Genomic DNA, 57671 nt, shown 5'->3' on the forward strand with positions numbered 1-57671 from the left:
AAGAGTGCGTAATAGCTCACTAGTCGAGAGGTCCTGCGCCGAAAATGTCCGGGGCTGAAACACAACACCGAAGCTCAGGAATGTATTTATACATTGGTAGAGGAGCATTCTTAAAGGGGCGAAGCAGTACCGATAAGGAGCTGTGGACTTTTAAGAAGAGAGAATGCCGGAATGAGTAGCGAGATGGAGGTGGGAATCCTCCAGGCCGAATATCTAAGGTTTCCAGGGTAAAGCTGATCTGCCCTGGGTAAGTCGGGGCCTAAGGCAAGGCTGAGAAGCGTAGCTGATGGACAACAGGTTTAGATTCCTGTACCACATGATATCAGAACTGTGGGGACGCAGAGGGATAAGATGACCGGGGAACAGAACCCCGGGCAAGCGTAGGAGGTGTCAGGCAGGCAAATCCGCCTGATAAGCCAAAGACGTGACGCGGACCGAACTAAAGTAGGGAAGCATCCGATTCCAGCTGCCGAGAAAAGCCGCTATTGTGTATCATGTGCCCGTACCGTAAACCGACACAGGTGGATGAGGAGAGAATCCTAAGGCCGGCGGGAGAAGCATTGTTAAGGAACTCGGCAAAATGACCCCGTAACTTCGGGATAAGGGGTGCCAGAGAGATCTGGCCGCAGAGAATAGGCTCAAGCAACTGTTTAGCAAAAACACAGGTCTATGCGAAACCGTAAGGTGATGTATATGGGCTGACGCCTGCCCGGTGCTGGAAGGTTAAGAGGAGAGGTTAGAGCAATCGAAGCTTTGAATTGAAGCCCCAGTAAACGGCGGCCGTAACTATAACGGTCCTAAGGTAGCGAAATTCCTTGTCGGGTAAGTTCCGACCCGCACGAAAGGCGTAATGATTTGAGCGCTGTCTCGACAATGCACCCGGTGAAATTGAAATACCAGTGAAGATGCTGGTTACCTGCGCCAGGACGGAAAGACCCCATGGAGCTTTACTCCAGCTTGATACTGGGATTCGGTAATGCATGCACAGGATAGGTGGGAGGCTACGAGTACGGAACTCCGGTTTCGTATGAGCCGCTGTTGGGATACCACCCTTGCGTTACTGGGTTTCTAACCATGGTCCATGATCTGGATCGGGGACAATGTCAGGTGGGGAGTTTGACTGGGGCGGTCGCCTCCGAAAGGGTATCGGAGGCGCTCAAAGGTTCCCTCAGAATGGTTGGAAACCATTCGAAGAGTGCAAAGGCAGAAGGGAGCTTGACTGCGAGACCGACGGGTCGAGCAGGTAGGAAACTAGGACTTAGTGATCCGGTGGTATGAAAGTGGGATTGCCATCGCTCAACGGATAAAAGCTACCCTGGGGATAACAGGCTTATCACTCCCAAGAGTTCACATCGACGGAGTGGTTTGGCACCTCGATGTCGGCTCATCGCATCCTGGGGCTGAAGTAGGTCCCAAGGGTTGGGCTGTTCGCCCATTAAAGCGGTACGCGAGCTGGGTTCAGAACGTCGTGAGACAGTTCGGTCCCTATCCGGCGCAGGCGGAGGATATTTGAGAGGAGCTGTCCTTAGTACGAGAGGACCGGGATGGACGGACCGCTGGTGTACCGGTTGAGCTGCTAAGCTCATGGCCGGGTAGCCAAGTCTGGCAGGGATAAACGCTGAAGGCATCTAAGCGTGAAGCCCCCCTCAAGATGAGATATCCCATTCGTTAAGAAGTAAGACCCCTTGAAGACGACGAGGTAGATAGGGCAGAGGTGGAAGTGCAGTAATGTACGGAGCTGACTGTTACTAATCGGTCGAGGGCTTATCCAGGAAGGTCTGGTTAATTGATGAAACGGTAAAGATGGATTTCAATATGTGGTTTTGAAGGTATGTGTGCACGAGTGGCTCAGTGGTGGAGTATCGCCTTGCCAAGGCGAGGGTCGCGGGTTCGAATCCCGTCTCGTGCTCTCAAAGAGATAGAAGAAAGAGTCATCCGATGGATGGCTCTTTTTTCTATGTTCAAGCCCTGCCGGGCTCGAACGGTTCGAATGTCTCCGCGCTGCTCCGGTCGTCGCAGTCGAACGTCCCCCGGACGTTCTGCGACGTCTCGTGCTCTCAAAGAGATAGAAGAAAGAGTCATCCGATGGATGGCTCTTTTTTCTATGTTCGAGCCCTGCCGGGCTCGAACGGTTCGAATGTCTCCGCGCTGCTCCGGTCGTCGCAGTCGAACGTCCCCCGGATGTTCTGCGACGTCTCGTGCTCTCAAAGAGATAGAAAAAAGAGTCATCCGATGGATGGCTCTTTTTTCTATGTTCGAGCCCTGACGGGTTCGAACGGTTCGAATGTCTACGCTGCGATGCCCTTATAGTAGATGTCAATTTCCTGGGTGCGGTTCTTGCCCTTCGGATCGCTGGCAGCATGGACAATGATCTTCTCGACAAACTCATGCAAGATACATGGAGTCAATTCAGGAATTTTGGCAGCTCAATCCGCTATGCCAGAGAAAAGGATGAAAATGGATACTTCCCCTGCTTTGCCAGTTTCAACAGGCTGAAGAAAGACTTAAAAGCTCCGTCCACTTCCTTAAGGATCTGCTGGGCCATGTTGGAATTCAGCAGCCGATAGTTTTCGGAAGTCTTTAAGATGGCGTAGTTTTTCTCATATGGGAGATACTGGCTATGTTCAAAGTAATGCTGCCGTATCTGGTAGATGGCCTGGTTGGTCAGGTTTTTTGCTGTGCGGCATAATTCCCGTAGAATGAGAAATTCATCTTTGGACAGATGCTTTAGCTGCTGGCATACGGTCAAATACAAAACGGGTCCTCCTTTCCTAATTGGGACAGAACATATGTTCTGAATCAATTATAGCACATGATTTCACAAAAGGGAATGGAAAGAATTGTAATTGCTTACCATTTTACATCTGTCTATGTATCATTATAGCGGCATTCATCCTGCCACCTAAGAGGGATGGGGGGGATTCTGCCGATTTTATGATAAAATTCTGGACACCAGAGAAAAACAAGAGAAAAAATAAACGCGGCGGGGTTTCTTGATACCCGACCGCGTTTATCTTTGTCCGCTGATATACCGGCAAATCGTTTTTTATTGTAGGTTACTTTCTTGCACCATCCGAGCCGATGGTATATCCGTCAATGGTGGTATTCACCGCCATCGTTCCATCTGTGTAGAAGTAGTACCACTTTCCGTCAATCTGCTTCCAGCCGCCGGCAAACATCATTCCGGTAGCCTTGACCAGCCAGTACCACTTCTGGTCGTCGGAGAGCCAGCCTTTCACCGGCTTCCCATTTCTGTAATAGCTCCACTGGCCGCTGTCATTCTGCTGCCAGCCGTTTGCGGTCTGCGAGTCAATGACGATCTCCACAAACCGCCGCAGTACGGTGGCGACTTCGGCGCGGGTAGCGGTTCCCTTGGGGTCAAACTTATTTCCATTCTTCCCGGCCAGGATGCCTGCCTGCTGCATGGCTCTGACCGCATCCTTCGCCCAGCTGCTGATGTTTGCGTTGTCCGCAAAGGTCACAGCCTTTAAGGTCTGGGGCAGATCATAGCCCAGCTTTGCAGCGTAATTTTTCATAATCACCGCCATCTGTTCCCGGTTGATGTTGGTATCCGGCGCAAAGGTGGTGGCGGTAACACCCGTCACAATTCCGGTCTGTGCTGCCCAGTTCACATAGGGCGCATAGTAAGCGTCGGCTTTCACATCGGTGAATTTCCCGGTTTTGTAGCTGTCCGGGTTGATGCCCGCCAGCCGCCCCAGGGCGGTGACGAACATTCCTCTGGTCATACCGGTGCCCGGGCTAAAGGTGGTGTCACTTGTGCCGGAGAGCAGTCCCCGACTGGCTGCAAAGAGGATGTTATCTGCTGCCCAGTGGCCGGTAATGTCGGTAAAGGCCGGGGCAGGGTTCTTGTAGCCCACGCCGTAAACGCTGAAATGGCCGGTTTCAAAAACCACCGCTTTCAGGCTGGCATCGTAGCTGGATCTGGTGATCCATTCCACCTTGCCCGCGTCGTCTACATAGACTGCATAGAGATTACCTGTCTGCTCACCCTTTGCCGGTGTGTAGGGCAAACGCACCGATATAGTGTGACCATTTAAGTTGGCAATCGGTGTTTCTTTGCCGCTGGAGAGGTACACCAGCGACAGATCGTAGGCCGGTCTTGTGCCGATAGCGGCTTTGGCCTCGGTGGAGCGCAGGGCATCTACCTTATCTACCCGGAGAATGATGTCCCCACCAGCGGAGACGCTATCCAGCTGCTTCAGAGTGTCCAGCCCGATATTAACCGAAACCAGATGGTCTGTTGCTACGGTAAACTGCCGGACGTTTTCTTTAACCAGCAGATCCAATGTCTGTGCCTTGATGGTCACGTTAAAAGAGGTCTGGCCTGCCGCCTGGGTGATGGGAACGGTAACGGCAATCCCGTTCTCTGTGGTGCCGTTCTTTTTCGCATCCTGTTTGGCCTTGTCGATGGCGGACTGGACAGAGCTGTTGTCCACTGCCGCATTGCCGTTTTTATCCGGCTGTATGGGTTTGGTTTCACCGATTACAGGGGCTTGAGGCTTGTACTCCGGCTGGTTGGTGTTATCATTGTTGTCGGAATCGTCAGAATCGCCGGAGGAGGAACCTCCACCGCTGCCCGAACCACCAGAGGAGGAACCGCCGTCGCTGGAAGATTGCTTGGAAACGGTCAACGTTCCAGAAATATAGGTGATCTCATAGTTGTCATTTGACAGCGTACCAGTGATGTTGATCGCGGTTTTTCCGGTTTTGCTCATATCCGGCGTCTGTGCGTAGTCCAGTGTTACCGTGCCGCTCAGGGTATCTGCACCAACCAGCCCCTCCACCTTGTAGTCCTTATCTGCTTCCGGGCTGCTCAGATCGGGCGCGGTGCTGCCGGTGTAGGCGCTCTTATCAAGCGCCGTAACGGTAACTGACTTTTTCGCTACGGTCACAGTCACGTTCTGTTCTGCCACATCTGCGTACTCTGCGTTTCCCTGAACCTTATACCAAACAGTGTATTCCCCAGCGTTTTTCGCTGTGGGGATCTGTTCGCTCCACTCAGAACCGTCAAGCCGGTAGAGCATCGTGCCGCCAGTGGTCTTGCCTGCTGTAACCAGCGCCTGTTCTGCACCGTTGTAGGTCAGGGCGTTTGCCGTAGGTGCCGTAACAGTGGGGACAAGCTTGTTGGTGGCATTGACATTGACGGTCAGCGTGATGTCCTCATAGTTTGCGCTCTTGATCACTACGGTCGCAGTACCCACAGAGCCGGTGGTTTCCACGTCATTTTTCTGAATGGGCAGGGTCAGCTTGCCGTTTTCCACCTTCGCGCCGCCGGTGTAGTAGCCGTCATTTAGTTTGATTTCGACGATCTCATAGGTGAGCGCACCGTACTCTTTGGGCGTTTCCAGCGTGGGCAGGGCGGGGAGCGTCACGGTGTAGGTCTTTTCGTGGCCGTTTACGATGACGAGCGCGGTTGCCTTGGTGAAGTCAGGCGCAGCGGCCTTGGTGATGTTGCCAGTCGTGGTGAAGCTGCTCTGCTCCAGGGCGTAATTCTTCGCTGCCGGTCCGATCAGGGTCACTGTGGCAGTGACGTTCTTGCCGTTGCCCACACTGGCATCGTCAAAGCTGGCGGTCACGTTGTAGTCTGTGTCTCGGTTCAAGATCACGTTGTCGAAGGTCACGCTGGTGATGCCCGCGTTTTTCGTGCCATCATAAAGCTTGGACGCAGCCGTTACCCCGGTGATCGTCAGCGGCTTCTGCCCAATGCGGACCGCCACGCTGGCGGGTGTGGTATCGTTGTGGTTTGCATCGCCAATCACCCGATACCACACGGTATATGCTCCGGCATCGGTGCCGACAGGGATGTCCTGGCTGTATGTGCCGTTCTCGGTCAGGCTGTACTGCATGGTGCCACCGCTGGTCACACTGCCCGCAGTAATCAGCGCCTGCTCCTGTCCGGTATAGGTCAGATTTTCCTGCGCCGTGGGAGCGTTGAAGGTGGGGGTAGCCTTGTTCACCTTGATGGTCACAGTTCCGGTCGCGGTCGCGTATTCCTCATAGCCCTCCGCCGGGGTGAATATCCACTCAGCCTGATAGTCGCCGGCTTTGTCGGGCTTGGTACTAGGATTCGTCCACTCGAAAGTGCCTTCGACCGTCTTGCCGTCGTCTTTCATCGTGCCAGTAATGGTGCTGACGCGCAGGATCTGGCCAAAGGTGATTGGCGTTGCGGTGATCTCGCCGTCCAGCACGGGAACGATCTTGTTCTTCGCGATGACTTCAACGGTCAGGAGCATGTCCTGATAGTTGTCCGTGGTGATCTTGACGCCTACGGTTCCGACGGAACCTTCGGTCTGAGATTCGACAGCCGGGACAGTCAACTGGAACTCATCGTTTGATGTGATCATTGCCGTCGAATTTGCGTAGCCGCCCTCTCCAATCAGATCGAAGTTGCAGGCCTCATATTTGATGGAGCCGTACTTACAATTATCGCCCAGCATCGGCAGCGCGGGAAGATTGACCAAGTAAGTCTTTGCCAGCCCGTTGATAACGGTCAGCTCTATGGGCTGCATCGTGGGCGCGGCCGCCTTGGTGATGCTAAACTTCCAGCCATCCGCCATCAGGCCGTTGGCCGCAGCATAGTTCGTGCTCTCGGCTACATCGATCTTGACGGTGTATTCGCCCGCGTTCTGAGGTGTGGCTTCCTTACCGTCTTTATCGTAGTATTTTACGATGACATCGACCGTACCGGCCTTTGCGGGAGAAACCGTCGCGCTCTTGACATTGCCGTCATAGGTCAGGCTTGTCGGGGCGGTGAAGGTGAAGTCCTCCGCCTTGGGGGTAGCTTTGCCAATGGTATAGGTCACGCTGGCGGTCGCCTCGCCCACCTTGATGCTGGCGGTGTACTCGCCCGCGTTGGTGGGGAGCGCGCCGTTTTCCAATGCCCCTGGACCATACATGCCCATCTTTGTGTAGCTGATGGTGACCCCACTCGCCGCCGGACCCTGCCAATCGCTGCTTGCAGCCACCGTGGCGGGTTTGCCTTCCCCGCTGTAGGTCAGCTCGGCGGGGGCCTTGATGGTCACGCTGCCGCCGTTCGGGCTGGTGCAAGTCGTGTCTGTGCAGCTTGCGGTGATGGTCGCGCCGCTTGCCGTGTACGTCCAGCTATGCTGATGCCGGGTCACGGTGAACGGCTCGCTGTAGCAATTATAGCCATTGCTGCACTGGACGAAAATGTGGTACTGATAGCTCTTGTCTACGGGCAGCCCGGAAATCGTGAGCGTCTTGCTCTGCCCGCCGGTATGCGTCGCAGTATTAACATTGCTGAATTTCATGGTCCAGTCGTTCTCTGATTCGTCAAACAGCTCCCACCAGTAGTAGTAGGTGACGCCCTCCGTTTCGGGCGCGATTACCGCAGTCAGCGTGATATTGCCGTCCGTCGCAAACGCCGAGTTTCCGGTGTAGTTCGTATCGTTATCCGGATAGATCTTTTCGACCGCGAAGGGGGCTTTTTCAACGGTGACTTCTGACGGGATTGAATTGGCGTTGGGGAGCCATTGGTTATCCTTTGTTTTTTTGTAAGCGTACCCCTTCGCCAGCAGCGCGTAGGGCTTGACATAGCCGGCATCGCTCGTGATCTCGCCGTAGCTGCCGCCGCTGAGGCTGGCGCTGCTGCCGTCGTCCTTTACAGCCACACGGCTGAAGGTGCCGTTGCTCAGCGAAAGCTTTCCGCCGTTCTGCGCCGTGACAATGGCGAGCTTCGTATCCTTGTCGTTGACGGTCAATTCCGCGTCTTTGCCGTCCACCGTCACATAGAAGCTTCCGTTGCTGCCCGTGACCGTCAGAGAAATGCCCTTGGCGATGAGGTCCACACCATCGACCCTTTTCCCGCCGGTCGCCAGCGTCACCGGCCCGCGGGTCAGCTCATAGGCGGTCCGCTTCCCGTAGACAGTGTCATCCACATTCTGATACAGCGTGATGGTCTTTGCACCGTCCGCCGCGTTCGCCGCCTCGATGGCAGTGGCAAAGGCCACGTACCAGCTCGTCTTGCCGCCGACGGTCAGCGACGCCGTCATCTGCTTGCCGCAGATGCTGCAAATGCCCTTGCTGTCCGCGCCGCCGTTGTGCGTATGCGACACGACCTTGACATTTTCCAGCGTATTCACGCTATCATTGGTCACAGCCTGATTATCACTTGCTCCGTAATACGCCGCGCCCTCCGCCAGCAGGTCGGCGAGTTTGCGGTCGCCGTTGGTTTTGATCATCGTAAATGTGCCGCCGGAGAGCTTGACTTTGGTGGTGTAAAAATCCGCGAAGGTAAACGTGCCGCCGGTGATCGTCCCCGTGACATTGTAGTCAAACGTAACGCCGCCATATTTCTTTTCATTATTAAAGCTGCCGCCGCTGATGTTCGCGATGCTGCTGCCGTTGAATTTGACATTACCAGTGAAGGTACCGCCCTTGGCGTTCAGCGTACCGTTCACCTCGACGGAGGCGTCGGTAAATGTGACGCCCTCCTTCACCGTCGCCGTGCCGTCGATGGTCGCACCTTGATAGCTGCCGCTGGCAAAGGTCACGTCCGCCCCCTTGGCGACCGTCACATTCTTGGCGGTGTGCGTTCCGCCCTCCAGCGTCAGTGTGCCGGTCAGCGGCATGGAGGTGTTGTAAACATCCATATTCCGCAGCAGGGTCAGCGTCGGCTCGGTGCAGCCCTCATTGCTCCAGCCGTTCAAGGTCTGGATGGCCTCTACATAGCCGTGTTCCAGCGCACTGTCTGCCGTGAAGTAGGCAGTCTTGGTCGTGCCGTCGGTGCTCTGGGCGGTAATTTTCGTGTACAGTTTCTTGTTGCACACAGAGCATACGGGGTTGCTGTCATCGGCGCACTGATGGACGCACTCCGGGAACTGTACCTTGTACGCTGTATAGCCGGTCAACTCTGCAATTTTGGTGCTCTTATCAACGCTGCTCCATGTACCGCCCTTTTCGCCGTGCAGCTCGCACTTTGCGTAGTCGGTTCCCAGCAGGTCTTTAACGGTGAGGCTCTTGCTCGTCATGTTATCCGTGAACTTGCCGATGGTGCAGGCGTTTGTATTGCCATTCCACAGCTTCAGGCCGTAGCCCGTACTTGTGGAGCCAATCGCAGCATCTCTTAAAACCAACTCGCCGATTTCGCCGCCAAAGCGCTCCAATGCGCCGCCGGCCTGCAGCTCCACGCGCGAAATCTCGCCGGTGTAGGAGTCGTCAACCGCCAGCGTTCCGTTGGAGGAAACGTAAAACGTGACATCGAGCGCCTGCGTTCCGCCGCCTGTTCCGGAATTCATGACCGTCAGAGTCCTGGGATTGTTCCCGCCTCCGACACTAATGTAATAACGCTCGCTGCTGACAGTTTTGCCATTCAGATCCAGCGTCGCTGAGTAGGTGTAAGAAGAAGAGCAATTTCCTGCGAGCGTCACATCCCGCAGCAGCGTCACGGTGTTGCCTCTGGCTGCATCAAACGCCTTCGTCAGCGTCTGATAATAGGCGCTATCGCCCACGCGCGCGTCGAATTGCGTATGGCACTTCTTGCAGGTGTAGCCGGTATCGTCCATCTCGTGCGTGCAGGGCACAAGATAGACCTTGCCGTCATCGCCCAGGCTGGTCACGCAGCCGGCGGCGTCCGCCTTGAAGTTCTCGGCGCTGAGCGTCACGCCGCTTGCCGGTTCGGCGATGGCCCCAAGATTTATGCCTTCACGCACGCCCACACGGATGACCGAATCCTCTCTCAATGCGCCTGATACAAGAATGGGCAGCTTCCAAGCTTCATTGGCGTAATAACCGGCCTTCACCGAGCCGGAAATAGTGAGCTCAGGAGTGTTGCTTTCCCTTCCGTCGTAGTAAACGTCATATTGAGAGTTGTCGGTAACGGTAGCATCGGTGAGGGTAATAGCGCCCTTTCCATAGATGCCGCCGCCCTCAAAGGTACTGTTGTTTCCGGTGATCGTCACATTCTCGACGGTTACCCCTCTCTCCGAATAAATGCCGCCCCCGTGGCCATAACTTGTATTCCCCGTGGCGGACGCCTTGTTGCCGGTGATCGTGGCGTTGGAGATCGAAACACGGCCGGCGTTAAAGTGGATATAGATGCCGCCGCCGTTGCCCTTGGTGGCTGTGTTGCCGGTGATGGTGCCGCCGTCCATGGTGAAGCTGCACTTCTCACCCACATATACGCCGCCGCCACCGCCGTCAGACGCACCCGCAGTGTTATCGGAAATGGTTCCGCCATGCATGGTGAATCTTGGCGGGTCGGTCTGATTCGTCGTGCCGACAAGGAACACACCGCCGCCGGAGCCGCTGTCTGCTTTATTACCGGTAATCTCTCCACCATACATGGTAAAGGACGAGCCGGTCTGATAGGTGCCGCCCTTTATACCGACCTGCACGCCGCCGGTGATCGTGCCGCTGTACAGTTCAAATTTGCCGCCGTTGACGGTCACTTCGCCTTGAACCTTTCCATTGCCGGAGCAGTCAGTCAGCGTCAGCGTCGCGCCGCTACCGACCGTGATACTGCCGGAAATCGTCTGCCCATTTAGGCAGAGGTTGACCTCACCCGTTGGCACAGTCCAGCTCCCCGACACAGACTTCGTCAGATAATATTTACCAGCAGAATCAGGCAGGGAATCGGCAGTTGTCCATGTTACAGCAGTATCATGTTCGTGTCCGTTGACATCTCCATTCCCGCCGCAAACGCAGTGGGTATGATTGGCCTGCGGCAGCGCAAACGCAGCCAGCGCCGCCTCCTCTTTTCCAAGGCAGGCGGAGAGGTCTGCACCCTTAGCAGAGCAGACGGTGCAGTCAGGGTTCACAGCATCAGCGCCGCATAATTTCTCACAGATGCAGGCGGCTTCCGCTGTGCCTTTGCAGGCTGTCAGATCCGCATCTTCCGCAGAGCAGACCGGACAGTCTGAATTGACCGCCTCTTGCTCACAGTGGGTCTCGCAGATGCACTCCCTCGGAGCATTCCCGGACACACCGGGAACAAGCCCACTGTCCTTGGAATTGCACTGCTTACAGGTATACCCCTCTGTGGCCGGGATGTAACCGCAGGTACCGTCATGCCCGCCGCGCTCATGAGGGCAGCTTAATTCTTTTGTGATACAGCCGCTTTCCTCACTGCATTCATGGGTACACGCGGTCGGCTGGGCCTTCTCTGCTTCAGATGGGGTCGCCGTATTTTCTGATACGCTGCCTTCCAAAACAGGGTAACAGCTTTCGTCATGCTCATGGATACACTTCTTCACAAGGGTGTAGCAATCCTCAGTATGCTCGTGTTCACAGGTTGCCCCTTTGGTTCCCTCCGTATATCCGCAGTCCTCTGTATGTTCCGGGTGATGCTCGCACAACCCCGTATGGACGGCGGACGCACCCGCTTCCACTGCAGATGCCGGAACTCCCGGCATCGTAAAAATCATTGCCGCCGCCAGTAAAAATGCGGCCGGCCGTTTCCATTTCCACATCATTTTATTCATCCTCCTCAGGTTGTTCGTTCCTTCTCGTTGTTTTCTGAAGCAGCTGGGATACCGCCTCCCGCAGCTGATATTCCGTCACAGGCTTTACCAAAAAGGTGTCCGCCTGCATCCTGCGGCTTTGGGGTTCAAACTCTGCCTGGTCGCTGATCCACAGGAGAGGGACATCCCTGCTGTACCCTCGTATGCTCATACAGAAATTCATCCCCCTGGCTCCGTCCTCCATGACCACCACAGCATCATAAGGCCCATCCCGCTGCATGGCATAGGTACAAAACACGCCGTTATCAAAGCGGTCTACTTTGCCCAGCTTCATCAGCAAAGCGGTTTCTTTTTCTTTCTGGCTATAACTGCATAGCGCAATTCGCATTTTCGCACCTCCATTTCATGATGGGTTTTATTGCCTCATATAGCTCCTGATCGGAGCAGTCTGCCGGAAGAAACACAGGGATACGCAGGTGATACGCGATCAGGGCGAAGTTTTTATCATCGCTCCACCAGACAAGCGGTGTTTCCGGTGCCAGCTGCTTTGCCTGAATGGCAGCCTCCAATCCCCTTGCCCCGGTCATGGCGATGACAACCGCATGGTACCGGCTTCGCCGGAGTGCCTGGGCAAGCTGGTTCTCATTCCACAATTCGTCAATCGCAAGCTGTCCATCCCCATCAAAAAGGGAGCGCAGCCTGCTTTCAAACCATTCCACATTTCTCAGCTCCGTACAAAGTGCGATTTTCATGCTGAGCCTCCTTTCCTGAAAAGAAAAACAAGAAAGAATGTGCCTTGGCACATTCTCGCGCCTTGCGCGGTCGCTTGCGACAATCTACATCTTCGCGCAAGTGCGCATCTTTGGCACGTTAGTGCCTTTTTTATGTGACAGGGAATTCTTCGGAATTTCCTGTCACATAAAAAAACCAGACCTTCTCATCGGAAAGTCTGGTAGTATAATTAGAGTAGCATCTTGTCAAGAGAAATGCAACCGACTTTGTTTAAGACGCAGGTTTCCTGTTTAAGACGCAAGTTTTTTCCTGCGGTTTTATGTTATACTAATATTGGATTATTGTGCAAAGGAGATGGCACGATGCAGATTGCGATTGTGGATGACAGAGCAGAGGACAGAGAAGAACTGTCTGTCTGCCTGGAAAATTATATGAAAAAGCATCAGCTGGACTATACGCTGACAGAATTTGAGGACGGAGAGAATTTTCTGAAAGCTGCCGCCCAGGTCAATTTTCAACTTGTCTTTATGGACATCTATATGGAGAACATGGATGGAATGGAGGCCGCCAGAAGGCTGCGCCAGAAAAACAGGCTTTGTAAGCTCGTTTTTCTGACCATTACAGAAGATTATGCCCGTATGGGGTACAGCCTGTCCGCCAGCTATTATCTGCTGAAGCCGCTTTCGCTCCATCAGGAAGATTTTGAAGAAGCGATGGAGCTGTGCCAGCTAAAACCGCCCTATGAAGTGATGACACTTTCGGTTATGGTTGACCGTCAAAAGCTGGAACTTCCCACAGAGAAGATTCTATACATAGATTATCAAAACCGTATGACACGGATTCATACGGAGGAACGCGTGATACCGGTAAGCGGAGGCTTTCAGGAGGTTACTGCCGCATTGCAGAAGGACAAGCGTTTTTTGCCCTGCTACCGGGGTGTTTTAATCAACATGGATTACATCAGCCAGGTTGACAGCCAGGCCTTCCGTTTGATAAACGGGGAGGAACTTCCGATTGCCCTCCGCAATGGAAAACAGCTGCGGGAAACCTACCGTCAATATGTTTTCTCTGGAATGGGGGGTATCGTATGAGAATAAAGGAAATACACAGGCGTATTCTGGGGGGCTGTCTGGCCTGCCTCCTCTGCTTCACCGGCAGTATCCCCGCATTTGCCGCTGAAACTGCAACCCCAGCCAATGCCGATGAAAGAAGGGAGATTCTGCCGGTTTTAAAAAGCAAGGCTCCGGAGACACTGGATAGCGGAACCCTGGAAGCACCGGAAGAAGTATCCCTCGTCCTTGTCACAGAAATACAAAATGAAGACGAACTGCTCTCCCTGCCAGATTTCACCCTGCCCCTTAGAACCACACCGTCTGATGATGACCTGGAGGAAATTTATCAGCTGGCTCTTCAGTATCAAACCGTCTGCGCCACTGTAACAGCAGGTGAAGAAATACGGCAGGAAACATTTCCTGTCGTATGGGATTTTTCGGCCATTGACCAGACCACTCCAGGCGAATATACCGCAGCAGGCCGGATTGAACTGCCGGAGGGGTATGCCTTTGGTGAAGCTGTCTTGCAGGAGCTTCAGATTTCCGTCCGGGTGGAAGAAATGCCGCCTGCTGTCATCACCTCCATAGAGCAATGGTATCCTTATACGGATGCGTTTGCGGTTCAACAGGGCAGCGAAATCGAAACGCTGGAAAATTTGTTTGCCTTTTCCCCTTACTATCTGGAATGCTATGCGGAAAATGGAACCAGCTACACCGCTGTGGTGGAATGGGATTTTTCCGGTATTGATCTGAATACTGTGGGACTGTACTATGCAACAGGAAGGCTGACCGCACCAGCAAATACTGCGTTTGCAGAGGGAATTGCTTTCCCTGAAATTTCAATTCCTGTTTCTGTTCAGGCTCCGGGCAGCCCAGACATCAACTGCTTCCTGGTTCGCAGAGGAAGCCTTTATTTTCCCTGGGTCACACCGCCAGGGGGACTGGATGAGATCAGCGTATGGCTGTCCGAAAACAACGGTTCATGGAACCGTCTGGAAAGTGGCGTTTATGTGGGTCAGGAAATGCTCTCGATTGCCACACGTCTGCTGATGCCGGGCAGCAGTTACCGCCTTCAGGTTGATTATGACGGCGGACAGACCGGCATCCTGTCCTTTACCTACGCAGATGAAATTGTCCTTGAAGGGTATCATGAAGGCGACCGGGATGGAGGGGATGCAGGCGGAAATCCACCCGATACCATCATTCAGCCGCCTCTTGAAGATACCGACGATCAGGATGACGGTTTCGCAGACAGGCCCTCCACAAAGCCTCCAAAACCGCCTGTAACAAATGACGGTGGAATGGATTCCGATGATTCCATAGATATAGATAAAGACGATTTCCCATCGGAACAGGCAAACGGTGATACAGAGGAAGATACCGCTTTGCAGCAGCCCCCTGAAGTGCAGACGATTGCCGGCGCTTCAGAGCTTACCGTACCCGATTCTGCCTGGAAGCTTTCGGAAAACCGGAAAGAGCCGGTGCAAAGCGCTATGACCGTTCCCCCGGAAAGTGCGGATTCCAAAAGCCCTGATTTTTCGGAGTTCTTCGATGAAACCACTGACCGGATTTCCGGCACACGCTTTTTGATGATGCTGCAAACAGGGGAGCAAAGAGCCGTCTTTTCCAAACAGGGAATCACCATCAGCATACCCAAAGACGCCTTGCCGGAGGGTATCCAAAACGAAGATCAGATTGAAGTCATCATCCAAAAGGATACGGATGGCGGTTTTTCTTTTTCGTTTTCCATCAATGGAACTGTGCTCAACTCCCTGCCGGATGTTTCTGTCATGCTGCCCTATCCAAATGACCCGGCAGCCGGCACATTGTTCCTCTGTGATGAAAGCGGCGTGGAAGTTCCCATGACCGGCTATGACGATACGGCGAAAGCCGCTTCCTTTCAGATCAGCCATACAGGGGCATACTCCATTGTGGGAAAGGAAGATACCGCTTCCCTGGCACAGGCCGCCGACACAGAGCATAGCCGGTCGCCCATATTCTTTTTCATTCCGGTCTGTCTGGTTCTTCTGTCAGCCGGTGAATTTTTCCTAAGGAGGAGGCGAAAATAAGATGGTATCTTCTGCGGTAAAAAAATATGCTGCCTTATGTATGGTCTGCCTGTGCTCATCCCTGTTTTTTCTTGGCCTGTATCAGTTCAATAATAAATATAGCCAGAACACAACCCAAGCGGCAAATGGGATTCTGGCGCTTTCTGAGGAAGAACTTCAAAAGTCACCGGTGCGCTTTCTGGTATCCGGCTGGGCATTTTATCCTGACGCGCTTTTGACCCCGGAAGAAATACAAGATGAAAGCCATTATATGCGCTACCTTTCCATTGGAGAGCAGACCAATTTCTCCAGCCCTGCAAACCCTTCTCCCTATGGCTGCGGGACTTACAAGATGACATTCTTCCTGCCGGAACGGAAGGAAACATATGCGCTGGAAATCCCGGAAGTGTTTTCTGCTTACAACCTTTATCTGGATCATGACCTGATCCTGCAAATGGGGGAACCTGCACAGGGGACACCATTGGTTCAAAACCGCATGGTCACTTTTCATGGCGGAAAACCGGTCACACTCACCATAGCGGTCAGCAACTATGACCACTTTTACGGAGGGATTGTTTATCCGCCTGCTTTCGGAACGATGCTGGCGGTCAATACAACCAGAGGAATCCGGTTTGCATTCTGCCTGTTTGGCTGTACAGTTACCTTTGTCTGTGCGCTGCTGTCCTTTTATTTCAGCCGCCGGATGAAACAGAAAAATACATTCCTGTTCGGACTGATCTGCCTTGCCATGTGCGGCCTGTCATCCTATCCTGTGCTTCATATGCTGGCTGCGGTTCCCATATTCCCCTGGTACACGATTGAACTGTTCTGTATCTATCTGGTTACCTGGCTGATCGTAGTTCTTCAAAACCGGATATGCAGGCCGGGCTTCCTGCCTGCGGCCATCAGTAATGGAGTGGGTGCTGCCTTCCTGGTATATGCGTTTTTGTATGGCATGATGGCTTCCCATCTCTCCCTTGGAGCTATTCGTTTCTTCTCTGCATCGGTCTTTTGTTATAAGGCGGCATCTGCGCTCTATCTGATTATCATCGCTGTGCTTGCCATTCACAGAGGAGAAAAACGGAGCAGGCCGATCTTCTATGCTGCGGCAGCCGCAACCTGCGCCTTTATATGGGATCGCCTTCTGCCGGTTTATGAGCCGGTTATCGGCGGTTGGTTTTTGGAATGGGGCAGCTTTTTCATAGCAGCCGCCATCGGTTATTCCCTCTGGCGCGATATGGTAGAGGGTTATGGAAACAGCCTGATTTTTCAGGAAGAACGCAAGCAGGTCATCCGTCAGCTTTCTATGCAGACCGAATACAGCCGTCAGGTTTCAGAGGCAGCGGAAGAAAACAGAAGGCTGATCCACGACATCAAACACCATCTGCGCACCATAGACCGCATGGCCTCTGAACATGGACAGACGGAGATCTGCTCCTTCCTGTTACAGGTAGAGGAACAGGTTGCGGCATCATCGGGCCACTCCCATGTTGCGTTCTGCAAAAATCCCGTCGTAAATGCACTGATTGAATACTACTACGGCATGGCGCAGACACAAGGGACAGAATTTCAGGTGCGGCTCGATCTTCCCGATCAGATGCCTCTTACCGATGTGGAACTGTGTACGGTGCTGGGCAATCTTTTGGACAATGCCGTTGAGGCGTGCAGTCGCCAAAAGCAAGGGGTGCGCCGCGTTTTCATTGCAGGCGAAACCAGAGGCAATATGTACTTTTTGAAGATTGAAAACACTTACGACGGTCTGGCCTTGCAGGAGGGAAAAACATTCCTCTCCCGAAAGGGTACATCTGCTGATCATGGAATCGGGCTTTCCTCTGTCCGAAAAATCATTGAAAGCCATGGCGGTGATCTCGATCTTGTTCCCGGTGAGGAATCCTTTCTTGCTGGAATTACAATACAGATGTAAAAACTGTTTTTTGAGGCGCATTCAGATAACATAGGAAAGACCGCTTGTGGCGCTTTCTTGAATTGAAAAAGCCCGCTTTTCGCGAAACTTGGACATTGCATTTTCGTACATTTCTTCGAGGGAAACGCACTGGTGATTGTAATGAGTTGAATAGGCGAAGCCTATTTTTAATGTAACAGGAAATTCCGAAGAATTCCCTGTTACATTAAAAGGCATTGACGTGCCAAAGATGCGCACTCGCGCGAAGAGGTCGTAAGGCGAATCCACAATAACAGCGGTATAGGTGAAAGTATTTATTCCGACATAATTAAATCAATGAGTGAATCAATGTGAACTTGCATCACATTAAGGAATGGAACTGATAAATCAATTCCTTTGAAAATCAATGGGAGTTCTGTGCATCCAAGTATGATTGTGTCAACGTTCTCATCTTGAATGATTCGTTCTGCAATTGTTCGAAAGTTGTTTTGAGTATCAGATACAACTTTTCCAAGTTCCAGTTCTGTTTCAATTTTTCTACCAATATACTCTTTCTCTGCCGCATCCGGTGTAATGACTTCGATCCCTTTAGATTCGAAAGATTGCTGAAAAAAGGTTCCGTTCATGGTTGGAAGAGTTCCTAACAGGCAAACTTTTCTGTATCTGTGTGCTTTGGCAAATTCACTTGCGGTATCTACCATACTAACAAGCGGTACAGGAGATACTTTCGATAATGCATCAAAAACAATATGTGTTGTAATTCCGGTTAGAGCAGCGTATTGTACTCCTGCTGCAGAAAGTTGATTGATACCGTTGAGAAGATAATCTGTCAACCCATCATAATCCTGCTTTTTGCATAAATTGAGTACGTCGAATACATTAAGACTTTCTATGGTGATATTGGGAAAGAAATTTTGACCACTTTTTTTCTGTACGCCATATTCTATGCTGCGATAATATTCAATGGTGGATTCTGGCCCTATTCCACCAATTAATCCTAACTTTTTCATTAATTTTACCTCTGAGTTTAGGAAAGTCTGCAAATATGTTCGTCTTCATGAATGCCTTGTGCAAAGCTTCTAATGACTTTCCTGACGGAATGGCATGTAGATATTCCACGGTACATTTATAAGAGCATAGTCTGTTTTTTAAATTCCTGTCCGATCTTATTCTGTTCTTTCATGCATGCAATAAATTTCTCACGGGTCACATCTTGCGGGCGGTACTGCCATTCGGTGGAAGTGAGAATTCTATCTGCCATGAGATCAAATTCATCTTCAGTGATATCGATATCATCGAAGCATACCGGAAGACCGATACTGGCATTGAATTTCATGATCGTATCACGGAGAGCGTTCGCGCCTTCATAGGTGAGCAGGCAGAGAACACCGAGGGATACGACTTCGCCGTGCAGGTGTTCGTGACCATGACGCGTGATCGTGGAGCCGTTATAGACACAGTGCGCGAGGGAGGAATTGTAGTAATAATCCGGAATATGAGTCGTCATATTGGAAACGATACCGGTGGAGACGATGATATCCAAAGTGACCTGTATGAGGGCATCGCTGACTTTGTGCGCTTTTAAGGATGCGAGTGCCTCTTTTCCATAATCCAGGAGCGGTTGTGTGCAGACTTTACTGAGCTGGACACCCATTAACGGAGTATGGCTTAAGTGCTTACCTTTGCTGGAAAAAACAGCCTCACATTCTTTGGAGAGTGCGTCGCCGATTCCGGCCCAGAGGAGGTCGTAAGGAGAATCCGCAATAACAGCGGTATTGATGAAGGTATGATCAGCAAGCTTCGGATAATAATATTCCCGGAAGGTGCCGTTGGCATTGTAGATGACACAGATGGCAGTCACGGCCGCGCAGTTGCTGGCAACGGTCGGGAAAGTAAATAGTGGTTTGTCAAGTTCGTTTGCTACATATTTTGCGGTGTCGCAGGCTCTTCCTCCACCGACACCAAAGATGATATCTGCGTTGCGGACAGCCGGATTCGCGATCAATGCATTGCCGTTCTCGTAGCTGGAATCACCGCCGTACCAGATGAAATCCGTGATCTCAAGATCGGAGCCCTTGATGCCTTCCAGGAGCGCATCTTTTGCTTTTTCCATGGCTGTTTTACCGCCGATCACGACTGCCTTTTTTCCATAGTTTCTTGCGACGTATGGAAGTTCCTTGTAACAATTTTCACCGATGGAGTAATTAGGAAGATATACACTGTAACTCATTTGCTTCTGCCTTTCTTGTTGTGAGCTGACAAATATCCGGAAAAGGCGATACCTGTCAGGTTGTAGGGGTAACTGTTAGAGGATAGAATAAACTGTCCGGAAGCGTTACGGTTGATAGTAAAGATTTGTCATCAAAATGGATAACTTATCAATATTATAGGCGTTTGGAAAAATAATTCAAGATGTTCTTAATTTATGTCCTTTAAATTTTCCTGCCATTGCACATCACATTGTGCTACTGCAGAAAACCAATGCATGTATGATCATGATTATGCACGAGGAGTGTGAGAGAAATAAGAAGATGCCAGATAGTTTCTAACTGTTCCAGCGGATTTTGAAAAAAGGAATATTTGAGCAGGAAAAAAAGTTCACAATTAATTCACAAAAAATTAGCACTCACCTCTTGACAGTGCTAATAATATGTGCTATAGTACATGCAGAACAAAGGAAGAGAGAAAGAAATCAAAGGGATGCAAAAAGTCCTGGAGATTTTCAGAATCTCCCAGACAATAGATTTCAGATATTCTGATTGGAGGAATGATTTATGTATATGCCGAGTATTTTTGGAGAGAGTTTATTTGATGATATGTTCCCGTTTGATGACAGCTTCTTTACTTCTAAGAAGAATCCGCTGTATGGAAAGAATGCTTCGAGAGTTATGAAAACTGATATCAAGGAGAATGAAGGTTCCTATGAACTGGACATCGATCTTCCGGGATTCAAGAAAGATGAGATCACTGCAGAATTGAAGGATGGTTATCTGACCGTCAGCGCTGCTAAGGGTCTTGATAAGGATGAGGAAGATAAGAAAGGTCACTATATCCGTCAGGAGCGTTATTCCGGAGCAATGAGCAGAACCTTCTATGTTGGCGAAGATGTAAAGCAGGAAGATATCAAGGCTAAATTTGAAAATGGTATCTTAAGCCTGTCCGTTCCGAAACCGGTTGAGCAGAAGAAGGTTGAAACTTCTAAGCGTATTGCGATCGAAGGTTAAGGAAGCGCGGCAGACAGTGAAAGCTGCCTGCGGTGTATGGTATCAATGAAAATAACCTGTAGCTGAAAAGGACCGTTGCCTTTGCAGAGAGATCTGTGGGGCAGCGGTCCTTTTTTATGTAACAGGAGATTCATAGGAAGTTCCTGTTACATAAAAAGGCACTGACGTGCCCAAAATGCGCACTCGCGCGAAGATGCAGATTGTCGCAAGCGACCGCGCGTGGCGGGAGAATGTGCCAAGGCACATTCTTTTATATAAAAGGTACAACTGCACGTTATTGGTTTATCATAAAATCGGCAGAATACCCCCATTCCTCGTAGGTGGCGGGATGAATGCCACTATAACGATACACAGACAGATGTAAAACGGTAAGCAATTACAATTCTTTCTCTTCCCTTTTGTGAAACCATGTGCTATAATTAACACAGAACATATGTTCTGCGCCAATTAGGAAAGGAGGAACCGTTTTGTATTTGACCGTATGCCAGCAGCTAAAGCATCTGTCCAAAGATGAATTCCTCATTCTACGGGAATTATGCCGCACAGCCAAAAACCTGACCAACCAGGCCATCCACCAGGTACGGCAGCATTACTTTGAACATAGCCGGTATCTTCCATATGAGAAAAACTACGCCATCTTAAAGACTTCCGAAAACTATCGGCTGCTGAATTCCAACATGGCCCAGCAGATCCTTAAGGAAGTGGATGGATCTTTTAAGTCTTTCTTCGGTCTGTTGAAACTGGCAAAGCAGGGGAAGTATCCGTTTTCATCCTGCAGGCTGCCCAAATACCTTCCAAAAGACGGCTACGCAACCCTGATCGTCGGGTTTGTAAGACTGAATGGGAACCGGTTTGTCCTTCCGTACTCAGCAGCGTATAAGAAGCATCATAAACCGGTCACCATTACCATCCCGCCGGTCCTGGCAGATAAAACCATTAAGGAGATCCGTATCATCCCAAAAGCAGACGCCAGGTTCTTTGAGATCCAGTACACCTATCAGGTGGAAGCGGCTCAGAGAAATCTGAATCCAACCCATGCACTGGCGATCGACTTCGGGATCGACAATCTCATGACGGCCGTTTCCAACAGAGGGGAAAGCTTCCTCATCGATGGGAAACGCTTAAAATCCATCAACCAGTGGTTCAACAAGCGGAACACCTGCCTGCAGAGCGTCAAAGACAAGCAGCACTACGGAAAGAAAACAACCAGACGTCAGGCCGTTTTGCAGAGGAAGAGAAACAACCAGGTCCGTGACTACATGGGTAAAGCAGCGAAACAGGTGGTCACCTACTGCATCCGGAACGATATCGGAACCCTGATCGTGGGCTACAATACCACATTCCAGCGCTCCTCAGATCTTGGCAGGCAGATGAACCAGGTCTTTGTGGGAATTCCGTTCGGGATACTCCGCAGGAAACTGAAATATCTGTGTGAAATGAATGGGATCCGCTACGTGGAACAGGAGGAAAGCTATACTTCCATGGCATCCTTCTGGGATCTGGATGAAATGCCCGTATATGGAGAAGCAGGACTTGTGCCACCGGTCTTTTCCGGTCGCCGGATCTGCCGTGGCCTGTATCAGGACCGCTCTGGAAGGCGGATCAACGCTGATGTCAATGGTGCTTTAAATATCATGCGTAAATGTAACATTGTGAGCCTAAGGGCTCTATATGATAGAGGCGATGTGGATACGCCTGTAAGAATAAGGATCGCCTGAGAGCGGGCGGAAACTCAAAGATCAAACTTCTTAAACGGGAGTCCAAGGATTCCCCAGAAGCCCCCACTTCAAATTTCTTCAAAATTAAGTGGTGGGTAATTCACGAGCGGCGTGAGCTATGGTACTGTAAAAAGATTTGAATTGGGGAACGAAAAGTGTCAGGGAAGAGAGAAATAAACGGAGTTTTTATGATCCCGTTCGGACTTGTGGCGGGATTTGCAGACGGGCAGGAGATCCGGATCACGGAGCTTGCGAAACAAGGATTTTGTTTTCGGACATTGGATGAGATCCGCGAAGTAAAGGGATTCCGGATCTGTTTTTATGATGGTTTCAACGGGCTGAAGGCGGGGAGTCAGGAGAAGAAAAGCGGGGATCCGTATACGGAAGTTGAGATTCGTTCTTTTGAGATGGAAGTGCGTGTGGAAGATGGACCGGGGATTCCGGTATATGAGTATTCGGTGTTTGTGGAGCAGGAGAAATACCGGGAATGCGCTGGAAAACTGATCCTTTGGTATGATAGATTTGTGCGGCTGAAGCTGGAGTGCGAGGACGGGGAACTTGCAATGGCGCTTACCGGGTATCCGGCAAAAAAGGATGAACAGTTTGCGGAGAATTTCATTGAACAGAAAAAAGAGTGGTTCGGTGAAGGAGAAGACAGGGCGAGGCTGGAAACGCGAATCGAAAATCAGTCAGGTATAAGGGAAACTTGCATCGCAGCAGGAGATTTTGAACTCAAAGAATACAAAGAACATAAAGAATACAAAGAATATAAAGAATACAAAGAATATAAAGAGCAGGAACGGAAGAATATCGAAGTTGCTGTGGAATTGGACCGTCCGGAGCTTTATGAGCGGTATTTATCCATGAAATTCCGCGATTTTATGGACTTGTACTGGAACGTGAATGGGGCTAAAGAGCTGGGAAAACGAATGCCGGTTCCAGAGCGGATTTATGTGGGAAATGCCTTCTGCCATCTGCTGTTTCCTGAAAAACGGCAGTTGTTTGAGATCTTTAAAAAGGCAGAGTCGGAAGGTCTGGCTGTGACAGTTACATTTTCATATCTGCGGGAATTTATGCAGAAACCGGTGGAAAACCTGTTGGATGAGCTGGAAGAATGGTGCAGAAACCGGGAGACATTTCTGGAGATCGCGGCAAACGACTGGGGCCTGCTGGAGCTTTTGAGAGAGCGGAAGGAATGGAAGGAAGAAAAAGAAGCTTTTGTGCCCTGTATGGGGACCCTGTTAAATAAAAGAAAAAAGGATCCACGGATGGGATACAAGCAGGGAGAGACAGGATATTTCCGGGAGAACAGCCTGAATGCGGAATTTTACCGGACGTATCTGAGGGACACGTTCGGGATCCGGCGGTACGAGTGGGAGTCCTGCGGATACAGGCAGGAATTTCCGGAAGGAAAGAACAGCATCCACGTTCCGTTTTATCAGACGAACACCTCCCAGTATTGCACGCTGTATGCTGTGTGTAAAAATGGAGAGCGGGGAAAGCAGGAACTGCCGGAATCGTGTCCGGGATATTGCAGGGAGAAAGTCTTTCTGTATCCGAAGCATTTGAAGATGGTGGGGCGGTATAATTCGCTCTTTGCGCTGGATGGGAGTTCAGTTTCCGGAATGGCGGATACAGAAGGTTGGAAAGAGAAAAGAATTGATAGAATTGTAGTAAATTTGCTGTAACTAATATGCAATTAAAAATAGCAGATAGTCAGAATTGTACTTGTGAAAAAAGAAACGAAATGTGGCAGGTGCGAACTTTCAGAAGTTGAGAAGCTGAGTTTAAGGAGAAATACAATGAAGATCACGGCGGGACTTGGATCCATCGATGAATATGTGCGGTACGTCGAGGCCGGGGCAGATGAGTTTTTCTGCGGATACGTACCTTATGAATGGAATAAAAAATACGGGACGGTGCTGCCGCTAAACCGCCGCGAGGTTCTTGGCATCAACGTGCAGATCGGGGCGGAGAGTGAGCTGAGGATTCTGGCGGCGCTGGTGAGAAAATATGGGAAGCCGGTACATCTGACATTTAATTCGCTTTATTATACACCGGAGCAGTACCCAGAGATCGCGGATGTCCTTCACCGGTGTACGGAGCTTGGATTTTCAAGCTTTATTATCGCGGATCCGGCGCTGCTGATCTACCTGAAAAATAATGGGATCCGCTGTGAGATCCATCTGAGTGGGGAGACGGCAGAGGTAAACAGCCGGATGATAGATGTATTTGACCGCTTGGATGTCAGTCGGCTTATCTTTCACAGGAAGAACAGCTTCGCGGACATGGAGTCGGTGATCCGGCATGAGAGGGAAAAGGGCAGCAGGGGCGTATGTGAATTTGAGGCATTTGCACTGAACGAGCTCTGTCAGTTTTCGGGGGCGTTCTGTAATTCCCTGCACTGCGACGAGATGGGGCATCTGTGCCGGGTCCCGTATAAGATAGGAAAAGTTAAAGGAAATAGAGAGAAAAAAGAAGAATGTGAAGAAACAGAGAAGCTGATCTCACGGACGGAGAGCACAGTGAAAGATGCGAATGATGAGCATAGCACAGATAAAACGAAAGAAGATGATGAGGAACGGATGTATGATCCCGATGGCTATCTCTGCGGTGCGACAGGCTGTGGACTCTGCGCACTGTATCGGTTGCGACAGGCCGGAATCACCCATTTGAAGCTTGTGGGGCGTGGAAATTATGTAGATTTTATGGAAAAGGATATCCGGAACCTGAAGACAGCTCTGGATATCCTTGAGCATGTGGATACGGAAGAGGAATATATCAGGGATATGAAGCGAATGTTGTTTCCGTATGGATGCAGTGGGTTGTGTTATTATAGAGAAATGAATCCGGTTACCGGGAAGACCACTTAAATACAGTGCGCAGGAAACCGGATTGGAAGCATATTAACACTCGATGGCTACCTTGATCACACCGTCCATCTTATTTTCAAAGAGTGTGTATGCTTCTTCGATCCTGTCTAACGGATATGTATGTGTGATGAGCGGTTCCGTATTCAGTCTGCCCTCTGCGATCAGCCGCAGTATTTCCTCACAATTGCAGCCGTCTACACCGCCGGTCTTGAACGTGAGGTTCTTGCCGTACATATCCGGCAGCGGCAGTGTCTGAGCCTTGTCATAAAGAGCAACGACCGTCACGACCGCATTTGGTCTTGCACATTCCCATGCAAGGCGAAACGTGGATTCGGCTCCTGCGACTTCGAGAACGACATCTGCTCCGCCATGGTCACTGTTGGTACGGACATAATCCACACAAGCTTCGGGTGATACGGTAAGGATTTCCGGATAGTGCTCATGGATAAAGCGGATACGGCCTTCGTCTTTTTCACAGACGATGATACGTTTCGGATTCTTCAGCATGACACAGAGCAGCGTACAGATGCCCGTAGGTCCTGCTCCGATGATCAATACCGTATCCTCCTCTTTGATCTCAGAAATACGAGCTGCCCAGAAACCGGTGGCAAGAACATCTCCGACCAGCAAAGCCTGACGGTCTGTAACATGATCCGGGATTTTATTTAACCCCTGATCTGCAAACGGTACACGAACATATTCTGCCTGTCCGCCATCGATCCGGCATCCGAGAGCCCAGCCGCCATTCTGATCGGTGCAGTTGTTTACATAACCATGCCTGCAGAAAAAACATTCCCCGCAGAAGGTTTCCACGTTTACCGTGACTCTGTCACCGGGCTTCACATTCGTTACGGCGCTGCCGATATCTTCAACAATACCGACCATTTCATGTCCGACAGTTATACCCGGCACTGCGCGGGGGACGCTTCCGTGTTTAATGTGCAGGTCACTTGAGCAGATGCTGGCGAGTGTTACCTTTACAATGGCATCCCGTTCATCTATAAGAACCGGCTTCGGTTTTTCCATTAATTCAAATTTTCCTTTGGAAACATAAGTATATGTCTGCATTTTTATCCATCACTTTCTTCTTTATTTATTGATTCTTTTATCTCGGTCGAGAAGACGCCCGCATTTTTTAGTGGTGAGTAACAGCAAATTTGTCTCGGTGGGAGTCAGGTCTCCGACTTGAATCATGTCTTTGGTGGGCCCAGGGGCAAAAGTATTCCTACAGACAAGCCTGCGTCGGACTTCGGACCGCATGATCTTAGTATTATATTATAGCACTTATCTGCGCGGATAGATACAAAATTCCCTTTCCGGATCCGGAAAGGGAATAGATTAGATGTTGCTCCTGTCTGCAATGAAATGCAGTGTGAAGGATATCTCTAATATAAAGAAGTGATGATGTTTACACACTGATCGATTCCGAGCACACCGCTGTTGAGTGTCAGATGATAATTCTGTGCGTACCCCCATTTCATGTCGGTATAGAACCGGTGATATGCGGCACGGCGTTTATCCTTGTCGCGCAAGCGTTCCTCCGGGGACTGTTCACGTTCTCCATAAACCTCGACGATGCGGCGGGCACGGAAATCCATATCTGCGTGGATAAAGACTTTCAGGCAGTCGGCCTTATCCTGTAAAATGTAATCAGCACAGCGTCCAACAATTACACAGGGGCCTTTTTGTGCAAGCTCCGTGATGACCTTATATTGATGCTCCCACAGAATATCTTCATTTGTGAGGCCAAATAAGCGGTTTGAAAATGCAGATGAGAGGAAGCTGCCGGGCGTATATTCACCGGCTTCCTTTACATACTCCGGTGTAAAACCGGTTTCTTTTACCATTTCCTGAATGATCTCTGCATCATAGCAGGGGATGCCCAGCTGTTCTGCCACTTTTTTTCCGATGCTGCGTCCGCCGCTGCCAAATTCACGGCTGATCGTAATCACTCTGTTTTTCATACGTCTTATGCTCCTTTCACATTTAATTCATGATATGTTTTTATGATAATCACTGCTGAGATAATAAAGGTCAGAATATCTGAAACCGGCATGGAATACAGAACACCGTCCAGACCGAAGAAAACCGGAAGGAGCAATGCGAAGCCGACTCCGAATACTACCTCACGGAACATGGAAAGCATGGTAGATGTCAATGCCTTGCCCACGGCCTGTAAAAAGATGAAACATGCCTTGTTGACACACGCGAAGATCATCATGCAAAGATAGGTACGGAATGCCTTAACAGCAAAATCGGTATAGTAGCTGCTCTCATTAGAAGCGCCGAAAATAGCGATAAGCTGATGCGGGAATCCTTCCGCCAGTATGAGCGCGACTGCACCTACCAAAGCCTCGGAAATAAGCAGCCGGGTAAACAGCTCCCTCACACGCATGGTCTTTTCTGCACCCATGTTATAGCCAACGATCGGAATACAGCCGGCAGCCATGCCGACTACGATAGAAATGACGATCTGGAAAAATTTCATTACGATCCCGACGACTGCCATGGGGATCTGTGCGTACTGCTCCTGTGAGAACACAGCGTCCAATGCACCGTATTTACGGAGCATATTGTTGATCGCTGCCATTGCGGCCACAAGGCTGATCTGAGAGAGAAAGCTGGTAATACCAAGGGTGAGCATCCGTCCGAATATATTTGGAGAAAGTGCATAGTCACCGGCTTCCGGCTTGATGATCCGCATGTGCACCAGATACCAGACAGCGAGAATTGCCGTCACCACCTGACCAATCACTGTGGCTACAGCTGCACCCATCATGCCCCACTGAAGGCCGAAAATGAAAATCGGGTCAAGAATGATGTTGATAACAGCGCCTGCCAGTGTGGAAATCATGGCAAATTTCGGGTTCCCGTCTGCACGGATAATAGGATTCATAGCCTGACCGAACATATAAAACGGAATCCCAAGAGTAATGTAGAAGAAATATTCCTGTGAATGCCGGTAGGTTTCCTCATTGACCGTACCGCCAAACATGGCGATGATGCTGTTTGCAAAGATCAGATATACGGCGGTCAGGATAAGACTTCCTACAATGATCAAAACTACCGCATTGCCGACACTGCGCTTTGCCCGGGCTGTTTCATTCCGGCCAAGCGCCATGCTGACAAAGGCACAGCAGCCGTCACCGACCATCACGGCGATAGCCAGTGCAACAACCGTCAACGGAAAAACAACGGTATTAGCTGCGTTTCCGTAAGAGCCGAGGTAGCTGGCGTTTGCAATAAAGATCTGATCAACAATATTGTATAATGCACCTACTAACAATGAGATGATACAGGGAACTGCATACTGACGCATCAGCTTATCAATACGCTCTGTTCCCAAAAACTGATTTCCAATTTCCATAATGATCTCCTTTTTCTTAAAAAAATAAGAAATGCGTAAGCTCCTTTAAATCCGGACTTACGCATTTCTGCAACACGATCTGTCTATAAAATTGTTCTTTATCGTTCACTTCCCACCTCCTTTCAATTTAAATCGAACACCCGTGAGACTTGGCGCTTGATTCTGGTATTCCTATCAGAATCACTGCGCATCCTTGCGGAGCATTTATCTCGGTCGGAGACCTAACTCCCACGGAGATAAAAAAAGTGTGGCGCTTCTGCAACTGGATTTACGCAGAAACGCCACACGATGTAGCATTATTATAGCAAAAACGGAAAAAAATGTAAAGCAGTGGATTTTGATTGAACATAATATACAAAGTTAAATTATAATACGATATATAATGATACATATTGACAAATGGTTATAATATGATATATAATGTATTTCAGATGAGAGATGTGAATTTTGAAATAGATTTTGAAGGCGAAAGGGAGGGGAAACATGAATCTGGAATTGTACTTGGAACAGATGAAAGAGCTGGTCAACATTGACAGCGGCTCCGGAAATGTAGCCGGAATCAACCGGGTGGCAGATAAATTGGCTGGCTGGTATCAGGAGATCGGCTGGAACGTAGAACGAATTCCTGCCGATGGAGGTCGTCAGGTTCTTCTTATTACAAATCATGTATCCGAACATTATGATGCGATGTATATCGGTCATATGGATACGGTATTTCCGGACGGGACGGCAGAGAAAAGACCATTTCGAATCGAAGGAGAAAATTACTACGGTCCGGGTGTTGGTGATATGAAAAACGGTGATCTTGCAATGTTTCATATCGCGGCAAATTTACCGGAAACTGAGAAGAAATGCCTGAATATCGCAATGGTCTATAATCCGGATGAAGAGATCGGGTCGATCTACTCAAAAGAGATCACGGATCGAATCGGCTGTAAAGCAGATCACATTTTTGTCATGGAATCTGCCGGAAAAAATGGAACCCGCCATTGCTTTGCGAGAAAAGGTTCCCTGACGTATGATATTGAGTTTCAAGGTCAGGCGGCCCATGCGGGCTTTATGTTTGAAGTAGAAAATGCGTCTGCGGTTCTTGAGATGGGACATTACATTGTAGAATTAATGAGTCTGGCGGACAGAGAAAAAGATACGACGGTAAATGTCGGGATTGCAAATGGCGGTACAGCCAGAAATGTAGTTGCAGATCATGCAAAAATCAGTGTTGAAATGAGATTCAGGGATGACAGCGAAAGAATCCGCTTGAAAGAATATGTAAATAAAATAACAGAAGGACAACCGTTTGTTCCCGGAGTAAAAACAACGATCACGATGCAGAAGGAAACTCCGCCGTTTATAAAAACAGAGGAAGCGAAAAAGTATATCGAACGGGTCAGAAAAATTGCCGAAGAATATGGAATTCCATTTGAGGAAAAAGACCGCGGAGGACTCTCTGACGCGAACCATCTTTCAAGATGCGGCAATGCGATCGTTATGGATGGAATGGGACCGCATGGAGCGAATGATCATAGTGAGAAAGAGTACGGATATATCGGATCCGTTGAACCATGTGTAAAGCTCCATCTGGCAATTCTAAACGATATGTTAAATAAACAATAAGCCGAAGGGAGAGAATCTGATTGATAAAATATGTTATAAAAAGACTTTTTTATGCAATACCGGTGTTTCTTGGAATTACATTTACGGTGTATTTGCTGATCAATCTTGCTCCCGGAGGACCGCTTTCAATTTTGGCTTCATCCGGAGAAATGTCACTCAGCGATCTGGAGGCGTTGAAAGCTTCACTGGGACTTGATAAGCCGGTTCTTGTCCGGTATTTTCTGTGGCTGGCAGACCTGCTGCATGGAAATCTTGGAACATCATACCGTACCTCCCAGACAGTCAGCATGATGATCGGACAGCGTATCATCCCATCATTACTGCTTACTGGAACCGGTATTATTGGTGCGATCATCATAGGAATTCCGCTTGGAGTGGTTTCAGCCTGTAAACCGAATTCGATATGGGATCATATCAGTACATTTGTTGCTTTTATCGGAGCATCTGTGCCAAACTTCTTTTTAAGTCTTCTTCTGATCTATGTATTGGCTGTAAAAATGAAATTGTTTCCGACGAGCGGCATGTATTCGGCAGGAACTGGTGGTGATTGGAAGGATCTTCTCTATCATTTGGCACTTCCGGCGTTCGTGTGTGGAATCCAGCCAATCGGAAATTATATCAAACAGACAAAATCGAGTGTTCTTGAGGTTTTGAATGAGGAGTACATAAAAACAGCAAGATCAAAAGGACTTAGAAATGTCGTCATTGTGATCAAACATGCATTTCGCAATTCACTGATTCCGATCGTTACAACCCTAAGCCTTTCTGTCCCGTTTCTGATCGGAGGAGCTGTTGTAACAGAACAGATATTTGCCTGGCCGGGGATCGGAAGTCTGATGATCACTGCGATCACAAGTCGTGATTATCCGGTGATCATGGGAGTCGCTGTTTTGATCTGTGTCGTTGTTCTCGTTGTAAATCTGATTCTGGATCTGATCTATGCTGCGTTGGATCCGCGAATTAAATTTAAATAGGAGGGCACCAGGGCATGAAAAAAATATTAAGTAATCAGGCAGTAAAGAAATTTATGCATAACCGGAAAGCTGTTTTAGGTCTTATCATTGTCTGCTTTCTTGTTTTGGCAGTTATCCTGATGCCAATATTCATGAAGCTCGACCCATATACGACCGACCGGGCGGTAGGATTCAACAAAGCCCCATGTCCAGGCCATCTTCTGGGCACGGATGATGTGGGAAGAGATCTGTTCGCAAGGCTTTTATATGGAGGAAGAATCTCACTGTTTGTCGGAATCATGTCTACGATCATTTCAGTTTTGATCGGAATTCCGTTAGGACTGATCGCCGGTTATTTCAGAGGAATTGCAGAAACTGTCATCATGCGTGTCGCAGATGCATTTATGTCATTCCCGACGATGGTCCTGATTCTTGTTCTCGTTGCGGTGTTCGGACCGTCGATCCTTACGGTCACGGTGGTGATCGGAGTCCTGGGCTGGACTGCAATAGCAAAGCTGATTTACGGCAATGTTTTATCGATCCGGGAACGTGAATATATTCAGGCAACAAAAGCGATTGGAATGAGTACTCCAAAGATTCTGCTTTCAGAGGTACTGCCAAATGCGATCCCTCCGGTATGGGCAAATATTTCATTCCGGGTAGCAGGCGCAATTTTAACAGAATCCTCGTTAAGCTTTCTCGGAATGGGTGTCCAGACACCACAGGCATCCTGGGGAAATATCATATTTGCAGCGCAGAATCTTCTTGTATTGACGGCACGTCCGTGGGTGTGGTTCCCACCGGGAATCTGCATCATTCTCGTTGTTGTAGGATTTAATTTTATCGGAGAAGGTGTACGAGATGCCCTTGATCCAAAAACAAAATAGGGCAGTATATATCAAAAAATTTAAAGGAGGATCATTATGAGATCAGGTAAAAAAATTGCAGCGTGGATGCTTGCGGCAGCCATGGCAACAGGACTTCTCGCCGGATGCGGAGGCAGCTCCGGAAATGAGACGACAGCGGCTGCATCTGCAGCGGAAGGAACAACAGCAGCGTCAACGGCGACGGATAAGACGGGAGATTATTCCGATAAGGTCATTACATACGGTTTGACAACTGCATGGGATACCGTTAATCCTTACGGATCTACATCCGGATCGATCTATCAGAATCTGGTCTGCGACAAGCTGTATGACCGCCTTGCATTTATTGAGGAAGCAGGTTCCGGAGTATCACCGAGAGCGGCTAAATCATGGGAATCTGCTGATGATGGAAAAGCTGCGATCTTTCACTTAGATGAAAATGCAAAATGGCACGATGGTCAGCCGGTAACCGCAAAGGACTGGGTATTTACCGCACAGCTGATCACAAATCCGAAGTTTGATTACGGACTCAGAAGTGAGTTCAACACATGGGCAGGAACCGATGATAATGGTCTTGAAACGGCTGAAAAATCCGTCGGAGTTGAGGCTGTGGATGACTATACATTGAAGATTTCTTTTAAGAATGTTACTCCGGTCGAGGATTGGCTGATCCTTCATAACAAGTATTTCTATGTACTTCCGGAACATCTTCTTGGTGATATCGCACCTGAAAAAATGAAAGATGATGAGTTCTGGAAAGCACCGATCGGTTCCGGTCCCTGCACCTTTATCTCTGAGCTTTCCGGAAGCCAGCTGGAGCTGGGATCTTTTGCGGATTATCAGCTTGGTGCGCCGCAGTTTGGCAAACTGATTCTGAAAGTGATCGCTTCCACGAATACGATCACATCCATTGCAGCAGGAGAGATGGATGGATTTTATCAGCAGCCAACGACTGATGATGCACTTGCGGCAAAGGATATGGGACTTACGGTGACAGAATCAAGTGAACCGACCTTTGTAGGCGTATTCCTGATCAATAACCAGAATGTATCAGATAAGCGTATTCGTCAGGCAATGAGCTATGCAATTGATAAGGATCTTCTGATCGAGCAGAATCTGCAGGGAAAAGGCATTGCACCGGCAACCTGTGTGATCCCGGGATCGGAATATGATTGCGGACTCACCTGGTCCAGAGATGTAGATAAGGCGAAAGAGCTTCTTGCAGAGGCCGGATGGGATTCATCAAGAACACTTAAAATGGCAGTAACCTCCGCAAGAGAGAGTATGGCAGCAATCATTCAGCAGAATCTTGCAGAGGCGGGAATTACGATCGATGTTCAGACAGTTGAGCTTGCAACGATGTTCTCAGGACTTCAGGATGGCACTTATGATCTTGGAATTTGCGGCTCAACAGCAATGTCCTATCCGCTCTGGATGTCCGGATATTATGACAATAAGAATGCGACATACTGCCAGATCACAGATACCGCATACGCAGAGCTTCAGGATAAGATTGCTGCTGAAACAGACGAAGCAAAGAAAAAAGAACTGGTAAACGAATATCAGCAGCTTCTTTGGGATGAGATGCCGTTGGTAATGCTCTACAACGGATATATTTTCGGAGTTCAGTCGGAGAGATTCCAGGGATATAACGCATTTGAAGGCGGAGTCAATAACCAGGCTGTCTGGAAATGGTCTGTAAAAGAATGATCAGAAACCGGTGACGGGTTTGTCACAAATTTAGAAGGATGATGACAGGAGGGGAGCAGATGGATGAACATTTGCTGGAAGTTAAAAATCTGAAGGTTTCCTTTAAAGTAGGAAAAAAGAAGCTGACAGCAGTGGATAATGTTACTTTTTCACTGGACCGGGGAAAGGTGATCGGGATTGTTGGAGAGTCAGGATGCGGAAAAAGCGTCACGGCCACTTCGATTATGCGTCTGGTATCTCCTTCTGTCTGCGAAATTGATGAAAACAGCCAGATCCTGTTTGAAGGGGAAGATCTGTCAAAGGCATCAGAAGCCAGAATGAGAAAGGTGCGGGGAAATGAGATCTCCATGATCTTTCAGGAACCGATGTCGTCTCTGAATCCGGTATACAGGATCGGAGATCAGATGTTAGAGATGATCAGGACCCATCATCGTGAGATACCAAAAAAGGAAGCATTAAAACAGTGTATTGAAATGCTTGCCAGAGTGGGGATTCCTTCTCCGGAGCAGCGGATCAGGGAATTTCCACATCAGATGTCCGGTGGTATGAGACAGAGGGTAATGATCGCAATGGCATTGCTCTGCCAGCCAAAGCTTTTGATTGCAGATGAACCGACAACGGCCCTGGATGTGACGATTCAGGCCCAGATCCTCAGAATTTTAAAGAAGCTTGCGGAGGAGTCAGACACATCGGTGATTTTGATCACACATGATATGGGTGTGGTGGCAGAAATGGCAGATCATGTCATGGTCATGTATGCTGGAAAATCAGTGGAATATGGAACCGCAGAAGATATCTTTGATCATCCGATGCATCCATACACGGTGGGATTGCTGAAATCAATTCCAAAGCTTGGAAGTGGTCAGGAAGATCATCTGTTTACGATCGAGGGAACGGTTCCGGGGTTGGATGAGATGCCGGCCGGATGCAGATTTTCCACGCGATGTCCATATGCAACGGAGCAGTGCAAAAAAGAAGACCCGGGAATGCAGGGAGAAGCAGGACATTTTGTACGATGCTTCCGGTTTATGGATCCCGAGATACAGGATAGCAGGGAGGTGGAATAATGGAGACCCCTTTATTGGAAATCCGGGATGTAAAAAAATATTTTCCGGTAAAAAAAGTACATGGAAAGGAAATTACAGTAAAAGCGGTGGATTCCATTAACCTGAAGATCAATCAGGGAGAAATCGTAGGCCTTGTAGGCGAATCGGGCTGTGGAAAATCAACGTTAGGAAAGTCCATTTTAAAGCTTCATGAGATAACTGGAGGACAGATCCTGTTCCATGGAGAAGATATTACAAATTATAACGAACGCCAGATGCGTCCGCTGAGGGAAAAAATTCAGATTATTTTTCAGGATCCGTATGCGTCCTTAAATCCAAAGAAAAAAATTGTTCAATCCGTTATGGCACCGCTGGATGTGGCGGGAAAATATACGAAAGAAGAAAAACTGGAAAAGGTCAGGAAGATCCTGCGGGAGGTCGGTCTCAGTGATAAATATCTTGAAAAATATCCGCATGAAATGTCTGGCGGACAGAGACAGAGAGTCGTGATCGCAAGAGCCCTGATCAACGATCCGGAACTTGTCATTTGTGATGAGCCGGTATCGGCGCTGGATGTGTCAGTTCGATCACAGGTGCTGAATCTGTTAAAGGACCTTCATAAAGAAAGAAATTTAACGTACATTTTCATTTCTCATGACTTGAGCGTAGTGGAGTATCTTTGCGACAAGGTGGCGGTCATGTATTTGGGGCGCATCATGGAATATGCAGGAAAGAGGGAGCTCTATGGGAAACCTCTTCACCCGTATACAAAAGCATTGCTGTCAGCAATTCCGGTTCCGGATATCCACGCGAAGCGGGATGAGGTGATTCTTCAGGGAGAATTGCCGAGTCCGTTAAATCCGCCGACAGGATGTCTGTTCAGTACAAGATGTCCGATGGCAACAGACCAATGCAGACAAAGTCGTCCGGAATTAACAGAGATCACGGGAGACGATGGAACAAAGAGAAGCGTTGCCTGCTTTCTGTATCAGTAAACATTGTAAAAATATAACATGCGAAAAATGCGCAGAGGAGGAAATCAACTATGGAAGTAAAACAGATCATTGCGGAAATTAAGGAAAAGATGGATCAGCGAGGCGGATTAAAGCATATGTATTTTGTTGCCTGCGGTGGATCAAAGGCAGCTATTTTCCCGGGACTCTACCTGATCCAGTCGGAAGCAAAAAATTTCAGTGCGACAACCTATACCAGCAATGAGTTCGTACATGCGACCCCGAAAGAATTAGATGAGAGATGTATCGCAGTCATCTGTTCTCTTAAGGCTACACCGGAGACTGTAAAAGCTGTCGAAACAGCAAATGCAGCGGGAGCAATCACAATTGCCATGACGGGAAATATGCAGACTGGTATGGCAAAGGTCGGTCAGTATGTTGTGACATATTCAAACGGAGATCATCAGGATTACAGCGACTCCAATCAGGCAAATGCGCTCCGTATCGGCTTTGAAGTTCTCCATCAGTTTGAAAACTGGGATAAATATGACAAAGCAATGGATGCGTATCAGTATATTGATGAGATCGTTTCAGAGGGAAAGAAAAACTGTCTTCCGGCTGCACAGGCATGGGCTGAAAAAGTCGAACATGAGCCGGTCTTCTATGTCCTTGCATCCGGTCCGAACTATGGAGTTGCTTATTCCATGTGCTGCTGTCACTTTATGGAGATGCAGTGGAAACATGCGGTATGCCTGCACACAGGTGAGTACTTCCATGGACCGTTTGAGACAACCGATAAGAAGCTCCCGATGATCCTGTTAATGAGTGAGGGACGTACAAGAGCGCTCGATGAGAGATGCCTGAAGTTCCTGAATACATATGCTGAGAACTTTATTATCATTGATTTTGAAAAGCTGAATGGAGGAAAAATCGATCCTTCGGTTGCAGAATTCTTCAATCCGGTTGTCATGATCCCGATTGAGCGGTATTATGTATCTCAGCTGGCAGAAAAAACAGGTCATTCAATGGATGAAAGAAGATATATGTGGAAGGTTGAGTATTAATGATAAAGGTAATTGGCATCGGAGATAATGTATGTGATCAGTATTATCCTGCAAAGATCATGTATCCGGGTGGTCAGGCCATGAACTTTTCTGTATATGCAAAAATGCTGGGGGCGCAGTCTGCGTACCTCGGCGTTTTTGGAAAGGACAGAGTGGCAGAACACATTATTTCTGTTCTTGATGAGATCGGGGTCGATCATTCCAGATGCAGGCAATATGCCGGCGAGAATGGATACGCAAAAGTCCGGCTTGAAAATGGTGACAGACAGTTTATCATGAGCAACCGCGGAGGGATCGTAAATGAGCATCCGTTGGATCTAAAGCCGGAGGATATTTCCTATATCAGGGAATTTTCCCTTGTTCATACCAGTAATAATGGTCACTTTGATTCACAGTTAAAAAAAGTAAGAGAAACTGGAATTCCGGTTTCTTATGATTTTTCCGGTCACTGGAATGAGGAATATTATTTAAAAGAGATCGCGCCTGTTGTTGATTACGCATTTTTCTCCTGCGGAGAAATTGATGAGGAGACCGCAAAGGCAGCATGTAAGCGCTTTGTATCGGAAGGCTGTAAAATTGCAGTGGCAACTATGGGAAAACGCGGATCCCTCGCTTTTGACGGAAAAAAGTATTACAGACAGATCCCAAAGCCTGTTGATGCAATCGATACATTGGGAGCCGGAGATTCTTTTACAACTGCCTTTTTACTCTCGCTTTTAGATGGAAAAGGAATCGAGACAGCAATGGAAAAAGGAGCCGAATTTGCAGCAAAGACATGTATGGTGAGAGGCGCTTTTGGATATGGCGTTCCGTTTGAGGATCCGGAGCCTGGTGACTGCCTGTAAAAATCTGTGGATCGAACGGGGAACCTGCTCTGGAAAGAAAATTGTCCTTGCTATTTGTCTGAGCTGTTATTAAAATAGTATTGAAAAGAATTTAGACAGTGGGGGAAAATGAATGTTAAAGCAGGATGCGATGACTCCGTTGTATGTTCAGCTTATGGATACAGTGGAAAAGGATATCAAAAGCGGAAGATATAAACCGGGGGATAAGATCATGACGGAATCAGAGATGGCAAAGACGTATGGTGTCAGTCTGATCACCGTGAGAAAAGCAATCGGTTCCCTCATGGAAAAAGGACTTGTTGCTCGGAAACAGGGAAAGGGAACCTTCGTAACAAAGCCAAAGTTTTCCAGAAATATCAAACGTCTTCAGAGCTTCAGCGAGATGTGTGAGCAGATGGGAGTCGTGCCGGGGGCACATATGCTGGAAAATAAAATTGTGGATGCAGATGAAAAGATTGCGGCAAGGCTTGGAATTGAGACGGGCAGTAAAGTGATCTTTATATCACGTCTGAGATTCGCGGATTCAGAACCGGTCGTGATTGAAAAAAACTATTTTCCGTTAAAATATGCGTTCCTGTTAGAAGCTCAGTTTGAGGATAATTCCCTTTTTGATTATTTAAAAGAGAAAGCAGAAATGCAGGTTACAAGCTCGGAAAAACTGATCGAGCTTTGCAGAGCAACACAGGAGGAAGCAAAATTACTCGAAGTCCGAAAGGGCGACTATCTGATGTTCGTTAGAAGTACAGCATACGATCAGGAGAATGAGCCATTGTATGCGGGAATTCAGATCATAAATGGGGATCGATTCTCTCTGTATGTATATGAGACAAATGGGGAGCATTGACCATTCAGGAAAAGACCGCTGTTTTCACAGAGCGATTTGTGGAAACAGTGGTCTTTTTTAATGAAAAAATTGATATGTGTCTGCAGGCAAATGGAGATTGCAGAGGTCATAGTGAGAATGGGGTGGGTTACATTTTTATTGATTTGTATATTGACTGATGGTAAAATAATAACAGATAATATATTATATATTTTGAATGTAATCATGTAAAAATAGATAAAATATTATCTAATAAATGTACGAAAAACGAAATCGAAAGTGGGAAAGACTATGGAAGGTTTTATATGGGAGACAGCGGAAGAACTGGATCTGAAGTTGGCGCAGAGGGTTCGCAATATTAGAAAACGGCGTTCAATCTCGCAGGAGAAGCTGGCGTCGATGAGCGGTGTGAGTTATGGTTCTGTTAAAAGATTCGAGTCTACCGGTCAGATATCCTTGTTGTCTCTGACGAAAATCGCAATGGCACTGGATATTGCGGATGAACTCAGGAATATTTTTTCGCAGGTACCATACAGAGACATAAAGGAGGTCATAAATGAAACAAGATAATGCGCTGCAGGTGTATTATGATGAAAAACTTGTGGGGACATTGGCCATGACAGCAAATCGAAAAGCAGCATTTCAGTACACCGATGAATGGCTGGAACATGGATTTTCGATCAGCCCGTTCTCGCTGCCGTTAAAAAAGCAGGTGTTTGTGCCCACAAAGGATTATTTTGGCGGCCTTTATGGCGTGTTTGCGGACAGTCTTCCGGATAATTGGGGAAGATTGCTGCTAAATCGTCTGCTTCGTGAGCATAAACAGGATCCGGATAAACTGACGGTTTTAGACCGACTGGCAATCGTTGGAAAATCAGGAATGGGTGCGTTGACGTATTATCCGGAAAGAAAATTTCCAGAGCAGCGGGATAATCCTGACCTGGATGAACTGGCGCGGGAGTGTCAGAAAATATTGAACACAGAATATACAGACAAACTTGACGAATTGTACCGGCTTGGAGGAACGAGCGGAGGAACAAGGCCGAAGATCATGACTTCGATTGGAAATGAAGAGTGGATCATAAAATTTCCGGCCCATGTAGATGGAAAAGATGCGGGAAAAATGGAGTATGATTATTCATGCTGTGCCCGGAAATGTGAAATTACGATGAGTGAGACAAAGTTGTTCCCATCTGGAATCTGTAAAGGCTATTTTGGAACCAGGCGGTTTGACAGAGTCCCTGATCAAAATGGAATAAAGCGAGTCCATATGCTGACAGCAGCAGCGCTTCTCGAACTGGACTTTGAACAGCCGAGTCTTGATTACCACAGTCTGATGAAACTTACGAAGATATTGACGAAGGATCATTATGCGGATGTGGAAAGTATGTTTCGAAGAATGTGTTTTAATGTTTTTGCGCATAACAGAGATGACCACTCAAAAAATTTCACCTATTTGTATGATGAAGAAAAAGATCAGTGGAGACTGAGCCCTGCATACGATCTTACTTATAGTAATACGTACTATGGGGAACACACAACGACCGTTGACGGAAATGGAAAAGATCCGGGAAGAAAAGAATTATTAGCTGTTGGCATTACGGCTGGAATGAAGAAGAACCGGTGTATGGAAATTATTGATGAGATCGAGAGGTGTGTGGGAGAGATGCTTGGCGACTACCTATAGAATGCGTTCTACGATGAGCCTGAAAAGTTACAATGTGTCAATGAAATACACAATTAATTCACAAAAAAATTAGCACTCGCCTCTTGACAGTGCTAATAATATGTGTTATATTACATGCAGAACAAAGGAAGAGAGAAAAAATCAAAGGATCTCAAGGAGTTCCCAAGATTGGAAAATCTTCTGAAGTTCTTTCAGATAGATGACAAACAAGAAAACAGGAATTCTGATTGGAGGAATGATTTATGTATATGCCGAGTATTTTTGGAGAAAGTTTATTTGATAATATGTTCCCGTTTGATGAGAAGTTCTTTACAGAAAAGAAGGATCCGCTGTATGGTAAGAATGTATCCAGACTGATGAAGACAGATGTCAGAGAGACAGAAAAGACGTATGAGCTTGATATCGATCTTCCGGGATTTAAGAAAGATGAGATTCAGATTGAACTGAAGGATGGTTATCTGACCGTCAGTGCCGAGAAAGGTCTTGATAAGGACGAGGAAGATAAGAAAGGCAAATACATCCGCAAGGAACGTTATGCAGGTGCTCTGAGCAGAACCTTCTATCTTGGCGAGGAGATTCGGGAAGAGGAGATTAAGGCGAAATTCGAAAACGGTATCCTGAGTGTATCGATTCCGAAAGAGGAAGAGAAGAAGGTTGAAGGTCCGAAGCACATTTCCATCGAAGGGTGATCTGACAGTCCCGAGCGGTAACGATACAGAAACGTATGCGAAGCTGCCACGTATCTGAAAGATTAAGCCGCCCGGCGGATGAAAATTTCGCTGGGCGGTATTACTGACAACAAACACAACAAGTACTTCAGAATTGAAGGGAGGCTTGCGATCATGAATATCAGCAAATTTACACAGAAATCAGTGGAAGCAGTCCAAAACTGCGAGAAGCTGGCTTATGAATATGGAAATCAGCAGATCGACCAGGAACATCTCCTGGTGAGTCTGTTAAAATTAGATGACAGCCTGATCTTAAAGCTGATCACGAAGATGGGAATCTCCGGTGAGCAGTTTACAGATGAGGCGGAAGCAGCACTTAAAAAGCTGCCGAAGGTATCCGGAGGCGGACAGGTCTATCTGACCCAGGATCTTAATAAAGTCCTGATTGATGCCGAGGATGAGGCAAAGGCGATGGGAGACGAATATGTTTCCGTTGAGCATCTGTTCTTATGCCTGTTAAAACAGCCGAACAAGGCTATGAAGGAACTGTTCCGTACTTATGGGATCGACCGGAATAAATTCTTACAGGCTCTGTCCACGGTCCGCGGCAACCAGAGAGTTACCAGCGATAATCCGGAGGCAACCTACGATACCTTAAATAAATATGGTTCCGACCTTGTAGAAAAGGCAAGAGATCAGAAGATGGACCCGGTGATCGGCCGTGACGCCGAGATCCGGAATGTGATCCGGATCCTTTCCAGAAAAACGAAAAACAACCCGGTTCTGATCGGTGAACCTGGTGTTGGTAAAACCGCCGTTGTAGAAGGTCTTGCACAGCGTATCGTCCGAGGTGATGTACCGGAAGGCTTAAAAGACAAGAAATTATTCTCGCTGGATATGGGTGCCCTTGTTGCGGGCGCGAAATACCGCGGTGAGTTTGAGGAACGTTTAAAAGCCGTTCTCGATGAGGTGAGAAAGAGCGAGGGACAGATCATTTTGTTCATTGATGAGCTTCACACCATCGTCGGAGCCGGAAAGACGGAAGGCTCCATGGATGCCGGCAATATGTTAAAGCCGATGCTTGCCCGTGGTGAATTGCACTGTATCGGTGCGACAACTCTGGATGAGTACCGGAAATATATTGAGAAGGATCCGGCTCTGGAACGTCGTTTCCAGCCGGTTATGGTTGATGAGCCGACGGTCGAGGATACGATCTCGATCCTTCGTGGACTGAAGGACCGTTATGAGGTTTATCACGGCGTAAAGATCACCGATTCCGCTCTTGTAGCGGCGGCAACTCTTTCCAACCGTTATATCAGCGACCGTTTCCTTCCGGATAAGGCCATTGACCTCGTGGATGAAGCCTGCGCAATGATCAAGACGGAGCTCGATTCCATGCCGACGGAGCTGGATGAACTCTCCAGAAAGATCATGCAGCTTGAGATCGAGGAGGCGGCTCTTAAGAAAGAGACAGACCATTTAAGTCAGGAACGCCTTGTGGATCTTCAGAAGGAGCTGGCGGAGCTCCATGACCAGTTCGCGACTCAGAAGGCTCAGTGGCAGAACGAGAAGGCGACGGTTGATAAGCTTTCCTCCATCCGTGAGGAGATCGAGGCAGTCCATCGTCAGATCCAGGATGCACAGCAGAAATATGATCTGAATAAGGCAGCAGAGCTCCAGTATGGTAAGCTTCCGCAGCTTGAAAAAGAGTTGAAGGAAGAGGAGGAGAAGGTAAAGAACGCAGATCTGAGCCTTGTCCATGAGAGCGTTACCGAAGATGAGATCGCAAGGATCATCTCCCGCTGGACCGGTATCCCGGTTGCAAAGCTCACGGAGAGCGAGAGAAATAAGACTCTTCATCTGGACGATGAGCTCCACAAACGTGTTGTCGGTCAGGATGAGGCAGTCGAGAAGGTTACAGACGCGATCATCCGTTCCAAGGCCGGGATCAAGGATCCGACAAAGCCGATCGGTTCCTTCCTGTTCCTCGGACCTACCGGTGTCGGCAAGACAGAGCTTGCAAAGACACTTGCGGCAAGTCTGTTCGATGATGAGAACAACATGGTCCGGATCGATATGAGTGAATACATGGAGAAATACTCCGTATCCCGTCTGATCGGAGCGCCGCCAGGATATGTCGGATACGATGAGGGCGGTCAGCTCACAGAGGCAGTCCGCAGAAAACCGTATTGTGTCGTTTTGTTTGATGAGATCGAGAAGGCACATCCGGATGTATTCAATGTTCTGCTCCAGGTCCTCGATGACGGACGTATCACAGATTCCATGGGCAAGACCGTGGATTTCAAGAATACGATCATTATCCTGACCTCCAATATCGGTTCCCAGTATCTGCTTGACGGTATCGATGAGAATGGGGATATTAAGCCGGAGGCAAAGGCTGAGGTCATGAACGATCTGCGTGCCCACTTCCGTCCGGAGTTCTTAAACCGTCTTGATGAGACGATCCTCTTCAAGCCGCTCACAAAGAACAACATCGGAAGCATCATCGATCTGCTTGTTGCCGATATCAACAAACGTCTGGCGGATAAAGAGCTTGTGGTTGCACTTTCCGATACTGCAAAGCAGTTTATCGTGGACAACGGTTATGATCCGGTATACGGCGCAAGACCGCTTAAGAGATATCTGCAGAAGAATGTGGAGACTCTGGCAGCCCGCCTGATCCTGTCGGATGGTGTCCATACCGGAGATACGATCAAGATCGACGTGGTCGACGGAAAGCTCAACGCGTCTGCGGAGAGAGGAACAAAAGAATAATCAGAAAACTGGATTCCGGGCGGGTGCTTTGAAAGGCAGTCCGGAACCCGGATAAAAGAAAAACGTAACTATTCAGTACCTTCATAGTTACACGCAAAAATCTATTCCAGATCAGCTTCGCTGATGGGATTTTTGCCCTCCAGCCTATGTTTTCTTACGGTCAGCGCAGCAAGTGCGCAGACCTACTGAACAGTTACAGAAAAACTTCATCTCTGGAAACCTTCAGACTGATATCACAGCCTGAAAAAATTCCGGAGATGAAGTTTTTTTGTGCGACAGAAGTGACTTTTAGTGCGTCTCTCCTCCGACCACTTTGATATCCTGCTCATATTCAACAGCGGCCTTCACAGCCGCTTCCAATGCAGCCGTAATATCCGCAATGGCCATAGACGGGGTCGCCGGTTTATTGACAACCTGGGAAACGGCATACGGAACGTGGATAAAGCCACCGCGTACATTTGGAAATTCCTTTTGGATATAGTATAAAATTCCATACATGACATGGTTGCAGATATAGGTTCCTGCGGTGTTGGAGAGGGTAGAAGGATAACCGGCGTTCCTGATCTCCTGAACCATCGCCTTCACCGGAAGATTGGAGAAATAGGCAGCATCTCCGTCTGCAAAAATCGGCTCATCGATGGGCTGGTTTCCTTCGTTATCCGGGATTCTTGCATCTGTTACATTGATCGCAACACGCTCCGGAGTCACGCCGAACCGTCCGCCGGCCTGGCCGATGCTGATAACGATATCCGGGTGGAGCTCCTGCATTTTTTCATGGACTTTCGCAATGGATTTAGCGACTACGGTCGGGATCTGCAGCTTTGTGATCGTTGCCCCGGCGATCTCGTCTTTCATGGCTTTTACGGCTTCCCATGCCGGATTGATCGGTTCTCCGCCGAAGGGGTCGAACCCGGTGATCAGTACGTTCATGTAAATTCCTCACTTTCTTTAAAGCCGCCTCTGCAACGCGGGGGATTTTCAGTCCGGAAAATCCACGCCGTGATATTAACGGCATATTTTCTCAGGAGACTTATTTGACAAACAGAGTCTCCGACGTTATGATAGATAAGGATATTATACAGGAAAATAAAAGAATTCGCAAACGCAATTCCTGTACACGGACAGGAATTTTCTAATGTGCAAACACGCGAAGATGCAGATTGTCACATGCGACCGCGTGAGGCGCGAGAATGTGCCAGGCACATTTTTTGTTGAAAATCCTGTGCGATGCAGAAATGCAAAAACAGATAGAAAAGAGGAAAAATTATGTTTCGCAGAATCGGAAAAAATGATCCATGCTGGTGTGGAAGCGGGAAGCCATATTGTGAGTGCCATATGGCATTTGACCAGAAGATCAGTCGTGCCCGCTTCGCAGGCCACGAGGTTCCGTCCCACAAGATCATCAAGACACCGGCACAGATCGAGGGGATTCGTGAGAGCGGAAAACTGAATGTGGCAGTCCTTGACTATGTGGCGGAGCACATCAGAGCGGGAATTACCACGGAGGAGATCGACCAGTGGGTATACGACTTTACGACAAAGCACGGCGGGATTCCGGCACCGTTAAATTATGAGGGATTCCCGAAGAGCGTGTGCACCTCCATCAATGATCAGGTGTGCCACGGAATCCCGTCCGGGGATGTTGTCTTAAAAGACGGCGATATCATCAACGTGGATGTCTCCACGATCCTTCACGGATATTTTTCTGATTCGTCCAGAATGTTCCTGATCGGCAACGTGGATCCGGAAAAGGAAAAACTTGTCCGTGTCACGAACGAAGCTGTGGAAAAAGGTCTTGAACAGGTAAAACCGTGGGGATTCTTAGGAGATATGGGGCAGGCAGTCCATGACTATGCGAAGAAGAACGGATACACCATTGTCGAGGAAGTCGGCGGCCACGGTGTCGGCCTTGAGTTCCATGAAGACCCGTTTGTAAGCTATGTGACAAGACGGGGCGAGGAGATGCTTATGGCACCGGGGATGATCTTTACCATCGAGCCGATGATCAACATGGGCCGTCCGGATATCTTTGTGGATGACAGCAATGGCTGGACGATCTATACCGATGACAGGCTTCCGTCTGCCCAGAGGGAGATCATGGTACTCGTGACAGAGACCGGACATGAGGTCCTTGCGTGGTAGAAAAACAGGGAGAAAAACCGTTACTGTTTGCGCAAGGCGTAAACAGTGACGAAAAACCTGATGAAAAACAGGAAAATTCCTTGAATAGTATCTGAAAATTCGGTATAATATAGTCAAATAACAGTAAACGTGAGATTTGAATAAGGAGGATCGTGTATGGAGTTAAAGTATGACAAAATTCAGACGACCGGTACAGATACCCCGTTAAAAATCGTAAAGGGACATTTTGCAACGAATCATGCCCACACGAATTACTATTTTGACCTGACGACGGTAAAGAGCCGTCTGAGTGAGGCGGGAGGAATTGCCCAGGCACTCGTACATATGTATCTGTACGATATGATCGTCGATACAATCGTATGCATGGAAGGGACCGAGGTGATCGGAACGCTTCTTGCGCAGGAGCTGACAAAAGGCGGTTTCATGTCGAAGAACGCCCATAAGACGATCTACGTTATCAAACCGGAGTTCAACAGCAACAGCCAGATCGTGTTTAAGGACAATTACCGCGCAATGATCAATGGAAAGAATGTGCTGATCCTCACCGCGACCGTGACAACAGGTCTGACGATTAACAAGGCGATCGAGGGTGTCCAGTACTATGGAGGAATTATTCAGGGGATCTCCGCAGTATTCAGCGCACTTGAGAATGTCAACGGAATTCCGATCAAGTCGGTATTCGGATTAAAAGATGTTCCGGATTACCAGTACAGCGACTACAGAAACTGCCCGTTATGTAAGGAAGGAAAGAAACTGGATGCGCTGATCAATCCGTATGGATATTCAAAACTGTAAAAATAATTTGAAATAGGAGCAGCTCTGCAGGCCGGGGAAATCCCGGTGTCTGCAGAGCTTTTTCTTTTAACAGGGAACTCCGATGAATTCCCAGTTAAATAAAAAGGCACTGACGAGCCAGCGATGTTACATAACTCTGGTTCATACAAGATATAAAAAGAAACTACTTGCAATTTCTGACAAAGTGCTTATAATAAAACATAGTAACATTGCTGAAGGGCAACTGGAAAGGAGACGCAAAGATATGACGAATCTTATTCTACTCGCAGTCGTGATTCGAATTATCGTCAGCATTATCGTCGTGGACGGGAATGCTTATTTGCGTTATACTGAATCCGGGATTGCCTGATAGAAACTTGAAAGAACAAGTTACGAAAGAAAGCAAAGCCTTACAGTGTAACGCTGTAAGGCTTTTTTATACCTGAATTTTGATACGGACATTTGTCCGTACCGAAAAAAGAAAAGACGGGAATGTCTGACAGAGTCGGACATTCTGAAAGAAATAAGATGAGGGGAAAAACAGCTATGAAAATGAACGGAGCGCGGATCCTGGTGGAAGAGCTGATCCATCAGGGCGTGAGAGTGGTCTTCGGATATCCGGGGGGCGCAGTGCTTGATATCTATAACGAACTCTATCTTGCGTCTGACCGTATCGGACATGTCTTAGCGGCCCATGAGCAGGGAGCTGCCCATGCCGCTGACGGATATGCGAGAGCAAGCGGAAAGACCGGCGTGGTCCTGGCGACAAGCGGTCCCGGTGCTACAAATCTGGTGACAGGGATCGCGAATGCCTACCTCGATTCCGTACCGATGGTCGCGATCACAGGAAACGTCGCGGTAAACAGTCTCGGAAAGGATTCTTTCCAGGAGGTGGATATCGTCGGGATCACACAGCCGGTAGTAAAACACAACTTCATGGTCCGGGACATTAAGGATCTTCAGAAGACGATTATTGAAGCCTTCGAGATCGCGAATTCCGGACGTAAGGGACCGGTTCTCATTGATATTCCGAAGAACGTCCAGTCTGCGGAATACGAGTATGTGGAGGACTTAAAAGTCCCAAGTGTTGTAAAGAAGCCGAGAAAGTCCGAGTGCGGAGACATTGGTGAAGTTGTTGAGATGATCAAAAAGGCGAAAAAGCCGTTTATCTACGCAGGCGGCGGTGTCGTGGCAGCAGGAGCCCAGAAAGAAGTCCTGGAGCTCTCAAAACGGGTCGACGCGGCGATCGGTCTTTCGATGATGGGAATCACCTCCGTTCCGGCCTCCTATCCGCTGAATCTTGGAATGTGCGGCATGCACGGAAAATATCCGTCCATCAAGGCCCAGTCCGAATGTGATCTGCTTCTGGCAGTTGGTGTTAGATTCTCCGACCGCGCGACAGGTGACTTAAACGAGTACACAAAGAAATGTATGACGGTCCATATCGATATCGACCGCGCGGAGATCGGAAAGAACGTCAGCCCTGACGTGAGCCTCTGGGGCGATGTGAAGGAGATCCTTACGAAGATTCTGGAAGCGCTCCCGGAAGAACGGCATCCGGAGTGGGTGAGTGAGCTTGAGGGCTATAAGAACGAGATGATCCTCCCGGCACCGAAACCTTACGGACCGGAAGCCATCATCGAGGAAGTTCACAGACATTGTACCGAGGACACAGTGGTCGCTACCGACGTCGGACAGCACCAGATGTGGACCATGCAGTTCTACCCGTTTGAAAAGCCGCATACGCTTCTCACTTCCGGCGGTCTCGGAACCATGGGATACGGTCTCGGTGCAGCCATCGGCGGATGCATCGCAGCGAGAGGCAGAAGAACCGTTCTCTTCACCGGAGACGGAAGCTTCGGAATGAACTTAAACGAGATGGCAACGGCGGTAAGCCAGGAGCTTCCGATCACCATCGTCCTCTTTGACAACGATGTTCTCGGAATGGTAAGACAGTGGCAGACAATTTTCTACGACTGTCACTATTCCCAGACGATCCTGGACAGAAAGACGGACTTCCCGGCTCTGGCGAAAGCCTTCGGTGCTGACGGATACGCGGTCTACACGATGGAGGATCTAAAGAAAGCCCTTGATGTAGCTGACAAATCCCAGGGACCGGTTCTGATCGATTGTCACATTGATATGGATGAGAAAGTCCTGCCGATGATTCCGCCGGGACGATCCATCAAAGACATGATTGTGGAAGGATAAGGTGACCATGGAAAACAAAGTTGAAAAGTTTGCGGTCGCCATGATCGTAAACAACCGCTTCGGCGTTTTAAACCGCATCGCCGGTCTTTACGCAAAGCGCTGCTATAATATCGATAATATCTCTGCAGGAACGCTTGATGATCCGAATTATACAAGGATTACCATCGTCTCCACAGGAGATGAATATATGAAGGATCAGGTGGTCCGTCAGCTGGAAAAACTCATCGATGTCCGTGCTGTAACACTTTTGGAGCCGGAAAACACCGTATTTGCCCAGCATATGTACATCAAAATGCACCTGACAGGAAGCCACAGAGGTTCCAGCAAACATCAGGTACTGGATCTGATCAACGAGTACGGCGGAAAAGTCGTAGACTTCGGTGAAGAGCATCTGACAGCCGAGATTACCGGAGACAGCAAAAAAGTTGAATCTTTTATTGAAAAAGTCAGAGATTTTGGTATATTAGAACTTAGCCGGTCGGGAGAGATCGCGATCGGTTTAGGGATAGACAACACATTACGTGTCGATCACAATGAAGAATAAGGAGAAGAAAAACTATGGCAACCATGTATTATGAGAGAGATTGTAACTTATCACTTCTTGATGGAAAGAAAGTAGCCGTTATCGGTTACGGTTCCCAGGGTCATGCACACGCACTGAACTTAAGAGATTCCGGTGTTGATGTTGTAGTAGGCCTTTACGAAGGTTCCAAATCTGCTGCAAAGGCAAAAGAGGATGGCTTCACAGTTATGCTCACAGCAGACGCTGTTAAGGCAGCAGACATCATCATGATCCTTGTAAACGATGAGAAGCAGGCAGCTCTCTACAAGAAAGACATCAAAGACAACCTGACAGCAGGCAAGACACTTGCATTCGCTCACGGCTTCAACATCCACTTCAAACAGATCGTTCCGCCGGCAGATGTAAACGTTATCATGATCGCTCCGAAAGGACCGGGCCACACAGTTCGTTCCCAGTACGTTGGCGGAAAGGGTGTTCCGTGTCTCGTAGCTGTTGAGCAGGATCCGAGCGGAAACTCCATGGAAGTTGCTAAAGCATACGCTGCAGGCATCGGCGGAGCAAGAGGCGGTATCCTCGAGACAACATTTAAGGAAGAGACAGAGACAGACCTCTTCGGTGAGCAGGCAGTTCTCTGCGGCGGCGTTTGCGCATTAATGGAAGCTGGTTTCAACACACTTGTAGAAGCTGGTTACAAGCCGGAGAACGCATACTTCGAGTGCATCCACGAGATGAAACTGATCGTAGACCTGATCTTCAACGCTGGTTTCGAGGGAATGAGATACTCCATCTCCGATACTGCTGAGTATGGTGACTATGTAAGCGGTAAGAGAATCATCGGCGACGAAGCTAAGAAGGCTATGAAGCAGGTATTAACAGAGATCCAGGATGGTACATTCGCTAAGAACTGGATCCTTGAGAACCAGGTTGGCAGAACAACCTTCAACGCAGCAAGAGCAGCACACGCTGATACACTTGCAGCTAAGACAGGCCGCGAGTTAAGAGCAAAGATGGGCTGGAAGCAGACACAGGATCTTGACGAGGCTAAATAGTCGCGTAGGAAAATGAGCAGTGCAAAGGCGGCGGGGAAAGATTCACGTTGTGCTTGCACATAAGTGAATCTTTGCCGACGGCTTTATAGGGCGAATGCCCGCGCACGAACGGACGCAAGTCCGTGAGTGTGCCACTGCGGACTAGCGGAAAACGCAAGTCCGCGAGTGTGGCACTGCGGGGCAGCGAAACCCTAAAAAATTCTTCAGGGCCAGGCATCACCGCCTGGCTCTGGATTTCATAAGGAGAAAAACAATGAATTCAGATAAAGTAAAAGCAGGCGTAGAACATGCGCCGCACCGTTCCCTTTTAAAGGCAGACGGATACAACGATGAGCAGATGCGCCGCCCGTTCGTCGGCGTCGTAAACTCTTTCAACGAGATCGCTCCGGGTCATATGCACTTACAGAACATCGCACGTGCCGTAAAGGACGGTGTTCTCGCTGCAGGCGGAACCCCGATGGAGTTCGATACGATCGGTGTCTGTGATGGTATCGCCATGGGACATGACGGAATGCATTTCTCTTTGAGCTCCCGTGAGCTGATCGCTGATACCATCGAATGTATGGTAAAGGCACACTGCTTTGATGCTCTCGTATTTATCCCGAACTGTGATAAGATCGTTCCGGGTATGTTAATGGCAGCAATGCGTCTGAACCTTCCGTGTATCTTCGTGTCCGGCGGTCCGATGCTCTCCATCAACCAGAGAGACTTAAATACTGTATTTGAGGCTGTCGGCGCAAGAAAAGCAAACCTGATCAACGATGAGGAACTCGCTGAGATCGAGGGAAGCTCCTGCCCGGGCTGCGGTTCCTGTTCCGGTATGTTCACCGCAAACTCCATGAACTGCTTAACAGAAGTTCTTGGTCTCGGACTTCCGGGAAATGGTACGATCCCGGCTGTATACGCAGAGCGTATCCGCCTTGCAAAGACAGCTGGTATGCAGGTTATGAAGCTGCTTGCCGATGATATCCGTCCGCGTGATATCGTAACACCGGCAGCATTCGAGAACGCGCTGACAACCGATATGGCTCTCGGCTGCTCCACAAACTCCGCACTTCATCTTCTTGCGATCGCTCACGAGGCTGATATCGCTCTTGACCTTCATATGATCAACGACATCAGTGAGCATACTCCGAACCTGTGCCATCTTGCACCGGCCGGACATCACCACATGCAGGATCTGATGGAAGCAGGCGGAATCTCCGCAGTATTAAAAGAGCTTCTCGATGCAGGAATGATCCAGGGACAGTGCAAGACTGTAACAGGAAAGACGGTTGCTGAGAACGTTGCACATGCAGTAAACCGCAATCCGGAAGTTATCCGTCCGATCGACAATCCGTACACAAAGACAGGCGGACTTGCCGTTCTTTTCGGAAACCTTGCTCCGAACGGCGCGATCGTAAAACGTTCCGCTGTAAAACCGGAGATGTTAGTCAACACCGGTACTGCAAAGTGCTTTGACTCCGAGGAAGAGGCGATCGCTGCGATCTACGCAGGAAAGATCGTTCCGGGCGACATCGTTGTCATCCGTTACGAGGGACCGGCAGGCGGCCCGGGAATGAGAGAGATGCTCTCCCCGACATCCGCGATCGTTGGCATGAAACTCGATACGACCGTTGCTCTCCTGACAGATGGCCGTTTCTCCGGCGCATCCTGTGGTGCAGCAATCGGACATATCTCTCCGGAGGCAGCTGCAGGCGGCCCGATCGCTTACATCAAGGACGGCGACAAGATCGCGATCGACATCCCAAACTACAGCTTAAAGCTTCTCGTTTCTGATGAAGAGATGGAAGAGAGAAAGAAGACCATGAAGATCCGTGAGCCGAAGAAGCTGACCGGATACTTAAAACGCTACGCAAAGAACGTATCCTCCGCAGATAAAGGTGCGATCGTAGAGTAGGCGAAGGATTCATAGGGCGGACGCCCGAAGCTTCCTGACCGCGAAAGCAGACAAGAAGATGTACATCGAAATTGAAGAAAATGAAAAAGGGCGGCGGGCTTGTTGAGAAGCTGCGCCGTCCTTTGCATCAAGAGAGGAAACCATATGAATGAGATCGTATCAAACCTGCTCGTATACGGCAGCCTGCCGGAAGACTCGATCCTCTGGCAGCTTGCGGATATCTGCGAAAAATTAAAAAATCAGACAGAGTCCAAAGACGCACTGCGCGGACGCGTATTCCATCAGGTAAAAAATCTTCTGACGGTTGCGACAGACTATGCATTTGATAAAAATTTATGGCATAATTACCTGACCTTCCTGCTGATCACGAACGAGAATCCGTTCAGCCTCGTCTGTGAAAAGATGGGGGCTCAGGACGGAACGGTCAACAACTTTGTGACTCATGACTTTGAGATGTTTAAAAAGCTGTTCGACTATGATTTCTCCTGGATGGAAAAAGAACTTTCCATCGACTGCTTCACCCAGCTGACTCACTATAAGGCGATCCGCAAAAAAGAGCTGATGTACAATAAAAATGTCAGCGAAAAGGTGAGAAATTTAAGTGAACAGCTTGAGACGGCTGAGTCCGGAGCTGATTTCTTCAAATATGTGACGGAATTCTACAAGGACTTCGGTGTCGGCATGTTCGGTCTCAACAAGGCGTTCCGCATTGCTGAGAATGGAGACGGCTCCGTCCGCTTCCTCCCGATCAACAACATGGATGCCGTGATGCTGGACGACCTCATCGGATATGAGCTTCAGAAGAAGAAACTTGTGGAGAATACCCAGGCGTTCTGCGACGGAAAAGCGGCGAACAACGTCCTGTTGTTCGGCGACAGCGGTACCGGTAAATCCACGAGCATCAAGGCGATCGTCAACCAGTTCTATCCGCAGGGCCTGCGCATGATCGAGATCTACAAGCACCAGTTTAAGGATCTCTCGACGATCATCGCCCAGATCAAGAACCGCAATTACAAGTTCATCATCTACATGGATGATCTTTCTTTCGAAGAATTTGAGATCGAGTACAAGTTCTTAAAGGCCGTTATTGAAGGCGGCGTTGAGACGAAGCCGGACAATGTCCTGATCTATGCGACATCAAACCGCCGTCATCTGATCAAGGAGACATGGAAGGACAGAGAGGATATGGAGCACAGCGAAGATCTGCACCGTTCCGACACTATGGAAGAAAAACTCTCCCTGGTCAACCGTTTTGGACTTTCCATCTACTATGCGAAGCCGAACAAGGAAGGCTTCAACGAGATGGCGATCGCACTTGCGAGACGTGCAGGCATCACTCCGGATATCATGACGGACGAGGAGATCTGCTACGAGGCGAACCGTTTCGAGATGCGCGGCGGCGGACTTTCCGGCCGTACTGCCCAGCAGTTTGCGAATTACCTGCTCACGATCAAATAAGAATACTCACAGAGTACGAAGCCCTGGTATGGAGACATGCCGGGGCCTTTTTTGTTTAACAGGAAATTCCGAAGGAACTTCCTGTTAAACAAAAAGGCGCTACGTGCCTAAGATGCACACTCGCGCGAAGATGAAGATTGTCGCAAGCGACCGCGCTCGGCGCGAGAATGTGCCGAGGCACATTCTTTTGTATAACTGTTTCGACTCGAAAATTCGCTAAGATCCGCTAAGAGAATGCTGAAAAATATTTAGATATTTACAAAATAATAGAATATAGTCAGAAAATGACGAGCAAAAACCCGAAATCACACCTGTTTAACCTTGAATTCGACAGAAAGAAAATCGTATAATCTCTACATTCCTACCGGAGAAGATCAAAACGTGAAAGATCGCGGCGGCTATCCGAAAGGATCAGGGGAAATGAAAGAAAAAGAACGCAGAGTGTAACAGGAGGAACATTATGGCAGAATTATCAATTGCGATCGCGGATGACAACAGACAGACTTTGAATTTACTTGGCGAGATCCTGGAGAAAGAGGACGGGATCCATGTGGTTGGAAAAGCAGATAATGGCGAGGACGCATACAATATGATCGTCCGAACAAATCCGGATATTGTCCTCATGGATGTGATCATGCCGAGACTTGACGGAATTTCTGTCATGGAAAAGATAAAGAATAACACGCAGATGAAGAACCACCCTTCGTTTATCATGGTGACGGCGGCCAGCAGTCAGGATGTGACAGAGGATGCGTTCCGCCTCGGAGCGAATTATTATATCATGAAACCGTTCAACCGCGACGTGATCCTGGACAAGATCCGCAGAGTCTGCCGCGGACGGGCGAAAGCGGCGGGCAATGTACATACGGAAATGAAACGGGTACAGCCTTATCTGGACAAGGAGAACTACATGGAACAGAATCTGGAGACGGATGTGACCCAGATGCTGCATGAGATCGGGATCCCGGCACATATTAAGGGATATCAGTACCTGAGAGATGCTATCATCATGTCGGTCCGGGATACCGAGATGTTGTCTTCGGTCACGAAGATCTTATATCCGACGATCGCGAAGACCCATAAAACGACGCCGAGCCGCGTGGAGCGCGCCATCCGCCATGCGATCGAAGTGGCCTGGGGAAGAGGAGAGCTCGACACACTGAACAGCCTCTTCGGATATACGGTAAACGGCGGCAAAGGCAAACCGACAAATTCAGAATTTATTGCATTGATTGCAGACAAAATCCGACTGGATTATAAACGAATCTGAAAAATCTGAAAAAACAAAAAAGACCCACTTTCTAATTTTACAGGGATGTGTTATACTGAATCTAATAGCGGGGCACAGAGCGCTGTTCACTGGCAGGGATCTTTTGAACGGAAGATCCCGTATGATGCAGTTCTGGCTGCGGATCCTGCCGACAGGGGATGGAAAGACCGACGGGATCACGTTACCGGGTCCATATCGGTGAACGGTAACGCAAGAAAAGTGGAAGGATGGGTTATCATGAAAAAAATATTGTTTGTCGCTTCCGAAGCTGTACCTTTTATCAAGACGGGCGGACTTGCCGATGTTGTGGGTTCCTTACCGAAGTGTTTTGATAAAGAATATTTTGATGTTCGGGTCATGATCCCGAAATATCTCTGCATCAAAGATAAATTTTTGAGCAACCTTACTTATGTAAATCATTTCTATATGGACTATCTGGGACAGAGCCGTTATGTCGGGATTCTTGAATATGTTTATGAGGGGATCACCTTCTATTTTATCGACAACGAGAGCTATTTCTGGGGAGATAAGCCGTATGGAGACTGGTATTACGATCTGGAAAAATTCTCATTCTTCTCCCAGGCGGCCTTATCCGCACTCCCGGTAATCGGTTGGAGACCGGATGTGATCCACTGCCACGACTGGCAGACCGGACTGATCCCGGTATATCTGAAAGGCAGATTCGGCGAGGGCGAATTCTTCCGCGGGATCAAATCCGTTATGACGATCCACAACCTGAAATTCCAGGGCGTTTGGGATGTGAAGACGATTCAGAGATTTTCCGGTCTTCCGGACTATTTCTTTACTCCTGATAAGCTGGAAGCTTATAAAGACGGAAATATGTTAAAGGGCGGTCTCGTGTACGCGGATGCGATCACGACGGTCAGCAATACTTACGCGGAGGAGATCAAGACTCCGTTCTACGGGGAAGGACTGGACGGACTCATGCGCGCCCGCGCCAATGATCTCCGCGGTATCGTAAACGGAATCGACTACGATGTATTCAACCCGGAGACGGACCCGGATATCGTTCAGAATTATAATGCGAAGAACTTCCGAAAAGAAAAAGTCAAAAATAAACGCGCACTCCAGGAAGAGCTCGGACTTGCCAGAGATGATAAGAAATTTATGATCGGTATCGTCTCGAGACTCACGAGCCAGAAAGGTCTCGACCTGATCCAGTGCGTTATGGACGAGATCTGTACAGACGATGTCCAGTTAGTGGTCCTCGGAACCGGCGATGAGAACTATGAAAATATGTTCCGCCATTATGACTGGAAGTATCACGACAGGGTATCGGCGCAGATCTATTATTCCGAGCCGCTGTCCCACAAGATCTATGCGGCCTGCGATGCCTTCCTGATGCCTTCCTTATTTGAACCGTGCGGACTGAGCCAGCTCATGGCGCTCCGGTACGGCACGGTGCCGATTGTCCGTGAGACCGGCGGCTTAAAGGATACGGTGTGGCCGTACAACGAGTTTGAGGGAACAGGAACGGGATTCTCCTTTGCAAACTACAATGCCCACGAAATGTTAAACATCATCCGCTATGCGAAACATATCTTCTACGATAAGAAGCGGGAGTGGAACAAGATCATTGACCGGGCAATGGCTGTAGATTTTTCATGGAACAGCTCTGCAAAGAAATATCAGGAATTATACGACTGGCTGATCGGATATTAAGTTGTTCACACAATCCATTCCCGCCCACGCATCCATGTGGGCGGGAATGTCATTTACGCGAACAACGAGCCAGAGTCCGCGCTTGCGCGAGACCCTGGCGACTGTCGCGATAACAAGGGGAAACCCGCGAAGCGTGCTTTCACTTGTCTGAATAGCCGCCTGATAATGATCTTACAGAAAAGAGGAAAACATGACGATATGGAATGAACTTCTGGGAAACCAGGTGCTGATCAGTGCTGTGCTGGGGTGGACGGTCGCGCAGTTTTTAAAGACCGTGATCGATATGGTCCTGAACCGGTCTTTTAATCCTGAACGGATCTTCGGGTCAGGCGGAATGCCGAGCTCCCATTCGGCTACCGTCTGCGCGCTCACAACAGCTTCCGGAATGAAATACGGAGTCGGAAGTTTTGAGTTTGCCGTCAGCTTTGTCCTTGCGATGATCGTAATGTACGATGCGATGGGCGTGAGACGGGAGACGGGAAAACAGGCGAAGCTGCTGAATAGTGTATTTTTTGAGAATATTCTGAACCTTGATGGAGTATTTCTCCAGGAAAAATTAAAGGAATACGTGGGACATACGCCGCTGCAGGTAGTTGCCGGGGCGATCCTGGGGATCCTGATCGCAGTGCTCATTGGTTAATTGTACTAAATTGAATATAAAATATACACAATTATGCCTAAAGAGTATTGCGAAAAAACACGAAAATATGTGAAAAAATCACGAAAGATTTACAAAGGGATGTTGCAAATTTTGGCAACATCCCTTATAATATGTACAGACCTTTTTTCCGACACTCAATTTTTTTGTGCGAAATCTCTAAAACCAGAGATCGTGTGATGGGGCATGGGGGGTACCGCAAGGGGAGCAAAGAAATGAGGGCAGCCACAGACATCTTAAGTCTAAGCTAAATCTAATTCTAGGAGGAATAACAACTTATGGCAAAGTGGGTTTATAAGTTTGAAGAAGGCAGTGCAGCTATGAGAAATCTTCTCGGCGGCAAAGGTTGTAACCTTGCTGAGATGACAAATCTCGGTATGCCGATTCCGCAGGGATTCACAGTAACAACAGAAGCCTGCACAGATTACTATAACAGCGGAAAGCAGATCACAAAAGAGATCCAGGACCAGATCTTCGAAGCTCTTACATGGCTCGAGGGCGTAAATGGAAAGAAATTCGGTGATACAGAAGATCCGTTGCTCGTATCTGTACGTTCCGGTGCGCGTGCATCCATGCCGGGTATGATGGACACCATCTTAAACCTTGGTTTAAACGATGTAGCGGTTGAGGGCTTCGCAAAG

The 57671-nt window shown here is 48.7% G+C and carries 42 protein-coding genes, 1 tRNA gene and 1 rRNA gene (2 of these 44 cut by a window edge); 33 read left to right on the forward strand and 11 right to left on the reverse strand.

Annotated features, from left to right (window positions below; genetic code table 11):
- Together ACXMYH_RS03965 and ACXMYH_RS03970 are read left to right on the forward strand one after the other, a co-directional pair.
- Window positions 1-1772, forward strand: a 23S ribosomal RNA gene (locus ACXMYH_RS03965) (it extends 1116 nt beyond the left edge of the window).
- 65 nt (window positions 1773-1837) lie between these two features.
- Window positions 1838-1909 (forward strand) — tRNA-Gly (locus ACXMYH_RS03970).
- A 379-nt stretch (window positions 1910-2288) separates the two neighbouring features.
- On the opposite strand, the gene ACXMYH_RS03975 is transcribed toward ACXMYH_RS03970, so the two are convergent.
- From ACXMYH_RS03975 to ACXMYH_RS03995, 5 genes are all read right to left on the reverse strand, one after another.
- Entirely contained in the window at window positions 2289-2408 is a 120-nt protein-coding gene (locus tag ACXMYH_RS03975; protein WP_486555573.1) for a DUF4368 domain-containing protein, read from the reverse strand.
- 26 nt (window positions 2409-2434) lie between these two features.
- Complete coding sequence (locus ACXMYH_RS03980; protein WP_346011310.1) at window positions 2435-2755, reverse strand: hypothetical protein; 321 nt, start codon at window positions 2753-2755, stop codon at window positions 2435-2437.
- A gap of 301 nt (window positions 2756-3056) precedes the next feature.
- Entirely contained in the window at window positions 3057-11453 is an 8397-nt protein-coding gene (locus ACXMYH_RS03985) for an S-layer homology domain-containing protein (protein WP_486555574.1), read from the reverse strand.
- 1 nt (window position 11454) lies between these two features.
- Window positions 11455-11829: a hypothetical protein gene (locus ACXMYH_RS03990; protein WP_486555575.1), complete on the reverse strand. Its 375-nt coding sequence runs from the start codon at window positions 11827-11829 to the stop codon at window positions 11455-11457.
- Entirely contained in the window at window positions 11804-12193 is a 390-nt protein-coding gene (locus ACXMYH_RS03995; RefSeq protein ID WP_349172966.1) for a hypothetical protein, read from the reverse strand. The genes ACXMYH_RS03990 and ACXMYH_RS03995 overlap by 26 nt, the downstream gene beginning before the upstream one ends.
- A gap of 342 nt (window positions 12194-12535) precedes the next feature.
- Between ACXMYH_RS03995 and ACXMYH_RS04000 the strand changes: the two genes are divergently transcribed.
- The 3 genes from ACXMYH_RS04000 to ACXMYH_RS04010 are packed head-to-tail and all read left to right on the forward strand — an operon-like array spanning window position 12536 to window position 17197.
- Window positions 12536-13264 (forward strand): LytR/AlgR family response regulator transcription factor, encoded by a 729-nt coding sequence (locus ACXMYH_RS04000; protein WP_486555576.1) that lies wholly within the window; start codon window positions 12536-12538, stop codon window positions 13262-13264.
- The gene (locus ACXMYH_RS04005; RefSeq protein ID WP_486555577.1) at window positions 13261-15294 is read left to right on the forward strand and encodes a hypothetical protein; all 2034 of its coding nucleotides are present in this window, start codon (window positions 13261-13263) and stop codon (window positions 15292-15294) included. The genes ACXMYH_RS04000 and ACXMYH_RS04005 overlap by 4 nt, the downstream gene beginning before the upstream one ends.
- 1 nt (window position 15295) lies before the next feature.
- A complete protein-coding gene (locus ACXMYH_RS04010; RefSeq protein WP_486555578.1) occupies window positions 15296-17197 on the forward strand; it encodes a sensor histidine kinase in 1902 nt (633 codons plus the stop codon).
- Window positions 17198-17490: 293 nt separating this feature from the next.
- On the opposite strand, the gene ACXMYH_RS04015 is transcribed toward ACXMYH_RS04010, so the two are convergent.
- On the reverse strand, window positions 17491-18186 hold the full coding sequence (locus ACXMYH_RS04015) for an aspartate/glutamate racemase family protein (protein ID WP_486555579.1): 696 nt from the start codon (window positions 18184-18186) through the stop codon (window positions 17491-17493).
- 116 nt (window positions 18187-18302) lie between these two features.
- The gene (locus tag ACXMYH_RS04020) at window positions 18303-19406 is read right to left on the reverse strand and encodes an iron-containing alcohol dehydrogenase family protein (RefSeq protein ID WP_486555580.1); all 1104 of its coding nucleotides are present in this window, start codon (window positions 19404-19406) and stop codon (window positions 18303-18305) included.
- Window positions 19407-19950: 544 nt separating this feature from the next.
- Between ACXMYH_RS04020 and ACXMYH_RS04025 the strand changes: the two genes are divergently transcribed.
- The 4 genes from ACXMYH_RS04025 (at window position 19951) to ACXMYH_RS04040 (ending at window position 24991) form a co-directional block, all read left to right on the forward strand.
- On the forward strand, window positions 19951-20400 hold the full coding sequence (locus ACXMYH_RS04025; protein ID WP_117553222.1) for an Hsp20/alpha crystallin family protein: 450 nt from the start codon (window positions 19951-19953) through the stop codon (window positions 20398-20400).
- A gap of 467 nt (window positions 20401-20867) precedes the next feature.
- A complete protein-coding gene (locus ACXMYH_RS04030; RefSeq protein ID WP_486555581.1) occupies window positions 20868-22118 on the forward strand; it encodes an RNA-guided endonuclease InsQ/TnpB family protein in 1251 nt (416 codons plus the stop codon).
- A gap of 155 nt (window positions 22119-22273) precedes the next feature.
- Window positions 22274-23806: a hypothetical protein gene (locus ACXMYH_RS04035; RefSeq protein WP_486555582.1), complete on the forward strand. Its 1533-nt coding sequence runs from the start codon at window positions 22274-22276 to the stop codon at window positions 23804-23806.
- Window positions 23807-23920: 114 nt separating this feature from the next.
- Window positions 23921-24991 carry a U32 family peptidase gene (locus ACXMYH_RS04040; protein WP_486555583.1) on the forward strand — a complete coding sequence of 357 codons (1071 nt, stop codon included), beginning with the start codon at window positions 23921-23923 and terminating at the stop codon, window positions 24989-24991.
- Window positions 24992-25024: 33 nt separating this feature from the next.
- Here ACXMYH_RS04040 and ACXMYH_RS04045 read toward each other — a convergent pair whose 3' ends face one another.
- From ACXMYH_RS04045 to ACXMYH_RS04055, 3 genes are all read right to left on the reverse strand, one after another.
- Window positions 25025-26059, reverse strand: coding sequence for an alcohol dehydrogenase (locus tag ACXMYH_RS04045; protein ID WP_486555584.1), 1035 nt, complete (start codon window positions 26057-26059; stop codon window positions 25025-25027).
- Window positions 26060-26376: 317 nt separating this feature from the next.
- Window positions 26377-26955, reverse strand: coding sequence for a cytidylate kinase-like family protein (locus ACXMYH_RS04050; protein WP_486555585.1), 579 nt, complete (start codon window positions 26953-26955; stop codon window positions 26377-26379).
- Between the two features lie 5 nt (window positions 26956-26960).
- Window positions 26961-28358 carry an MATE family efflux transporter gene (locus tag ACXMYH_RS04055; RefSeq protein WP_117515519.1) on the reverse strand — a complete coding sequence of 466 codons (1398 nt, stop codon included), beginning with the start codon at window positions 28356-28358 and terminating at the stop codon, window positions 26961-26963.
- 483 nt (window positions 28359-28841) lie between these two features.
- Here ACXMYH_RS04055 and ACXMYH_RS04060 point away from each other — a divergent pair, with 483 nt between their 5' ends.
- The 13 genes from ACXMYH_RS04060 to clpB all read left to right on the forward strand — a co-directional run bounded on the left by ACXMYH_RS04060 (window position 28842) and on the right by clpB (window position 43362).
- Window positions 28842-29972 (forward strand): M20 family metallopeptidase, encoded by a 1131-nt coding sequence (locus ACXMYH_RS04060; RefSeq protein ID WP_486555586.1) that lies wholly within the window; start codon window positions 28842-28844, stop codon window positions 29970-29972.
- 62 nt (window positions 29973-30034) lie between these two features.
- A complete protein-coding gene (locus ACXMYH_RS04065; RefSeq protein ID WP_486555850.1) occupies window positions 30035-30946 on the forward strand; it encodes an ABC transporter permease in 912 nt (303 codons plus the stop codon).
- 14 nt (window positions 30947-30960) lie between these two features.
- Entirely contained in the window at window positions 30961-31812 is an 852-nt protein-coding gene (locus ACXMYH_RS04070; RefSeq protein WP_215703107.1) for an ABC transporter permease, read from the forward strand.
- Window positions 31813-31848: 36 nt separating this feature from the next.
- Window positions 31849-33501 carry an ABC transporter substrate-binding protein gene (locus ACXMYH_RS04075; RefSeq protein ID WP_215703108.1) on the forward strand — a complete coding sequence of 551 codons (1653 nt, stop codon included), beginning with the start codon at window positions 31849-31851 and terminating at the stop codon, window positions 33499-33501.
- Window positions 33502-33560: 59 nt separating this feature from the next.
- On the forward strand, window positions 33561-34568 hold the full coding sequence (locus tag ACXMYH_RS04080; RefSeq protein ID WP_117515484.1) for an ABC transporter ATP-binding protein: 1008 nt from the start codon (window positions 33561-33563) through the stop codon (window positions 34566-34568).
- Complete coding sequence (locus tag ACXMYH_RS04085) at window positions 34568-35542, forward strand: ABC transporter ATP-binding protein (RefSeq protein WP_177968701.1); 975 nt, start codon at window positions 34568-34570, stop codon at window positions 35540-35542. The genes ACXMYH_RS04080 and ACXMYH_RS04085 overlap by 1 nt, the downstream gene beginning before the upstream one ends.
- Window positions 35543-35592: 50 nt before the next feature.
- Complete coding sequence (locus ACXMYH_RS04090; RefSeq protein ID WP_117515486.1) at window positions 35593-36564, forward strand: phosphoheptose isomerase family protein; 972 nt, start codon at window positions 35593-35595, stop codon at window positions 36562-36564.
- Window positions 36564-37409: a fructoselysine 6-kinase gene (locus ACXMYH_RS04095; RefSeq protein ID WP_486555587.1), complete on the forward strand. Its 846-nt coding sequence runs from the start codon at window positions 36564-36566 to the stop codon at window positions 37407-37409. The genes ACXMYH_RS04090 and ACXMYH_RS04095 overlap by 1 nt, the downstream gene beginning before the upstream one ends.
- Before the next feature lie 112 nt (window positions 37410-37521).
- The gene (locus tag ACXMYH_RS04100) at window positions 37522-38253 is read left to right on the forward strand and encodes a GntR family transcriptional regulator (RefSeq protein WP_486555588.1); all 732 of its coding nucleotides are present in this window, start codon (window positions 37522-37524) and stop codon (window positions 38251-38253) included.
- A gap of 270 nt (window positions 38254-38523) precedes the next feature.
- A complete protein-coding gene (locus tag ACXMYH_RS04105) occupies window positions 38524-38802 on the forward strand; it encodes a helix-turn-helix domain-containing protein (protein ID WP_117515492.1) in 279 nt (92 codons plus the stop codon).
- Window positions 38789-39919 carry a type II toxin-antitoxin system HipA family toxin gene (locus ACXMYH_RS04110; protein ID WP_486555589.1) on the forward strand — a complete coding sequence of 377 codons (1131 nt, stop codon included), beginning with the start codon at window positions 38789-38791 and terminating at the stop codon, window positions 39917-39919. Before ACXMYH_RS04105 ends, ACXMYH_RS04110 begins: the two co-directional genes overlap by 14 nt.
- A 242-nt stretch (window positions 39920-40161) precedes the next feature.
- Window positions 40162-40608, forward strand: a complete 447-nt coding sequence (locus ACXMYH_RS04115; RefSeq protein ID WP_015555115.1) for an Hsp20/alpha crystallin family protein — start codon at window positions 40162-40164, stop codon at window positions 40606-40608.
- Window positions 40609-40761: 153 nt separating this feature from the next.
- Window positions 40762-43362 carry an ATP-dependent chaperone ClpB gene (gene clpB / locus ACXMYH_RS04120; protein WP_486555590.1) on the forward strand — a complete coding sequence of 867 codons (2601 nt, stop codon included), beginning with the start codon at window positions 40762-40764 and terminating at the stop codon, window positions 43360-43362.
- A gap of 288 nt (window positions 43363-43650) precedes the next feature.
- On the opposite strand, the gene pcp is transcribed toward clpB, so the two are convergent.
- Window positions 43651-44292: a pyroglutamyl-peptidase I gene (pcp, locus tag ACXMYH_RS04125; protein WP_118298836.1), complete on the reverse strand. Its 642-nt coding sequence runs from the start codon at window positions 44290-44292 to the stop codon at window positions 43651-43653.
- A gap of 336 nt (window positions 44293-44628) precedes the next feature.
- Between pcp and ACXMYH_RS04130 the strand changes: the two genes are divergently transcribed.
- The 11 genes from ACXMYH_RS04130 to ppdK form a co-directional block, all read left to right on the forward strand.
- The gene (locus ACXMYH_RS04130) at window positions 44629-45504 is read left to right on the forward strand and encodes a methionyl aminopeptidase (protein WP_015555112.1); all 876 of its coding nucleotides are present in this window, start codon (window positions 44629-44631) and stop codon (window positions 45502-45504) included.
- A gap of 156 nt (window positions 45505-45660) precedes the next feature.
- Window positions 45661-46299, forward strand: a complete 639-nt coding sequence (locus ACXMYH_RS04135; protein ID WP_015555111.1) for a type I phosphoribosyltransferase — start codon at window positions 45661-45663, stop codon at window positions 46297-46299.
- A gap of 525 nt (window positions 46300-46824) precedes the next feature.
- The gene (gene ilvB / locus ACXMYH_RS04140) at window positions 46825-48489 is read left to right on the forward strand and encodes a biosynthetic-type acetolactate synthase large subunit (RefSeq protein ID WP_118529591.1); all 1665 of its coding nucleotides are present in this window, start codon (window positions 46825-46827) and stop codon (window positions 48487-48489) included.
- Between the two features lie 7 nt (window positions 48490-48496).
- Window positions 48497-49033 (forward strand): acetolactate synthase small subunit, encoded by a 537-nt coding sequence (gene ilvN, locus ACXMYH_RS04145; protein ID WP_144364837.1) that lies wholly within the window; start codon window positions 48497-48499, stop codon window positions 49031-49033.
- A 14-nt stretch (window positions 49034-49047) separates the two neighbouring features.
- Window positions 49048-50061: a ketol-acid reductoisomerase gene (gene ilvC / locus ACXMYH_RS04150; protein WP_486555591.1), complete on the forward strand. Its 1014-nt coding sequence runs from the start codon at window positions 49048-49050 to the stop codon at window positions 50059-50061.
- A gap of 253 nt (window positions 50062-50314) precedes the next feature.
- On the forward strand, window positions 50315-51961 hold the full coding sequence (ilvD, locus tag ACXMYH_RS04155) for a dihydroxy-acid dehydratase (protein ID WP_118322369.1): 1647 nt from the start codon (window positions 50315-50317) through the stop codon (window positions 51959-51961).
- 144 nt (window positions 51962-52105) lie between these two features.
- Window positions 52106-53419, forward strand: coding sequence for an ATP-binding protein (locus ACXMYH_RS04160; RefSeq protein WP_118298850.1), 1314 nt, complete (start codon window positions 52106-52108; stop codon window positions 53417-53419).
- A 460-nt stretch (window positions 53420-53879) separates the two neighbouring features.
- A complete protein-coding gene (gene spo0A / locus ACXMYH_RS04165; RefSeq protein ID WP_118298830.1) occupies window positions 53880-54689 on the forward strand; it encodes a sporulation transcription factor Spo0A in 810 nt (269 codons plus the stop codon).
- A gap of 237 nt (window positions 54690-54926) precedes the next feature.
- Window positions 54927-56372, forward strand: coding sequence for a glycogen synthase GlgA (gene glgA / locus ACXMYH_RS04170; protein WP_118529592.1), 1446 nt, complete (start codon window positions 54927-54929; stop codon window positions 56370-56372).
- 190 nt (window positions 56373-56562) lie between these two features.
- The gene (locus ACXMYH_RS04175) at window positions 56563-57012 is read left to right on the forward strand and encodes a divergent PAP2 family protein (RefSeq protein ID WP_118529338.1); all 450 of its coding nucleotides are present in this window, start codon (window positions 56563-56565) and stop codon (window positions 57010-57012) included.
- A 296-nt stretch (window positions 57013-57308) separates the two neighbouring features.
- Window positions 57309-57671, forward strand: the beginning of a protein-coding gene (gene ppdK / locus ACXMYH_RS04180; protein ID WP_142410901.1) for a pyruvate, phosphate dikinase. 2277 nt of this gene lie beyond the right edge of the window; the window shows 363 of its 2640 coding nt (coding positions 1-363); its start codon is at window positions 57309-57311; its stop codon lies off the right edge, out of view.

It is taken from the genome of Pilosibacter sp. NGB245 (assembly GCF_057397225.1).

What these genes read in the sequence shown, in the direction of transcription:
- ACXMYH_RS04100 (WP_486555588.1), top strand. Translation starts at nt 37,522, where the DNA reads ATGTTAAAGCAGGATGCGATGACTCCGTTGTATGTTCAGCTTATGGAT.
- ilvD (WP_118322369.1), top strand. Translation starts at nt 50,315, where the DNA reads ATGAATTCAGATAAAGTAAAAGCAGGCGTAGAACATGCGCCGCACCGT.
- clpB (WP_486555590.1), top strand. Translation starts at nt 40,762, where the DNA reads ATGAATATCAGCAAATTTACACAGAAATCAGTGGAAGCAGTCCAAAAC.
- ilvB (WP_118529591.1), top strand. Translation starts at nt 46,825, where the DNA reads ATGAAAATGAACGGAGCGCGGATCCTGGTGGAAGAGCTGATCCATCAG.
- ACXMYH_RS04010 (WP_486555578.1), top strand. Translation starts at nt 15,296, where the DNA reads ATGGTATCTTCTGCGGTAAAAAAATATGCTGCCTTATGTATGGTCTGC.
- ACXMYH_RS04105 (WP_117515492.1), top strand. Translation starts at nt 38,524, where the DNA reads ATGGAAGGTTTTATATGGGAGACAGCGGAAGAACTGGATCTGAAGTTG.
- ilvC (WP_486555591.1), top strand. Translation starts at nt 49,048, where the DNA reads ATGGCAACCATGTATTATGAGAGAGATTGTAACTTATCACTTCTTGAT.
- ACXMYH_RS04115 (WP_015555115.1), top strand. Translation starts at nt 40,162, where the DNA reads ATGTATATGCCGAGTATTTTTGGAGAAAGTTTATTTGATAATATGTTC.
- ACXMYH_RS04055 (WP_117515519.1), bottom strand. Translation starts at nt 28,358, where the DNA reads ATGGAAATTGGAAATCAGTTTTTGGGAACAGAGCGTATTGATAAGCTG.
- ACXMYH_RS04000 (WP_486555576.1), top strand. Translation starts at nt 12,536, where the DNA reads ATGCAGATTGCGATTGTGGATGACAGAGCAGAGGACAGAGAAGAACTG.
- ACXMYH_RS03990 (WP_486555575.1), bottom strand. Translation starts at nt 11,829, where the DNA reads ATGCGAATTGCGCTATGCAGTTATAGCCAGAAAGAAAAAGAAACCGCT.
- pcp (WP_118298836.1), bottom strand. Translation starts at nt 44,292, where the DNA reads ATGAACGTACTGATCACCGGGTTCGACCCCTTCGGCGGAGAACCGATC.
- ACXMYH_RS04020 (WP_486555580.1), bottom strand. Translation starts at nt 19,406, where the DNA reads ATGAGTTACAGTGTATATCTTCCTAATTACTCCATCGGTGAAAATTGT.
- ACXMYH_RS04160 (WP_118298850.1), top strand. Translation starts at nt 52,106, where the DNA reads ATGAATGAGATCGTATCAAACCTGCTCGTATACGGCAGCCTGCCGGAA.
- ACXMYH_RS04130 (WP_015555112.1), top strand. Translation starts at nt 44,629, where the DNA reads ATGTTTCGCAGAATCGGAAAAAATGATCCATGCTGGTGTGGAAGCGGG.
- ACXMYH_RS04095 (WP_486555587.1), top strand. Translation starts at nt 36,564, where the DNA reads ATGATAAAGGTAATTGGCATCGGAGATAATGTATGTGATCAGTATTAT.
- ACXMYH_RS04015 (WP_486555579.1), bottom strand. Translation starts at nt 18,186, where the DNA reads ATGAAAAAGTTAGGATTAATTGGTGGAATAGGGCCAGAATCCACCATT.
- ACXMYH_RS03985 (WP_486555574.1), bottom strand. Translation starts at nt 11,453, where the DNA reads ATGATGTGGAAATGGAAACGGCCGGCCGCATTTTTACTGGCGGCGGCA.
- ACXMYH_RS04040 (WP_486555583.1), top strand. Translation starts at nt 23,921, where the DNA reads ATGAAGATCACGGCGGGACTTGGATCCATCGATGAATATGTGCGGTAC.
- ACXMYH_RS04025 (WP_117553222.1), top strand. Translation starts at nt 19,951, where the DNA reads ATGTATATGCCGAGTATTTTTGGAGAGAGTTTATTTGATGATATGTTC.
- ACXMYH_RS04045 (WP_486555584.1), bottom strand. Translation starts at nt 26,059, where the DNA reads ATGCAGACATATACTTATGTTTCCAAAGGAAAATTTGAATTAATGGAA.
- glgA (WP_118529592.1), top strand. Translation starts at nt 54,927, where the DNA reads ATGAAAAAAATATTGTTTGTCGCTTCCGAAGCTGTACCTTTTATCAAG.
- ACXMYH_RS04085 (WP_177968701.1), top strand. Translation starts at nt 34,568, where the DNA reads ATGGAGACCCCTTTATTGGAAATCCGGGATGTAAAAAAATATTTTCCG.
- ACXMYH_RS03995 (WP_349172966.1), bottom strand. Translation starts at nt 12,193, where the DNA reads ATGAAAATCGCACTTTGTACGGAGCTGAGAAATGTGGAATGGTTTGAA.
- ilvN (WP_144364837.1), top strand. Translation starts at nt 48,497, where the DNA reads ATGGAAAACAAAGTTGAAAAGTTTGCGGTCGCCATGATCGTAAACAAC.
- ACXMYH_RS04110 (WP_486555589.1), top strand. Translation starts at nt 38,789, where the DNA reads ATGAAACAAGATAATGCGCTGCAGGTGTATTATGATGAAAAACTTGTG.
- ACXMYH_RS04080 (WP_117515484.1), top strand. Translation starts at nt 33,561, where the DNA reads ATGGATGAACATTTGCTGGAAGTTAAAAATCTGAAGGTTTCCTTTAAA.
- ACXMYH_RS04005 (WP_486555577.1), top strand. Translation starts at nt 13,261, where the DNA reads ATGAGAATAAAGGAAATACACAGGCGTATTCTGGGGGGCTGTCTGGCC.
- spo0A (WP_118298830.1), top strand. Translation starts at nt 53,880, where the DNA reads ATGGCAGAATTATCAATTGCGATCGCGGATGACAACAGACAGACTTTG.
- ACXMYH_RS04050 (WP_486555585.1), bottom strand. Translation starts at nt 26,955, where the DNA reads ATGAAAAACAGAGTGATTACGATCAGCCGTGAATTTGGCAGCGGCGGA.
- ACXMYH_RS04135 (WP_015555111.1), top strand. Translation starts at nt 45,661, where the DNA reads ATGGAGTTAAAGTATGACAAAATTCAGACGACCGGTACAGATACCCCG.
- ACXMYH_RS04090 (WP_117515486.1), top strand. Translation starts at nt 35,593, where the DNA reads ATGGAAGTAAAACAGATCATTGCGGAAATTAAGGAAAAGATGGATCAG.
- ACXMYH_RS04075 (WP_215703108.1), top strand. Translation starts at nt 31,849, where the DNA reads ATGAGATCAGGTAAAAAAATTGCAGCGTGGATGCTTGCGGCAGCCATG.
- ACXMYH_RS04175 (WP_118529338.1), top strand. Translation starts at nt 56,563, where the DNA reads ATGACGATATGGAATGAACTTCTGGGAAACCAGGTGCTGATCAGTGCT.
- ACXMYH_RS04060 (WP_486555586.1), top strand. Translation starts at nt 28,842, where the DNA reads ATGAATCTGGAATTGTACTTGGAACAGATGAAAGAGCTGGTCAACATT.
- ACXMYH_RS04070 (WP_215703107.1), top strand. Translation starts at nt 30,961, where the DNA reads ATGAAAAAAATATTAAGTAATCAGGCAGTAAAGAAATTTATGCATAAC.